The sequence below is a fragment of the Dokdonella sp. genome (assembly GCF_036518555.1).
Classification (GTDB): Bacteria; Pseudomonadota; Gammaproteobacteria; order Xanthomonadales; family Rhodanobacteraceae; genus Dokdonella_A.
This window is the reverse complement of sequence record NZ_DATDMY010000092.1, coordinates 1-56,339: the sequence shown is the minus strand read 5'-3', so window position 1 is coordinate 56,339 and position 56,339 is coordinate 1. Positions and strand designations below refer to the sequence as shown.

The 56,339-nt window shown below is 70.2% G+C and carries 43 protein-coding genes; 21 read left to right on the top strand and 22 right to left on the bottom strand.

The features are described 5' to 3' along the window. The 10 genes from VI238_RS05740 to VI238_RS05695 all read left to right on the top strand — a co-directional run. Positions 1 to 493, top strand: a 493-nt coding sequence (locus VI238_RS05740; protein WP_331649373.1) for a HemK family protein methyltransferase, incomplete at its 5' end; no start/stop codon positions are given. 217 nt (positions 494 to 710) lie between these two features. After that, positions 711 to 1,811, top strand: coding sequence for a chorismate synthase (gene aroC / locus VI238_RS05735; RefSeq protein ID WP_331649371.1), 1,101 nt, complete (start codon positions 711 to 713; stop codon positions 1,809 to 1,811). A 192-nt stretch (positions 1,812 to 2,003) separates the two neighbouring features. Then, positions 2,004 to 3,032 (top strand): aspartate-semialdehyde dehydrogenase, encoded by a 1,029-nt coding sequence (locus tag VI238_RS05730; protein WP_331649369.1) that lies wholly within the window; start codon positions 2,004 to 2,006, stop codon positions 3,030 to 3,032. 113 nt (positions 3,033 to 3,145) lie between these two features. Beyond that, the gene (locus VI238_RS05725; RefSeq protein WP_331649367.1) at positions 3,146 to 5,848 is read left to right on the top strand and encodes a FimV/HubP family polar landmark protein; all 2,703 of its coding nucleotides are present in this window, start codon (positions 3,146 to 3,148) and stop codon (positions 5,846 to 5,848) included. A gap of 179 nt (positions 5,849 to 6,027) precedes the next feature. Then, entirely contained in the window at positions 6,028 to 6,795 is a 768-nt protein-coding gene (gene truA, locus VI238_RS05720) for a tRNA pseudouridine(38-40) synthase TruA (protein WP_331649365.1), read from the top strand. Further along, positions 6,792 to 7,424 carry a phosphoribosylanthranilate isomerase gene (locus VI238_RS05715; RefSeq protein ID WP_331649363.1) on the top strand — a complete coding sequence of 211 codons (633 nt, stop codon included), beginning with the start codon at positions 6,792 to 6,794 and terminating at the stop codon, positions 7,422 to 7,424. The genes truA and VI238_RS05715 overlap by 4 nt, the downstream gene beginning before the upstream one ends. A gap of 7 nt (positions 7,425 to 7,431) precedes the next feature. Beyond that, entirely contained in the window at positions 7,432 to 8,643 is a 1,212-nt protein-coding gene (trpB, locus tag VI238_RS05710) for a tryptophan synthase subunit beta (RefSeq protein WP_331649361.1), read from the top strand. Next, positions 8,640 to 9,443 carry a tryptophan synthase subunit alpha gene (gene trpA, locus VI238_RS05705; RefSeq protein ID WP_331649359.1) on the top strand — a complete coding sequence of 268 codons (804 nt, stop codon included), beginning with the start codon at positions 8,640 to 8,642 and terminating at the stop codon, positions 9,441 to 9,443. Before trpB ends, trpA begins: the two co-directional genes overlap by 4 nt. A gap of 139 nt (positions 9,444 to 9,582) precedes the next feature. Continuing rightward, positions 9,583 to 10,446 carry an acetyl-CoA carboxylase, carboxyltransferase subunit beta gene (gene accD, locus VI238_RS05700; RefSeq protein ID WP_331649357.1) on the top strand — a complete coding sequence of 288 codons (864 nt, stop codon included), beginning with the start codon at positions 9,583 to 9,585 and terminating at the stop codon, positions 10,444 to 10,446. After that, entirely contained in the window at positions 10,443 to 11,243 is an 801-nt protein-coding gene (locus VI238_RS05695; protein WP_331649355.1) for an SGNH/GDSL hydrolase family protein, read from the top strand. Before accD ends, VI238_RS05695 begins: the two co-directional genes overlap by 4 nt. 189 nt (positions 11,244 to 11,432) lie before the next feature. Here the strand turns inward: VI238_RS05695 and rapA are convergent, their stop codons facing one another. The 8 genes from rapA to VI238_RS05655 all read right to left on the bottom strand — a co-directional run bounded on the left by rapA (position 11,433) and on the right by VI238_RS05655 (position 27,055). Then, complete coding sequence (rapA, locus tag VI238_RS05690; protein WP_331649353.1) at positions 11,433 to 14,279, bottom strand: RNA polymerase-associated protein RapA; 2,847 nt, start codon at positions 14,277 to 14,279, stop codon at positions 11,433 to 11,435. A gap of 222 nt (positions 14,280 to 14,501) precedes the next feature. Beyond that, a complete protein-coding gene (locus VI238_RS05685; protein ID WP_331649351.1) occupies positions 14,502 to 15,764 on the bottom strand; it encodes a choice-of-anchor tandem repeat NxxGxxAF-containing protein in 1,263 nt (420 codons plus the stop codon). A gap of 196 nt (positions 15,765 to 15,960) precedes the next feature. Then, on the bottom strand, positions 15,961 to 18,000 hold the full coding sequence (locus tag VI238_RS05680; RefSeq protein WP_331649349.1) for a M13 family metallopeptidase: 2,040 nt from the start codon (positions 17,998 to 18,000) through the stop codon (positions 15,961 to 15,963). A 53-nt stretch (positions 18,001 to 18,053) separates the two neighbouring features. Further along, positions 18,054 to 20,078, bottom strand: a complete 2,025-nt coding sequence (locus tag VI238_RS05675) for a M13 family metallopeptidase (protein WP_331649347.1) — start codon at positions 20,076 to 20,078, stop codon at positions 18,054 to 18,056. 341 nt (positions 20,079 to 20,419) lie between these two features. After that, on the bottom strand, positions 20,420 to 22,225 hold the full coding sequence (locus VI238_RS05670) for a M14 family metallopeptidase (protein WP_331649345.1): 1,806 nt from the start codon (positions 22,223 to 22,225) through the stop codon (positions 20,420 to 20,422). Between the two features lie 60 nt (positions 22,226 to 22,285). Beyond that, positions 22,286 to 24,028 carry a hypothetical protein gene (locus VI238_RS05665; RefSeq protein WP_331649343.1) on the bottom strand — a complete coding sequence of 581 codons (1,743 nt, stop codon included), beginning with the start codon at positions 24,026 to 24,028 and terminating at the stop codon, positions 22,286 to 22,288. A gap of 119 nt (positions 24,029 to 24,147) precedes the next feature. After that, entirely contained in the window at positions 24,148 to 24,801 is a 654-nt protein-coding gene (locus VI238_RS05660) for a DUF502 domain-containing protein (protein WP_331649341.1), read from the bottom strand. Between the two features lie 64 nt (positions 24,802 to 24,865). After that, complete coding sequence (locus VI238_RS05655) at positions 24,866 to 27,055, bottom strand: bifunctional serine/threonine-protein kinase/formylglycine-generating enzyme family protein (RefSeq protein WP_331649339.1); 2,190 nt, start codon at positions 27,053 to 27,055, stop codon at positions 24,866 to 24,868. A 173-nt stretch (positions 27,056 to 27,228) separates the two neighbouring features. Here VI238_RS05655 and VI238_RS05650 point away from each other — a divergent pair, with 173 nt between their 5' ends. After that, complete coding sequence (locus tag VI238_RS05650; RefSeq protein WP_331649337.1) at positions 27,229 to 27,813, top strand: AAA family ATPase; 585 nt, start codon at positions 27,229 to 27,231, stop codon at positions 27,811 to 27,813. 2 nt (positions 27,814 to 27,815) lie between these two features. Here the strand turns inward: VI238_RS05650 and VI238_RS05645 are convergent, their stop codons facing one another. The 4 genes from VI238_RS05645 to VI238_RS05630 all read right to left on the bottom strand — a co-directional run bounded on the left by VI238_RS05645 (position 27,816) and on the right by VI238_RS05630 (position 32,046). Beyond that, positions 27,816 to 28,964, bottom strand: coding sequence for a TIGR03032 family protein (locus VI238_RS05645; RefSeq protein WP_331649335.1), 1,149 nt, complete (start codon positions 28,962 to 28,964; stop codon positions 27,816 to 27,818). Positions 28,965 to 29,023: 59 nt separating this feature from the next. Further along, the gene (locus VI238_RS05640; protein WP_331649333.1) at positions 29,024 to 29,581 is read right to left on the bottom strand and encodes a hypothetical protein; all 558 of its coding nucleotides are present in this window, start codon (positions 29,579 to 29,581) and stop codon (positions 29,024 to 29,026) included. Between the two features lie 98 nt (positions 29,582 to 29,679). After that, positions 29,680 to 31,299 carry a choice-of-anchor Q domain-containing protein gene (locus tag VI238_RS05635; RefSeq protein ID WP_331649331.1) on the bottom strand — a complete coding sequence of 540 codons (1,620 nt, stop codon included), beginning with the start codon at positions 31,297 to 31,299 and terminating at the stop codon, positions 29,680 to 29,682. Between the two features lie 285 nt (positions 31,300 to 31,584). Then, the gene (locus VI238_RS05630; RefSeq protein WP_331649377.1) at positions 31,585 to 32,046 is read right to left on the bottom strand and encodes a DUF4442 domain-containing protein; all 462 of its coding nucleotides are present in this window, start codon (positions 32,044 to 32,046) and stop codon (positions 31,585 to 31,587) included. A gap of 197 nt (positions 32,047 to 32,243) precedes the next feature. Between VI238_RS05630 and VI238_RS05625 the strand changes: the two genes are divergently transcribed. After that, positions 32,244 to 33,494, top strand: coding sequence for an MFS transporter (locus VI238_RS05625; RefSeq protein ID WP_331649329.1), 1,251 nt, complete (start codon positions 32,244 to 32,246; stop codon positions 33,492 to 33,494). Between the two features lie 13 nt (positions 33,495 to 33,507). Here VI238_RS05625 and trxA read toward each other — a convergent pair whose 3' ends face one another. Next, positions 33,508 to 34,374, bottom strand: a complete 867-nt coding sequence (gene trxA, locus VI238_RS05620) for a thioredoxin (RefSeq protein ID WP_331649327.1) — start codon at positions 34,372 to 34,374, stop codon at positions 33,508 to 33,510. A 135-nt stretch (positions 34,375 to 34,509) separates the two neighbouring features. On the opposite strand from trxA, the gene VI238_RS05615 reads away from it, so the two are divergent. Together VI238_RS05615 and VI238_RS05610 are read left to right on the top strand one after the other, a co-directional pair. Continuing rightward, positions 34,510 to 35,139, top strand: coding sequence for a hypothetical protein (locus tag VI238_RS05615; RefSeq protein WP_331649325.1), 630 nt, complete (start codon positions 34,510 to 34,512; stop codon positions 35,137 to 35,139). Between the two features lie 5 nt (positions 35,140 to 35,144). Continuing rightward, positions 35,145 to 35,366 carry a helix-turn-helix transcriptional regulator gene (locus VI238_RS05610; protein ID WP_331649323.1) on the top strand — a complete coding sequence of 74 codons (222 nt, stop codon included), beginning with the start codon at positions 35,145 to 35,147 and terminating at the stop codon, positions 35,364 to 35,366. A gap of 103 nt (positions 35,367 to 35,469) precedes the next feature. Here the strand turns inward: VI238_RS05610 and VI238_RS05605 are convergent, their stop codons facing one another. From VI238_RS05605 to VI238_RS05595, 3 genes are all read right to left on the bottom strand, one after another. Beyond that, the gene (locus tag VI238_RS05605; RefSeq protein ID WP_331649322.1) at positions 35,470 to 36,774 is read right to left on the bottom strand and encodes an amidohydrolase family protein; all 1,305 of its coding nucleotides are present in this window, start codon (positions 36,772 to 36,774) and stop codon (positions 35,470 to 35,472) included. Positions 36,775 to 36,941: 167 nt separating this feature from the next. Then, positions 36,942 to 37,253 carry a hypothetical protein gene (locus VI238_RS05600; RefSeq protein WP_331649320.1) on the bottom strand — a complete coding sequence of 104 codons (312 nt, stop codon included), beginning with the start codon at positions 37,251 to 37,253 and terminating at the stop codon, positions 36,942 to 36,944. Between the two features lie 2 nt (positions 37,254 to 37,255). Then, the gene (locus tag VI238_RS05595) at positions 37,256 to 38,632 is read right to left on the bottom strand and encodes a tail fiber domain-containing protein (RefSeq protein ID WP_331649318.1); all 1,377 of its coding nucleotides are present in this window, start codon (positions 38,630 to 38,632) and stop codon (positions 37,256 to 37,258) included. 171 nt (positions 38,633 to 38,803) lie between these two features. Here VI238_RS05595 and leuS point away from each other — a divergent pair, with 171 nt between their 5' ends. Continuing rightward, positions 38,804 to 41,584: a leucine--tRNA ligase gene (leuS, locus tag VI238_RS05590; RefSeq protein WP_331649316.1), complete on the top strand. Its 2,781-nt coding sequence runs from the start codon at positions 38,804 to 38,806 to the stop codon at positions 41,582 to 41,584. Between the two features lie 87 nt (positions 41,585 to 41,671). After that, positions 41,672 to 42,319: a glutathione S-transferase family protein gene (locus tag VI238_RS05585; RefSeq protein WP_331649314.1), complete on the top strand. Its 648-nt coding sequence runs from the start codon at positions 41,672 to 41,674 to the stop codon at positions 42,317 to 42,319. Between the two features lie 30 nt (positions 42,320 to 42,349). On the opposite strand, the gene VI238_RS05580 is transcribed toward VI238_RS05585, so the two are convergent. Next, positions 42,350 to 43,114 carry a sterol desaturase family protein gene (locus VI238_RS05580; protein WP_331649312.1) on the bottom strand — a complete coding sequence of 255 codons (765 nt, stop codon included), beginning with the start codon at positions 43,112 to 43,114 and terminating at the stop codon, positions 42,350 to 42,352. A gap of 95 nt (positions 43,115 to 43,209) precedes the next feature. Here VI238_RS05580 and VI238_RS05575 point away from each other — a divergent pair, with 95 nt between their 5' ends. The 4 genes from VI238_RS05575 to nadD all read left to right on the top strand — a co-directional run bounded on the left by VI238_RS05575 (position 43,210) and on the right by nadD (position 46,786). Continuing rightward, entirely contained in the window at positions 43,210 to 44,283 is a 1,074-nt protein-coding gene (locus tag VI238_RS05575; RefSeq protein WP_331649310.1) for a GlxA family transcriptional regulator, read from the top strand. 141 nt (positions 44,284 to 44,424) lie between these two features. After that, on the top strand, positions 44,425 to 44,934 hold the full coding sequence (gene lptE / locus VI238_RS05570; protein ID WP_331649308.1) for an LPS assembly lipoprotein LptE: 510 nt from the start codon (positions 44,425 to 44,427) through the stop codon (positions 44,932 to 44,934). 63 nt (positions 44,935 to 44,997) lie between these two features. After that, complete coding sequence (gene holA / locus VI238_RS05565) at positions 44,998 to 46,080, top strand: DNA polymerase III subunit delta (RefSeq protein WP_331649306.1); 1,083 nt, start codon at positions 44,998 to 45,000, stop codon at positions 46,078 to 46,080. Positions 46,081 to 46,147: 67 nt separating this feature from the next. Further along, positions 46,148 to 46,786 (top strand): nicotinate-nucleotide adenylyltransferase, encoded by a 639-nt coding sequence (gene nadD, locus VI238_RS05560; protein ID WP_331649375.1) that lies wholly within the window; start codon positions 46,148 to 46,150, stop codon positions 46,784 to 46,786. Positions 46,787 to 46,856: 70 nt separating this feature from the next. Here the strand turns inward: nadD and VI238_RS05555 are convergent, their stop codons facing one another. The 3 genes from VI238_RS05555 to VI238_RS05545 all read right to left on the bottom strand — a co-directional run bounded on the left by VI238_RS05555 (position 46,857) and on the right by VI238_RS05545 (position 50,722). Next, positions 46,857 to 48,086 carry a plastocyanin/azurin family copper-binding protein gene (locus tag VI238_RS05555; protein WP_331649304.1) on the bottom strand — a complete coding sequence of 410 codons (1,230 nt, stop codon included), beginning with the start codon at positions 48,084 to 48,086 and terminating at the stop codon, positions 46,857 to 46,859. An 88-nt stretch (positions 48,087 to 48,174) separates the two neighbouring features. Then, positions 48,175 to 48,699, bottom strand: coding sequence for an arsinothricin resistance N-acetyltransferase ArsN1 family B (locus VI238_RS05550; protein ID WP_331649302.1), 525 nt, complete (start codon positions 48,697 to 48,699; stop codon positions 48,175 to 48,177). Further along, a complete protein-coding gene (locus VI238_RS05545; RefSeq protein ID WP_331649300.1) occupies positions 48,674 to 50,722 on the bottom strand; it encodes a DEAD/DEAH box helicase in 2,049 nt (682 codons plus the stop codon). The genes VI238_RS05550 and VI238_RS05545 overlap by 26 nt, the downstream gene beginning before the upstream one ends. Positions 50,723 to 50,860: 138 nt before the next feature. Between VI238_RS05545 and VI238_RS05540 the strand changes: the two genes are divergently transcribed. Continuing rightward, positions 50,861 to 52,378: a right-handed parallel beta-helix repeat-containing protein gene (locus tag VI238_RS05540; RefSeq protein WP_331649298.1), complete on the top strand. Its 1,518-nt coding sequence runs from the start codon at positions 50,861 to 50,863 to the stop codon at positions 52,376 to 52,378. A gap of 265 nt (positions 52,379 to 52,643) precedes the next feature. On the opposite strand, the gene VI238_RS05535 is transcribed toward VI238_RS05540, so the two are convergent. Continuing rightward, positions 52,644 to 54,215, bottom strand: a complete 1,572-nt coding sequence (locus tag VI238_RS05535) for a hypothetical protein (RefSeq protein WP_331649296.1) — start codon at positions 54,213 to 54,215, stop codon at positions 52,644 to 52,646. 27 nt (positions 54,216 to 54,242) lie between these two features. Continuing rightward, positions 54,243 to 56,339 (bottom strand): right-handed parallel beta-helix repeat-containing protein (locus VI238_RS05530; protein ID WP_331649294.1); only part of this gene is annotated, 2,097 nt, incomplete at its 5' end.

Here is a 56,339-nt window from a genome sequence, read left to right as displayed (position 1 = left end):
GGCCGCGCACAATCCCGACTGGCAGGTCGACCTCGCCGACATCAGCGACGACGCGCTCGCGCTCGCGCGCGAGAACGTCGAGTTCCAGGACGTCGGCGAGCGCGTGCGCGTGATCAAGTCCGACCTGTTCGGCAGCCTCGGTGGCGAGCGCTACGACCTCATCGTGAGCAATCCGCCCTACGTGACCGAGCAGCAGTTCGCCGCATTGCCGCCCGAATACGGCCACGAGCCGAAACTAGGCTTGACCGCCGGAGACGACGGCCTCGACTTCGCGTTGCGCATCCTCGCGGCGGCCCCCGATCATCTCGCCGAGGACGGCGTGCTCATCGTCGAAGTCGGCGAGAGCGAACGCGCGCTCGTTGCGACGTTGCCGAACGTGCCGTTCAACTGGATCGAGTTCAACGTCGGCCAGATGGGCGTGTTCCTGCTCGATCGGCGCGACCTCGTCGAGCACGCGGTGGAGATCCATCGCGCGGCGAGCGCGCGCAAGTAGACGGGCCTGCGCCGGCGCACGCGGGCCGGCGTCGGCGGGTTGGCGCGCCGGGCGCATCGGCCGCCGACGCGCAGGCGCGATCCGCTGCGGGTGCTGGTCGCCGCGCAAGGGTGTCCGGCGTGGTGGCGCAACGACGTCACGTCATGCGCGCGCAGCCGGGCACAGTGGCCGTTCCCGACCAGCGATCCCGAATTCCCATTTCCTGATTCCCGACCCCATGTCCAGCAACACGTTCGGTACGCTCCTGAGCGTCACCACCTTCGGCGAAAGCCACGGGCCCGCGATCGGCTGCGTCGTCGACGGCTGCCCTCCGGGACTCGCGCTCGTCGCGGAGGATTTCCGCGCCGACCTCGAGCGGCGCGCGACCGGACGCAGCCGCTGGACCTCGCAGCGGCGCGAGGCCGACGAGGTCGAGATCCTCTCCGGTGTCTACGAGGGCCGCACGACGGGCACGCCGATCGCGCTGCTGATCCGCAATACCGACCCGCGCTCGAAGGATTACGGCGACCTGCTCGGCACGTTCCGCCCCGGCCATGCCGACTACACCTACTGGCAGAAGTACGGCATCCGCGATCCGCGCGGCGGTGGCCGCGCATCGGCGCGCGAGACGACCATGCGCGTCGCCGCCGCGGTGATCGCGAAGAAGTGGCTGGCCGAACGCCACGGCGTGCACGTGCGCGGCCATCTCGCGCAGATCGGCGACCTCGTCCCGCGCGCATTCGACGCCGACGCGGTCGAGCGCAACCCGTTCTTCTGGCCCGACGCATCGATGGTCGAGGAACTCGAGGCGTACGTGACCGCGCTGCGCAAGTCCGGCGACTCGGTCGGCGCGCGCGTGACCGTCGTCGCCGACGGCGTACCGCCGGGTTGGGGCGAACCGGTCTACGGCAAGCTCGACGCCGAACTCGCGTCGGCGCTGATGTCGATCAATGCGGTCAAGGGCGTCGAGATCGGCGCGGGATTCGCCGCCGTCGCGCAGCGCGGCAGCGAACATCGCGACGAGATCACGCCGCAGGGTTTCCTGTCCAACCATGCGGGCGGCATCCTCGGCGGCATCTCGACCGGCCAGGCCGTGGTCGCCTCGATCGCGCTGAAACCGACGTCGAGCATCCTCGTGCCCGGTCGCAGCGTGGACCTCGCCGGCGAACCGGTCGACGTCGTCACGAAGGGTCGCCACGACCCGTGCGTGGGCATCCGCGCGACGCCGATCGCCGAGGCGATGGTCGCGCTCGTGCTCATGGACCAGGCGCTGCGTCATCGCGCGCAGTGCGCCGACGTCGGCGACGTCGCGCCGCGCGTTCCCGGACGGGCCGGATGAGCCTGCGCGACCGCGCGGCACGGCGGCGACATCCGGCGACACCCGCGCGCGCGAATGCCGCATTCGGCACCCTCGCCATCGTTCGCCGCGCGTCGCACGCGTTCCATGCCCACGCGTCATTGGCGCGCGACGCCCGATTCGCGTGATCCTAGGCAACCACCCCCGCGCACGAACCCGACCGCAGGCACGATCATGACCCAGAGCACGACCTACAACGTCGCCATCGCCGGCGCCACCGGCGCCGTCGGCGAAACCCTGCTGTCGATCCTCAAGGAGCGCGCGTTTCCGGTCGGCGAACTCGTGCCGCTCGCGAGCGAGCGATCGGCCGGCGCGAAGGTGTCGTTCGGCCATCGCGAAATCACCGTGCGCGATCTCGCCGACTACGATTTCGACGGCATCGACATCGCGTTCTTCTCGGCCGGCGGCTCGGTCTCGCGCGTGCACGCGCCGCGCGCGGTGGCGGCCGGCGCGGTCGTCATCGACAATACGTCCGAGTTCCGCTACCAGGACGACATCCCGCTCGTCGTCAGCGAAGTGAACCCCCACGCGATCGCGCAGTACGCGAATCGCGGCATCATCGCCAATCCGAACTGCTCGACCATGCAGATGCTCGTCGCACTCGCGCCGATCCATCGCGCGGTCGGCATCGAACGCATCAACGTCGCGACCTACCAGTCGGTGTCGGGCGCCGGCCGCTCGGGCATGGAGGAACTCGGCCGGCAGACCGCGGCACTGCTGAACTTCCAGGATATCGAGCCGGCGAAGTTCCAGGCGCAGATCGCGTTCAACCTGATCCCGCAGATCGACGATTTCCAGGACAACGGCTATACGAAGGAAGAAATGAAGATGGTGTGGGAGACGCGCAAGATCCTCGAGGACGCGTCGATCCAGGTGAACCCGACCGCAGTGCGCGTGCCGGTGTTCTATGGCCACTCCGAAGCCGTCCACGTCGAGACGCGCGAAAAGATCAGTGCGGAGCGAGCGCGCGAGCTGCTGCGCGCGGCGCCGGGCGTCGTCGTCATCGACGAGCGCAAGCCGGGCGGCTACCCGACGCCGGTGCAGCACGCGGCGGGCAAGGACGAGGTGTTCGTCGGCCGGATTCGGGAGGACATCTCGCACCCGCGCGGGCTCGATCTATGGGTCGTCTCGGACAACATCCGCAAGGGCGCGGCGCTCAACGCGGTGCAAGTCGCCGAGCTGCTCGTGAAAACCTATCTGTGACGGGCCCCCGCTATTTGCGAAATCGTATCTGTGATCTATAGTTACGATTGTGTTATAAGCCCGTTTCGAGATGACCCGAAACGGGTCCCTACGCCTCCGGGGGGCATGCCTAGATGAAACGACCGCTGCAACTTTCGCTTGCGATCGCGCTCGCGTTGGGCGGAACGAACGCGCTCGCGCTGGGCCTCGGCCCCGTCCATGTGAAATCCAAGCTCAATCAACCGCTCGATGCCGAGATCCCGGTGATCCAGGGGACCGCGGGCGAAGCGGAAGGCTTGCTCGTGAGCCTGGCTGCAGCGGAAGACTTCGAGCGCGTCGGGATCTCGCGCAGCCACCTCAACGTGCCGCTCGACTTCTCGGTCGGGAAGGGCGCGAACGGCGAGGTGGTCATCCGCGTGACCAGCAAGCAGCCCGTGCAGGACAGCTACCTCGACTTCCTCGTCGAGGCGAACTGGCCGAAGGGCCGGCTGTTGCGCGAGTACACGGTGTTGCTCGACCCGCCCGTGACCGCGCCCGCGCGCAGCGCGCCCGCCGCGGTCGCCGCGTCCCCGGCGCCGCCGGTGAGCAAGCCCGTGGCGCCACGGCGCGAGCCCGAGAAGGTCGTTGCGACCGAGAAGCCCGCGACGCCCGCGCCCGTGCGCGAGAAGCCGGCACCGGCACCGGCACCGGCACCGGTCGAGTCGCGAAAGGTGGTCGAGGGCGAGTACGGGCCGGTCAAGGAAGGCGAGACGCTGTCCGGGATCGCGCGCGCGGCACGCCCCGATGGCGCTGGCGTCAACCTCGACCAGATGATGCTCGCGCTGCTCAAGAACAATCCGAACGCGTTCTACAAGGACAACATCAACGCGCTCAAGCGCGGCGCCATCCTGCGCATCCCGAGTGCCGACGAAGCGAAGGCGATCGGTTCGGCGAGCGAGGCTGCGGCGCAGGTCCGTTCGCAGTTCGAGGACTGGCGCGGAGGCCGTGCGACGCCGACGCGCGTCGCGTCGACGACCGAAGCACCGACGGTCGCTGCGCCGAACGAGCCCAAGGAAACGAAGCCTGCGAAGACGAGTACCGCGGGCGCGGAAGCGAAGAGCCCGGGCGAGCGCCTCGAGCTCGTGCCGCCCAAGTCGGGCAAGGGCAGCCTCGCGATGGCGGACCAGCCGGGGACGGGCAACGGTTCGGCTGCCGCGGCGGAAGCGAAACGCGAACTCGCGCGCACGAAGGAAGCCCTCACCGCGCGCGAGCAGGAGGCAGGCGAGCTCAAGTCGCGCGTGAAGGAGCTCGAGGACCTCAAGGGCAAGAACGATCGCCTGATCAGTCTCAAGGATTCCGAGATCGCGGACCTGCAGCAGAAGCTCAAGGATCTGCAGGCGAAGGCCGATGCCGCCGCGAAGGCGGCGGGCAAGCCTGCGGCGCCGGCCGCGACCACCCCGCCGCCGGTCGCGACGGCGGCGACCTCGCCGGCATCGATGACGCCGGCACCGTCGGCCGCGAAGGACACGGCGATCGACAAGAAGGACATCTGGGGCGATGCGGGCAAGGCGACGGCGCCGGCCGGCGAGACCGCGAAGGCCGCGCCACCTGCGGTCGCGGCGCCGACCGCGACCACGCCTGCACCGGGTTCGACGACGGCCTCCACGACGCCGGCCGCGACGCCGCCGGCGAGCGGAACGGGCGTACCCACGACGGGTCCGGCCACCCCGGCGCCGACGGCGCCTGGTGCTCCCTCGCCGACGACGGCGGCGACGACGCCGACGCCGGAGGCAACGACCGCTGCGCCGTCGGGTTCGAGCACGTCGACCGGCGCGACCGTGACGCCGCTGCCTGCGACGCCGCCGACCAAGGCGACGGCCGGGACCACGACCAAGGCCACGCCGGCGACGACGGTGAAGAAGCCGACGCCTGCGCCGCAGCCGCAGGAGGCGTGGTACGACGCGCCATGGGTGAAGCCCGCAGCGCTCGGCGCAGGCGTGCTGCTCGTTCTGCTCGGCCTGTTCGGCATGCGCAAGCGCAAGGCCGCGCCCGCAGCGGCCGGTGGCGCGCGGCCGTCGATCGCCGACGCATTCGGCGAATCGCCGGTCGGCGGCGGTGCGACGAGCGACGTGATGGAAGCCGAGGCGGCCGCACTGCGCGAGCAGATCGCGCGCGAGCCCGGCAACGTCGGTCTGTACCTCGAGTTGCTGAGCCTCTACTACGCCGAGCGCGACGTCCCGAAATTCGAGGATACCGCGGCGCAGATGCACGCCTACGTCACTGATCCGAACCAGCCCGAATGGCAGGAAGCGCAGGCGATGGGCCAGGAACTCGCGCCGCACAACCCGCTGTTCGCCTCCGCCGAGGCCTACGACGCGGGAGCGGCGTTCGCCGATACGGCGGAGCGTCCGGCGCTCGACGCCGACGATGACTTCGGCTTCGAGCACGCGCACGTGCCGGCGACGCCGCAGGCGGCGATGGGCACGAGCGCGCACGACGACGAGTACGGCTTCGGCCTTGCCGAGCCCGCCGCACCGGCGCACGCGGCGCCGCCCCCGGCTGCCGCCGACGCGTTCACGTTCGACGACCTGCCACCTCTGGAAGCCCCGGTGGCGAGGGCGACGCCCGCCCCGGCCATTCCGGCCGCGAAGGAGCCCGCACCCGCCATGAAGGAAGCCAGCCTGGACGACGATTTCTTCGCGGGCGAAGACGCGGTCGGCACCAAGCTCGACCTCGCCAAGGCCTACATGGACATGGGCGACCCGGACGGTGCGCGCTCGATGCTCGAGGAGGTCGTCGCCGAAGGCAATGACGTGCAGAAGGCGGAGGCGCATCGCCTGATCTCGGAGTTGCGCTAGTTCGTCGGCACGCGAGGCCGCTTCGCGAATGCGCGACGCGGCCGATCGAGGCGGGGGCGCACCACCGCACGGAAGGGAGTCGGCCATGCCGGCTCCCTTTTTTCATGTCCGCGCCGATACCGCATCGCTTACGATTCCCGATTCCCGATTCCCGATTCCCGATTCCCGATTCCCGAACCATGCGCCTTGCACTCGGCATCGAATACGACGGCACCGACTTCTGCGGCTGGCAGCGGCTGTCGCACGAGCGCAGCATCCAGGCGGAGGTCGAGGCGGCGCTCGCGTTCGTCGCTGCGCACCCGATCGACGTCACCTGCGCGGGTCGCACCGATGCGGGCGTGCACGCGCGTTGCCAGGTCGTCCATTTCGACAGCGACGCGACGCGCAGCGAGCGTGCCTGGGTGCTCGGCGCGAATTCGCGCCTTGCGCGCGACGTCGCGGTGCTGTGGGCGCGGCCGGTCGCCGGTGGCTTCCACGCGCGGTTCGGCGCCCGCGCGCGTCGCTATCGCTACACGATCCTCAATCGCCCCGTGCGCGCCGCGCTCGCCGCGCGCTTCGTGACCTGGGAGCGCGTTCCGCTCGACGTCGAAGCGATGCAGCGCGCGGCGCAGGCGCTCGTCGGCGAGCACGATTTCAGCGCGTTCCGCACCGTCGCATGCCAGGCGAACTCGCCGATGCGCAACGTGCACGCGATCGGCGTCGAGCGGAGCGGCGATGAGGTCGCGATCGAGATCCAGGCGAATGCGTTCCTGCACCACATGGTGCGCAACATCGTCGGCTCGCTGTTGCCGATCGGTCGCGGCGAGCGTGCGGAGGCGTGGCTCGGCGAGCTGCTGCGCGGGCGCGATCGCCGGGTCGCGGGCCCGACCGCGCCCGCGTCGGGGCTCACGTTCCTCGCGCCGCGCTACCCCGCCGAATGGAATCTCCCGCCCGAGGTGACCCTGTGAGCACGCGCATCAAGTTCTGTGGCATCACGCGTCCGCAGGATGCGCGCCTCGCGGTCGACCTCGGTGTCGACGCGATCGGCCTCGTCTTCACGCGGCGAAGCCAGCGCTTCCTCGGCATCACGCAGGCTCGCGAGATCCGCCGCCAGCTGCCACCGTTCACGGCCGCGGTCGCGCTGTTCATGGACGACGATCCCGGATGGATCGAGGAAGTGATCGCGGGCGTGCAACCGGACCTGTTGCAGTTCCACGGCGCCGAGCCGGGATCGTTCGCCGCGAGCTTCTCGCGCCCCTACATCAAGGCGGTGCCGATGGCGTCCGTCGACGACGCGATCGCCTACGTGAGCCTGCATCCCGCCGCGAACGGCTTCCTGCTCGACAGCCATGCGCTGGGCGCACTCGGCGGCAGCGGCGAGACGTTCGACTGGAGGCGCGCGCCCCGCCTCGGGCGGTCGACGATCCTCGCCGGCGGACTGACCGCGGACAATGTGGCGCAAGCGATCGCTCTCGTGAGACCCTATGCGGTCGACGTGTCGAGCGGCATCGAAACCGCACCCGGCATCAAGGACCCCGCGCGCATGCGCCGCTTCGTCGAAGCGGTACGCACGGCGGACGCGGGCATCGTGAAGTGAGACCCAGATGGAACACATCGACGACTATTCCGCCTACCCCGACGCGCGCGGCCGGTTCGGCGACTACGGCGGCTCGTACGTCGCCGAAACGCTGATCGCGCCGCTGGCCGATCTCGACGCGGCCTATCGGCGCCTGCGCGCCGACCCGGCCTTCATCGCCGAGTTCGAGCGCGACCTCAAGTACTACGTGGGCCGGCCTTCGCCGATCTATCACGCCGAGCGCCTGTCGCGGCAGGTCGGCGGGGCGCAGATCCTGCTCAAGCGAGAGGACCTCAACCACACGGGCGCGCACAAGATCAACAACACGATCGGCCAGGGGCTGGTCGCGCGCCACATGGGCAAGCGCCGCGTCATCGCCGAGACCGGCGCCGGCCAGCACGGCGTAGCCACCGCCACCGTGTGCGCGCGCCTCGGCCTCGACTGCGTCGTCTACATGGGCGCGACCGACATCGAGCGGCAGAAGATCAACGTCTATCGCATGAAGCTGCTCGGCGCGGAGGTCGTGCCGGTCACGTCGGGGTCGAAGACGCTCAAGGACGCACTCAACGAGGCGATGCGCGACTGGGTCTCGAACGTCGCCGACACGTTCTACATCATCGGCACGGTCGCCGGACCGCATCCGTATCCGCAGATGGTGCGCGACTTCAACGCCGTGGTCGGTCGCGAGGCGCGCGCGCAGATGCTCGAGCAGTACGGCCGCCTGCCCGACGTGATCACCGCCTGCGTCGGCGGCGGGTCGAACGCGATCGGCCTGTTCCATGCTTTCCTCAACGACCGCGACGTGCGCATCGTCGGCGCCGAAGCCGCGGGCGAAGGCATCGCGAGCGGGCATCACGCGGCGTCGCTCGCGGCGGGGCGGCCCGGCGTGCTGCACGGCAACCGCACGTACGTGCTCTGCGACGACGACGGCCAGATCACCGAGACGCACTCGGTCTCGGCCGGCCTCGACTACCCCGGCGTCGGCCCCGAGCACGCGTTCCTCAAGGACAGCGGCCGCGCCGATTACGTCGGCATCACCGACGACGAGGCGCTCGCCGCGTTCCACCAGCTCGCGCGCAGCGAAGGCATCCTCGCCGCGCTCGAGTCGAGCCACGCGGTCGCGCAAGCGATCAAGCTCGCGCGGGAACTTCCGCGCGACCGCCTCGTGCTCTGCAACCTCTCCGGGCGTGGCGACAAGGACGTGCATACGATCGCGGCGCGCGAAGGGCTTTCGTTGTGAGTCGTATCGAGCGGCGATTCGGCGACCTCGCCGCGCGCGGCCGTACGGGCCTCATCCCGTTCTTCACCGCGGGCGATCCTTCGCCCGATGCGGTCGTCCCGGTCATGCATGCGCTGGTCGAGGCGGGAGCCGACCTCATCGAACTCGGCGTGCCATTCTCCGATCCGATGGCGGATGGCCCGGTGATCCAGCATGCGAGCGAGCGTGCGCTCGCGAAAGGGATGGGGATAGCGCGCATCCTGGAGCGCGTGCGCGAATTCCGCGCGCGCGACGACGCGACGCCGGTCGTGCTCATGGGTTACCTCAATCCGGTCGAAATCCACGGCGTTGCGCGCTTCGGCGCGGAAGCCGTCGCGGCTGGGGTCGACGGCGTGCTGCTCGTGGACTGCCCGGTCGAGGAGTTCGCGGCGGCCGCTCCGCTGCGCGACGCCGGCCTGACCCAGGTCCTGCTGGCGGCGCCGACGACCACGGACGCGCGGCTTGCGCAGGTCTGCGCCGCTGCGCGCGGTTTCCTATACTACGTGTCCTTCGCGGGCATCACCGGCGCGGATCGCCTCAGCACGGGCGACGTGCGCGAGCGCGTCGCCGCGATCCGGCGCCAGGCGAGCACGCCCGTCGCGGTCGGCTTCGGCGTGCGCGATGCGGCGTCGGCCGCGGCGATCGGCGATTTCGCCGATGCGGTCGTGATCGGCAGCGCGCTGGTCGAACGGCTCGCCGGCGCGGCGGATGCGAATGAGGCGGCCGAACGCGCGCGCGCGTTCCTCGCCCCGATCCGCGCCGCCGTCGACGCAAAACAGTAGTCTTTAGCCTTATTTGAAGAGCCCGGCATGGATGCCGGTCTGATCTTCGTCGTCAGGGAGGACGATGACACGAAGCAATGGTCCGGCACGGATGCCGATCTGATCGTTTCCGTCAGGGAGGACGGCTGAGGAAAACCCGATGAACTGGTTGCAGAAGCTGGTCGGCCCGCGCGCGCGCGCTTCCACGACGGGAAAGGGCAAGGTGCCCGAGGGCCTGTGGGAGAAGTGCGACGGTTGCGGCGCCGTACTGTACAAGCCCGAGCTCGAGGCGTCGCTGATGGTGTGCCCCAAGTGCGGCCACCACCATGCGATCCGCGCGCGCGTGCGCCTCGCGGCGTTCTTCGACGCGGGCAGCACCCAGGAGCTCGATGCCGGCCTCGAGCCGGCCGATCCACTGAAGTTCCGCGATTCGAAGAAGTACAAGGACCGCATCGCCGCCGCGCAGAAGCAGACCGGCGAGAAGGATGCGCTCGTGTCGATGCGCGGCACGCTCAAGGGCAATCCGCTCGCGGCGTGCGCATTCGAGTTCTCGTACATGGGCGGCTCGATGGGTTCGGTCGTCGGCGAGAAGTTCACGCGGGCAGCCGAACTCGCGCTGGCCGAGCGCATGCCGCTCGTCTGCTTTTCCGCGACCGGCGGCGCGCGCATGCAGGAAGGCCTGTTCTCGCTCATGCAGATGGCGAAGACGTCTGCGGCGCTCGCGCGCATGCGCGACGCGGGCGTGCCGTTCATCTCGGTGCTCACGCATCCGACCACGGGCGGCGTTTCGGCGAGCCTCGGCATGCTCGGCGACGTCAACGTCGGCGAACCGAAGGCACTGATCGGGTTCGCCGGGCCGCGCGTGATCGAGCAGACCGTGCGCGAGACGTTGCCGGAGGGCTTCCAGCGTTCCGAATTCCTCCTCGACCATGGCGCGATCGACCTCATCGTCGACCGCCGCGAGATGCGCGACAAGCTCGCCGCGGTACTCGCCCTGCTCATGCGCCAGCCGAGGGCGGCGTGAACATGCGCGCGGCGCGGGGGCTGCGCGCGCTGCTGTGCGTGCTGCCCGCGGGCATGACGGTCGCCGCCGCGGCGGCGGAGTCGCCTGCGCCCCGGCGCGCGCTGTTCGTCGGCAACAGCCTCGTCTACTACAACGACCTGCCACGCTTGACCGCGACGCTCGCCGCGGCCGCGAACGCGCCGCTCGAGGTCGAGATGATCGCGGGTGCGGGTACGACGATGCGCGAGCACCTCGAACGCGGCACGCTGCGCAAGGAGTTCGCGCGCACGCACTACGACATCGTGGTGCTGCAGGACCGCGGCGGCTATCCGTCGTGCGCGCGCGACGATCACGATTGCGCGGGCTCGGTCGCGGCGATGTGCGAAGCGGCGACGCTCGCGCGCGAGGCCGGCGCGCGTCCGGTCTGGTTCGGCACCTGGCAAGGCATCGCCGAGGCGCAGGCCGCGCTGAGCAAGGTCGGCGCACGCGCGGCGAAGGACTGCGACGTCGCGTTCGCCGACGTCGGCGCGGCGATGCAGCGCTTCCTCGCGCGCAGCCGCATGCGCCCGTGGCTCGACGACGGCCATCCCGACGTGAGCGGTTCGTGGGTCGCCGCGGCCGTGCTCGCGCGCGCGATCACCAACGAGCGCGCGCACGTGCCCGAACCGATGCCGCAGACCTGCCGCGTGCGCTGGCAGGACGCGCATCCGGACGAGGGCAGCCTTGCGTCGGCGCAGCAGGAACCCGCGCGCGACTGTACGATGCCGTCGCCCGCGATCGTGCGCGGTGCGGTCGACGCCGCGAACCGATCGCGCTGAGCGCGCCGCCAGCGGTGGCGCCGTCGCCAGCGGTCACGACCTGAGGATGCGCGCGGTCGCGACGAGATTCGCGCCTTCGTGGATACGCCCGAACATGCGGTTCGGCGGATGGAAGCGCCGACCGCCCCCGAGCTGCCTCCTGCCTGACCGCCCGCGAGGTCGACGAACGAGAACGGCTGCGGTCGTGCGTCAGCGCGCCGCGATGTCCGCGCTGCAGACGAAGCGGATCGCGTCGAGCCGGGGCGCGGCGGTCGCGAGCGCGTGGCGCAGGTCGTCGAGCTCCTGCGCGATCGCGGCGATCTCGTCCTCGCGCACCGACGGATTGACCTTCGCGAGTGCGGCGAGGCGGGCGCGTTCCGCCTCGAGTTCGCGCTGCGCGGCGGCGAGCGCGTGGCCGACTTCGGTCGCGGCGAGGCGGCGTGCTTCGGTCTCGCACGCGCCGAGCATCGGCGGCACGAGCTTGGCGAGCAGCGGGCGATAGCGCGCCGCGTCGATCGGTTGCTCGCGTGCGCGGGCAAGGCTGATCGTGTTCGGCGCGTAGTCCGTGCGCGGGGTGAGGCGCGTGTCGACGACCGCGCGCAGCGGCAGCGGCGGCAGGAAGCGGCCGACGTCGAGCGCACGGTCGGCCACGCACTCGAGCGCGAACACGCATTCGAGCAGCGCCGTCCGCGGCGGCAACGCGGCATCCATGAGGATGGCGGCATTGCCGTGTTCGCTCTCGAGCAGCAGGTCGAGCGCACCGACGACGAGCGGGTGGTCGAGCCGCAGCAGCGGCAGCTCCTCGCGCGCGAGCGCGGTCGCACGGTCGAACGTGACCTGCTGCGGACCGTCCTTGAGGCCGGGGAAACCGTCGGTACTGAGGTACTCGGGGTCGAGCACGACCGTGCGCGGACCGGTTTCCTCCGCGTCGATGCCGAACTGCTCGAACAGCGCGAGGATGAACTCGTCGGCGCCGCCATCGGCGTCCTGCTCGCGCAGCGCGTCGGCGAGCGGCAGATCGCGTGCCTGGCGCTCGGTCGCGAGTTCGAGCAGGCGGTCGCGACCGGCCTGTACGAGTTCGGACAGTTCGCGGTGGGTCGCCGCGGTTTCGCCGACGAGCGCGTCGATCTCGACGTCGGGGTCCTCGCCGCCGAGCGCGTGCCGCTCCGCTTCGGCGAGCAGGCGCGCGCGATAGCGGCGCAGGATCTCGCGCCCGTCGGAGGGGCTGCTGCGCAGTGCGTCGAGGCCTTCGTGGTACCAGCGCAGCAGCGCGTGCTGCGCGGTGCCGTGGAAGGCCGCCGCGTGGATCTCGATATCGTGGCGCTGTCCGATGCGGTCGAGACGACCGATGCGCTGTTCGAGCAGGTCCGGGTCGAGCGGAAGATCCCACAGCACGAGGTGGTGGGCGAACTGGAAGTTGCGCCCTTCCGAGCCGATCTCCGAACAGAGCAGCACGCGCGCGCCGTCGCTTTCGGCGAAGTACGCCGCGTTGCGGTCGCGCTGCAGGATGCTCATGCCCTCGTGGAAGCGCGCGACCTTCGCGCTGCTGCGCGTGCGCAGCGCATCCTCGAGTGCGAGCACTTTCGCCTGCGTGCGGCAGATCAGCAGCAGCTTCTCCGGCGCGAGGCGCTCGACCAGCGCGACCAGCCACGGCAGGCGTGGATCGTTCGCATAGTCGATCTCGCCCGCGGGCGGATGCGCCTGCGCATCGGCGTGAAACTCCGCGAGCAGGCGCTGGCGCGCGCCGTCGTCGAGTTCGGTGCCGTCGAGCACGTCGAGGCGCGCGACGCGCTTCGGGAAGCCTCCGATCTGCGCGCGACGATTGCGGAACATCACGCGGCCGGTGCCGTGGCGGTCGATCAGCGCGTCGAGCAGCAGCGACGCGTTCGCGGCGCGGTCCTCGTCGTAACGGGCGAGCAGTGCTTCGAGATCCTCGTCGCCTGCGAAACGCGTGGCGAGCCCGGCGCGCACGTCGGCGTCGAGTGGCGCCGAGTCGAGCAGGCGCGTCGCGACCGCGGACAGGCCCGCGTAGCCTTCGGATTCGGCGCTGAAACTCTCGAGGTCGGTGTAACGCGCCGGATCGAGCAGGCGCAGGCGCGCGAAGTGGCCGCTGCGACCGAGCTGCTGCGGCGTCGCGGTGAGCAGGACGAGCCCCGGCGCACGCGCGGCGAGGCGCTCGACCAGCGCGTAGGCCGGGCTCGCCGCTTCGGGCGACCATTCCAGGTGATGCGCCTCGTCGACGACGACGAGGTCCCAGTCGGCGTCGACGACCTGCGTCGCGCGCTTGGGCGTGCCCGCGAGCCAGTCGACGTCGGCGATCACGCACTGCTCGTCGTCGAACGGATTGCGCGCGCCGTCGGCGACCTCGATCGCTTCGCAGCGCTCCTCGTCGTACAGCGCGAAGGGCAGGTTGAAGCGACGCAGCAACTCGACGAACCACTGCGCGGTGAGGCTCGGTGGCGCGAGCACGAGCACGCGCGCGACGCGCCCGCTCGCGAGCAGCCGCGCGAGCACCATGCCCGCCTCGATCGTCTTGCCGAGGCCGACTTCGTCGGCGAGCAGCGCACGCGGCGGACGGCGTTGCGCGACGATCGCGGCAACGCGCAGCTGGTGCGCGATGAGGTCGACGCGCGCGCTCGCGAGGCCCCAGGCGGGCGACCGCATGGCCGCCGCGCGGCGGCGCAGCGCGGCGAGCCGGAAATCGAAGCGATCGGGCGCGTCGACGCGCGCCGACAGCAGTCGCTCGTCGGCTCGCGACAGCGGCTGTGCATCGTCGAGATCGGATTCGGCGAGCACACGCGTGCCGTTGTGGTAGGTGAGCAGTCCGCTCTCCTCGCTCACCCTCTCGACGACGAAGCTCTGCTTCTGTCCGCTGACCTTTTGGCCGATGCGGAATTCCGCCCGCGCGAGCGGCGCCGCCTGCTTGGCGTAGTGGCGCAGCACGCCCGCGGTCGCGAACAGCACCTGCACGGTGCGGCCGTCGAGGCGCACGACCGTGCCCAGGCCGAGTTCGGGTTCGGCATTGGAGATCCAGCGTTGACCGGGAACGAAGGCCATGGAGAGCGCGGCAAGAGGGGAACGTGATTATCGCGGCCGCAGCGCGCGAAGCATAGTCTTGCGGCGCCCGCGACCGCCGTGCCGTGGCGCGGTGCGTCATGCGCGCGAACCCGCATGACGCACCCCTCGGCGCGAGGCCTGCGGCATCGCAGCAGGGAGTGGGGCCCGCGACGCTACCCTACGTCGCCCGCGCTCCGACACGCTCGGCCCGGCGCGGGCCGGTCATCGACCCGGCGCGGCATCGAAGCCGTCGGCGAAGACGAGGTCGTCGACCGTCGGCGTCGCATATGCGACGAATACGCCGCTGCCCCATTCGACCTGATCGTTGCCATTCGGATGCACGCCCGCGACGAACGCGATGTCGCCGTGCGCGTTGATCGCGGGGCGGCCGGAGAATACCGGCGAGCTGTCGTGCTGGCCGAGCTGGGCGGTACCGAGGTCGGTTTCGACGACATCGCCGTTGCCGACCACGCGCAGCAGCGTGTCGCCGTCGCCGAGGTAGATCGCCTGGCCCCGTGCGTCGCGCGCGCGGAACGCGACCCAGCCGGAGCCGTTGATCGCGGGAGGGAACGAGTCCAGTTCGAGGATCGTGCCGGCCGGGTCGACCTCGGCGATCTCGGTCGTCGTGATGCCGTCGCTTCGCACCACGACGCGCCGGTTGTCGGCGGCACGCGTCGCGACGACCGCGACCGTGCCGTCGTCGGCGAGCGCGAGGCTGTTGTCGAACTTCGAGTACGGCGATGCGCCGTCGGTGGCCTGGTTCGCGAGCAGGCGCCGCGAACTGCCGTCGCTCGCGAACGCGCGGATCTCGACCGCGCTGAACTGGTCGGCCGAGGTCGCGACTTTCGCCGCGATCGCGCCCGCCGCATTGAACGCCGGCGTGTAGAGGTAGGTGTACGGGCTTCCCGGGGATACCGCGGCGTCGCCGACGTAGATCGTCGTCGTGCCGCCGAGGCGTGCGGCGTAGGCCCGTCCGCTCGAGAAGCTCGCCTGGAAGCCGATGTCTCCGTTCGCATTCACGCACGGCGACTGGTAGGAATTCGGGATCACCGGCAACGTGTTCACCGGCGCGGCGCTGCCGGCCGATGCATCGTAGCGATAGAGGTTGTTGCCGACGCCACTGTCGGAGATCGTGAATGCGATGTCGCCGGCGTCGTTGACGCACGCGTCGTTGTCGATGAGCGCGTCGATGTCGCCGAGATGGACGAGTCCGCCTGCGCCGTGCGCGCCGAACCAGACGCCGGGGCGAGACAGGCCCGGATCGCCCGCGTCGGGAACGACCTGCACGCGGAACGCGACCTGCGCGTTCGCGTTGATCGACGCGCTGATGCTGTTGAACGAGGAGCCCGGCGGCAGGTTCCAGCCCTCGTCGTTGACGAGCAGGTTGCTGCGCGCCTGCAGTTCTACGGAATCATAGGTGGGCAGGGCGGCGTGCAGGCACGGCGCGGCGAACAGCGTCGCGATCGCGAGTTGGAGCGACTTCATCGTGGATGACCCCCAGGTCGATGCGCCGGTGCGTGGCGCGTTCCCGACCATAGCGGATCGAAGACGAAGAATCCGTTAGGAGAAAAACCGGGTCAGCTGGACTTTCGCCCCGGAGCGCTTCCGGCAACGTTGCGCGATGCCGCGAAGGTCCAACTGACCCCGGCTTTCCCGGGAGGCCTCGACGAGCCGCAACCCCTTACCAGATCTTCACCTGGGTGTCCGTACCGCGCACCATCGCGTCGCCGGCCTTGCACGAGTACGCCTGCGCGAACGCGGGCATGTTCGACGGCGCGCCGATCGCGCGGTACCGGGCCGGCGCGTGCGGATCGGCGTTGAGCAGGACCGCCTGGCGCTCGGGCCGGATGCTGCCGCGCCACACGCGCGCGAAGTTGAGGAAGAAGCGCTGGTCCGGCGTGTAGCCGTCGATCTTCTTCGACGCCTCGGCCGGGTCCTGCTTGAGCGCCATCTGCAGGGCGTCGTACGCGACGTTGAGGCCGCCGAGATCGGCGATATTCTCGCCGAGCGTGAGCTGGCCGTTGACGTGCTTGCCCGGCAGCGGTTCGTATGCGTTGAACTGCGCCACGAGCTTGGCGGTACGAGCATCGAATTTCTCGCGATCCTCCTTCGTCCACCAGTTCGTGTTGTTGCCCTGCGCGTCGAACTGGCTCCCCTCGTCGTCGTAGCCGTGGGTCGCCTCGTGGCCGATCACCGCGCCGATGCCGCCGTAGTTGATCGCGTCGTCGGCACTGGCATCGAAGAACGGCGGCTGCAGGATCGCGGCCGGGAAGTTGATCGTGTTGTCGGTCGGGTTGTAGTACGCGTTGACCGTCTGCGGCGTCATGCCCCATTCGAGCCGGTCGGTCGGCTTGCCGGCCTTGGCGATCTCGTAGTCGTAGTTGAACTTGCTCGCTGCGAGCACGTTCGCGTAGTAGTCGTCGGGCTTCACGTCCAGGCCGGACCAGTCGCGCCACTTGTCGGGGTAGCCGATCTTCGGCAGGAAGGTCGACCACTTTTCGATCGCCTTCTGCTTGGTCGCCTCGCTCATCCAGTCGAGCTTCTCGATGCGCGCCTTCAGCGCCGCGCTCACGTTGTTGACGAGCTCGAGCGCGCGCTTCTTCGACTCCGGCGGAAACGTCTTTTCGACGTACAGCTGGCCGAGCGCCATGCCCATCGACTCGTTCACGGTCGACAGCACGCGCTTCCAGCGCGGTTCCTGCTCCTTCTGGCCATTCAGCTTCTTGTTGTAGAACGCGAAGTTCTCCTCGGCGAACGGCTTGGACAGGTACGGCGAGGCCGAGTCGATCGCATGGAAACGCAGGTAAGTGCGCCACTGATCGGCGGGCACGTCGACGATCATCCTGTCGACTTCGGCGAAGAACGCCGGCTGCGACAGCGAGAAGCCTTCCTTGATGTCGGCGTGCTGCGCGGCGAAGAACTTCGTCCACGAGAAGTTGGGACTCGCCTTGTCGGCATCGCCGAGCGTGACGAAGTGGTACTGGTTCTCCGGCTTGCGCAGCTCGACCGGCACGAGCGACGCCTTGGCGAGGCGCGTCTCGAACGCGAGCACCTGCTCGGCCGACTTCTTCGCGACGTCCGCCTTGTCGCCGGCGAGCTCGAGCACCTTCGCGATGTGGGCCTGGTAGGCGCTGCGCAGCTCGGCGTAGTCGGGCTTGGTGTAGTACTCCGACGTCGGCAGGCCGATGCCACCCTGCGCCACGTAGGCGATCTGGATCTTCGAATTCTTGAAGTCCGGGGCCGTGTAGATCTGGAACAGGCCATTCTGGCCGCGCGACGATGCATCGTCGATGTAGGCGGCGATGTCGCCCGGCGTCTTCAGCGCCTCGATCTTCGCGATCTCGGGCTTGACCGGAGCGAGGCCGGCCTTCTCGATCGCGCCCTCGCCCATGCCGGAGCGGTAGAGCCAGCCGATCTTCTGCTGGATCGAACCGGCGTCGGCCTTGTTCGCGCCGAGCGCGGCGGCTTCGACGATGCCGCGCTGCGTCTGCAGGCTGTGCTCACGCAGCTGGTCGAAGGCGCCCCAGCGCGTGCGGTCGGCCGGGATCGGATTCGCGGCGATCCACTTCGCGTTGACGAAGCCGTTGAAGTCCGCGCACGGCGCGATCTTCGGGTCGAGTTCGTTGACGTCGAACGCGGGGGCGGTCGACGCCGCGACCGCAGCGGTCGACAGTGCGGCGAAGATCGCCGCCGCGAGGGTCCTGCTCAGCAGTTTGCGCATGGTTGGTTTCTCCAAGGACGTTTCGTCGCCGCGACGGGGATCGCGGCATGCATTCACCAGATGTCGACGCGACGCGCGGCGTCGCGCACCATCGGATCGCCGCTCTTGCACGCGAAAGCATGCGCGAAGGCAGCCATGTTGCTCACCGGCCCGTTGGTACGGTACTTGGCCGGTGCGTGTTCGTTCGATTGCACCTGCAGGCGCAGCGCTTCGGGCCGCTGCTGCGTGCGCCACGCCTGCGCGAACGCGAGGAAGAACCGCTGCGCGCCGATCAGGCCGTCGCGCGTCGCATTCGACTTGCCGTCGTCGGTGAGCTTCCACGCATCCCATGCGACTTCGAGGCCGCCGAGGTCCGCGATGTTCTCGCCGAGCGTGAGTTCGCCATTGACGTGCAGGTCGTCGATCGGAACGTAGCCGGCGAACTGCTCGACGAGCTTCGCGGTGCGGGCGACGAATCGCGCACGATCCCCGCTCGTCCACCAGTCGCGCAGGTTGCCTTGCGCGTCGAAGCGGCTGCCCTGGTCGTCGAAGCCGTGCAGCATTTCGTGGCCGATCACCGAACCGATGCCGCCGTAGTTCACCGCGTCGTCCATCTGCGCGTCGAAGTAGGGCGGCAGCAGTTGCGCCGCGGGGAACACGATCTCGTTCTGCTGCGGGTCGTAGTACGCATTGACCGTCTGCGGCAGCATGCCCCACTCGCTTCGGTCGACCGGCCGGTCGATCTTCGCGGCGAGGCGCTTCGCCTCGAATGCGGCAGCCGCGCGCACGTTCGCGAAATAGGCACCGCGGCGGATCTCGAGCGCGGAGTAGTCGCGCCACGCATCGGGATAGCCGACCTTCGACACGAGCGTGTCGAGCTTCGCGTACGCAGCCTGCCTGGTCTGCTCGCTCATCCAGGCGAGCCCGGCGAGGCGCGCGCGCAGCGCGATGGAGAGGTTCTTCACGAGCGCCTGCGCACGCTGCTTTGCCTCGGGCGGGAACACCCTGGCGACGTAGGCTTCGCCGACGGCGAAGCCGAGCGCGTCATTGGTGGCGTCGATCGCGCGCTTCCAGCGCGGCTTGAGTTCCTGCGTGCCGCGCAGCGTGCGGCCGTGGAAATCGAAGTCGGCGTCGACGAACGCCTTGCTCAGCGACGGCGCCGCGAAATCGACGAGGTGCCAGCGCAGGTACGCCTGCCAATGCGACAGCGGCGTCTTCGCGAGGGCGCCGTCCATCGCCGCGAAGAACTTCGGATGCGGTAGCGAGAAGCGCGTGACGTCGGGACGGCCGATCTCCCTGTGGAAGGCCGTCCAGGAAAAGTGCGGCGTCCGTGCGTCGGCCTGCGCGAGCGTCGCCATGCGGTAGTAGCTCTGCGGGTCGCGCATCGCGACGCGATCGAGCGAGGCGCGCGCGAGGGTCGTTTCGAGATCGACGACCCAGCCCGCTTCCTTCGGCGCATCGGGGACGCCGATCAGCGCGAGCATGCGCGCGACGTGCTCGCGGTACTTGCCGAGCAGCGCCTTCGACTTCGCGTCGGTGCGCGTGTAGTAGTCGCGATCGGGCAGGCCGAGGCCGCCCTGGATCGCGTAGCCGATCATGCGGTTCGCATCCTTCATGTCGGCCTGCGGACCGAACTCGAACAGGACCGGAATGCCTTGCGCGTGCCAGCTGCGCACGAGCGCGGCCACGTCGGCGGCGTTCTTCAGGGCCGCGATGCGCTCGAGGTCGGAGTCGATCGGCGCATGGCCGGCCGCTTCCGCCGCGGCCTCGTCGATCGCCGAAGCGTAGAAGTCGCCGATCTTCTGCGTCGTGCTGCCGGCCGCGCCCGGATGCGCGGCCGCATCGTCGAGCACGCCACGCAGCAGGGTCAGGTTTCGCTCCCGCAACTCGTCGTCGAGGCTCCAGCGGCTGTACTCGGCGGGGATCGGATTCGACGCGAGCCAGCCGCCGTTCGCGTGCTGGAAGAAGTCGCTGCATGCGCCCGTCGCGGGGTCGACGTTGCGCGCGTCGAGGCCGCGTTCGTTCGTGTGGGCTTGCGCGCCGGCAACCAGGCCCAGCGACAGGGCGGCGGCCAGCACGCGGGTCCTGCATGCAGGCATGCGTCGCTCCGGTACGGGGGTGGACAAAGAGGCTAGGGCGCTCCGGCGGAATGGCCCAGTGTCGAAGGTCACTGCGGTGCGCGCCGCGGACTTTACAATGCTTTGCGTGCGCCAGGCCAAGTCCGCCTCCTGCCTCGGCATCGCCCGGCGCAACCGTGTGCAGGAGGCCGGCCTGAATGGTGCGCCCGGCTGCTGCGGGTTCCGCCAGGCGGGCGGCCGCGGCGGTCACCTGGCCACGGCCGACGCCGTGAACGGGAGAATGGTGTCGACGCACCCGCGTCCGCCGATGCCCGCCTGTTTCGAGCTCCGCGGCTCCTCCTTCGCATTTCAGCCTGCGACGTTCATCGCCCGGTGGCACGCGCGAGGGCGAGCGCGGCGGCGTCGAGGCGGACGACCGGGTAGAGGCCGATGCGCTGCGCCGCGTACCACGGCGAGCGTTCGTAGAAGAACGCGAGCCGCGCTTCGGGTGACTTCGCGAACGCGGGATCGGCGAGGCGTTCGTCGAATGCCCTCTGCAGGGCCGGGTCCTGCGCGAGCATCTCGCGCGCGAGGCGCTCGGCCACGCGCGCGTCGGGGTATTCCTTCTGCTCGAACACGGCATCGAGCAGGCCCCACGCGAGCAGCGAATCGGAGGCGCGCGGTTCGAGCAGGTTGACCGCGACGTTCGCGGCCGGCTGGTCGAGCGGCACGAGCACGGCGCCGGCGGCGAAATCGGCCTCGGCGCGTTCGCTCGCGAGCGTGAAGTCCTTCAGCATGTGGCGCCCTTCAAACGGCGCACTCGACCACTGCGGGGCGCCGAGACGATAGCGTTCGACGGCTAGGCGCTGCAGCGGCGCCTTCGTACGTTCGGTGCGCACGCGGTGCTCGCCCAGCTTGGCGATCACGGCGGTCCAGCCGGCCGGCACGAGGTAGGCGGCCGGCACCGACACGGTCTGCGTCGCGACCAGGTCGCGGTAGTACGGGATCGTGTACGTCTTCGGCGTCTTCGGATCGTAGCGGACCCAGCTGTCGCCCGAGATCGCGCTCGGTTCGTGCCGGAACGCGTAGCCCTCGAGCGTGAATGGCACCGACTGCTTGCTGGTCTCGAAGGCGACCGCAAGCTTCGCGTCGGCATGGCCCGCGCGCGCGACCGTGTCGGCGTCGGCCCGCGCGATCGCCCCGCGCAGCGCGGCGCCGCCGCGCTTCATGTAGTCGAGCGTCGCGGCGACGAAGTCGTAGGTCGCGCGCACGCGCGTCGCGTACGGCTTGAGCATGTGCGTTTCGACCAGCAGCGCGGCGCGATTGCGCAGCGCGACGTAGCCGGTCGAGAAGCGCGGGCCCGAGCCGAAGTTGCCGATGCCCTTGGTGATGTCGCGGTGGTCGACGAGATCGAGGTACGGCGAGGAACGGTGTCCCTTGCGCTCGAACGCGGGCAGGATCGCGCGCTCGAACGCCTCGTGCTGCCAACGCTGCACGGCCGGATGCAGCGGCCCCCACTGTTCGGTGTACCAGGTGAGGTCGTACCGGTAGTCGGCGCCGTCGGTCGTGTGGATGTCGAGGAACAGGTCGGGCAGCCACGCGTCGTACATCGCGAGCCAGTCGCGCATCTCGGGCGCGTCGGCCTTCATGTAGTCGCGATTGAGGTTGAGGCCCTGCGCGGTCGCGCGAAAGCCCATCTCGGCCGGGCCGAGCTGGTTGATGCGGTTGTACGGGCCGGAGTTCTCGTGGCCGTCGACGTTGAAGATCGGCAGCCAGACGAGGATCGCGTCGTCGAGCAGGTGCGGCTGCTTCGCCGCGACGCTGACGTCGCGCAGGAGCATGAGTGCGGCGTCCTTGCCTTCGATTTCCCCGGCGTGGATGCCCGACTGCACCATCACGATCGCCTTGCCCGACGCGTGCGCGGCCTGCGGCGTGAACTCGCCGTCCTTCGCGGCGACCACGAGCATGAGGTCGCGGCCCTCGGGCGAAACGCCGAAGCGCGTCAGGCGGAGCGTCCGCGGCGACGCGGCCGCGAGCCGCTCGAGATACGCGTGTGTCTGCGCGTACGACGGCGTCGTGCGGAACGCCGCGGCTTCCGCGGGCGTGGTCCAGTCGATGTCGACGGCGGCGGCCGACGCGCCGACCGAGCCGAGCAGGAGGGCGAACAGCGCGCGGCAGGCGGCGACCATGCGGAATCCCGCGTCGGAAGATGATCCTCCCGATGGTAGCGGATCGCCGCCGGCGCGGACTCAATCGAAGCCGCCGAAGAAGATGCGCGGCCGCAGCCTCACGGCGACCGACCGGCGCACGCCCGCGACGTCGACGATCGCCGCGCCGAGCGCATTGCAAGCGCCGGTCGCCTGCAGGTCGGCCCACGCGTAGCTGTCGAAGTCCGCGAGCCCGGGCTGCGCTCGCCATTCGACGCCGTCGTGGAACAGAGTCGGGTTGCCGAGTGCGAGCAGGCCCGAAGCGATGCGCGCCATCGGCCCGCCGCCGCCCGCCTGCGTCGCCGTCGTCCATTGCGTGCCGTCCCAGTGCACGACGAGCGGGCCGTAGCCGGTGCCGCCGGTGAACCAGCTGCCGGCTGCGTAGACGTCGTCATTCGCGAGTGCGAGCACGGCGTTGAACTCGACCTGCTGGCCCGGCATCGGCACGGCTCCGGCAAGTTCCCACGTCGAGCCGTCGCCGCGCAGGATGTAGGGACTCGTCGACATGTCGCCGTCGCTGCCCGCGCCGACCGCCCAGAGATCGCCGGGCGAGCCGTCGATCGCGGCGAGCGACCAGCCGGGCGTGCCGGGCAGCGGGAATGGCGTGGCGACCTGCTCGAGCGACACGCCGTTCCAGTGCAACGCGAGCGCCGGCCATTGTCCGCCCGAGACCCACGAGCCGACGAACCAGACGTCGTCGGTGGCGAGCGCCTTGATCGCGGCGACCTCGGCGCCCGCTCCCGCGTGCGTGGGCGGTGCGGCTACTTCGGTCCAGGCCTCGCCATCCCAGTGCGCGAGGAACAGCTGGCCGCCGAAGTAGAAGTCGTCCGATCGTCCGTCCTTCCATCCGGCGGCCCAGACGTCGTCGGAGGCGACGCCGTCGATCGCGTTGAACCAGACCTTCGCGCAGCCGGGATTCGGCGAGCAGACCTCGGGGCTCGGCGTCGGCACGATGCGCCATGCGGGGTCGGCCGCGGTGCGATGGTAGGCGAGCGAGAACGTCTGCAGCGCGCTGATCGTGCCGGTGTCGTACCCGCCGACGAGCCATTCCTCGCCATTCCCGAAGCTCTGCACGGCATGCACGCTGACCGCCGTCGCGCCGTCGGGGAGGGGCAGCGGCTCCACGTTCCATTCGCCGCAGCCCGCGACGAGCGTCGGCGCGGGCGGACCCGGCGGTGTGCCGTACAACGCGAACGCGAAGTCGAAGTGGCTCGGTCCGAGCGCGTCGCTGTGGGGCGCCCATGCGCCGCCGGCGGCGTTGTCGCGCAGATAGGCCGGGCTTCCGCGTGGCGCCGTGTGGTGCGAGGACCAGATCGGCCAGTACGCCGGCGCGGCGTATTCGAGTTGCACCGAGATGAAGTAGCCGCCGTCGGCGACGAACGGCTGCGGGAACGTGACGTCGACGGTTTCCTCGTGCCCGGTCTGGTTGAGGTCGTGCAGGAAGCGCGGATCGTCGGCATCGAGGCGGAAGCCGTAGAGTTCCGCTCCGGGCGAGCCGTCCGCCTGTCGGGCGTAGACGCGCACGCGCACGCCGGTCGAGAACGCGCCCGCGCAGTTGAAGCAGTCGTGCCCATACGCGACCACGCGCCGCACGAGGCCGGTCGCCTCGAAATCGTCCGCGACCTCCTGGTCGAACGCCGCGCCCGGACCGGTCACGACGATGCTGTCGCGCGTCGTCGACCAGGTATCGATCTCGTTGTACCAGAGGCGTTCGTCCGCGTGCGCCGCCGATGCGGCGAGGACGATGACGAGCAGGGCGACGAAGCGCGACGCAAGCGTGTTCATGGCGTACTCCCGAAGACGGCCGCAGGATCGGTGCGCGCACACGTCGCGTTCAAGCGCGGCGTGGGGGAAACCACCCAAGGCACGACGCGGCACGGCTGCGCCGGCGGTGCGGGCGAGGCTCAGTCCGTTCGCGCCGGACCTCGCCCGCGCAGGTCGAACGGCAGCGGGTCGGGGCCCGCGGCGCCCGCGGAGAGGATGAACGCCATCGCCTGGTCGACGCTCCAGTCGGTCGCGACGAGGCGGTCGAGCGGGACGATCTCGAGGTATCCGCCGGTCGGATTCGGCGTCGTGGGCACGTACACCGACGCGAGCTCGGTGCCGCTCGCGTCGCGGAACACGCGCGTGACGAACCCGATCGACTTCAGCTCCGGCGAGGGGAAGTCGATCAGCACGACGCGCTGCGTCCCGCTCGGCTTGTTCTGCAGCATCGTCATGAGCTTCTTCGCGCCGCCGTAGATGCTGTGCGCGACCGGGATGCGCTCGATCACCCTTTCGAACGCGCCGAGCAGGCGCTGGCCGAATACGCGGTTCGCCGCGAAGCCCATCGCGTACAGCGTGGCCAGGGTCACGATGAACGCGAGCAGCGACATCAGCCAGCCCTCGTGCAGGCGGCCGAGCGTCTCCGGGAATGCCTCGAACAGCGCCGCCACCCAAGGCAGGTTGATCTGCGACAGCAGCGAGAAGATCGACTTGAAGACCGTCCACGTCAGCCAGATCGGAATGAACGTGAGCAGGCCGGTGAGCAGGTAGCGCTGGACGTAGAGCGGTCGCATGGTGGCAGCGGGATCGGAGTCGGAGGGAAGCGTAGCGGATCGGACGCGATCCGCGCCGCGCGCGTCACGGCTTGTCGGCGGCGGGCAGTTCGCGCACGAGGCGGATGCCGACGTTGGCGTAGCCGATGTCGGCCGGGGCGCTGTCGATGCGGTCGAGGTTGGATTCCTCGTCGTCGTCGCGCCACGACAGGCCGCGGAAACGGTGCTCGCCGCAGGCCTCGCCACCGCGGCCGCGGTTCGCGCAGACGTCGACCCACTCGCTGACGTTGCCCGCGAGGTCGTGCAGGCCCGGCGCACTGGTGCCGAAGCGGCCGACCGGTGCGGTGTGCTCGAAGCCGTCGTCGCAGCCGCGTCGCGCCTCGATGTTGGCGCTGCGGCACGCCTTGCCGCTGCCGGCCGCACGCGCCGCCGCGAGCCATTCGTTCGAACTCGGCAGGCGGTAGCGGGCGCCGGTCCGCTCCGAGATCCAGCGCGCATACGCATTCGCGTCCGCCCAGCTCACGCACACGACCGGATGGTCGTCGCCCTGCTCGAAACCGGGGCGGCGCCAGTCGATGCCGCGCGACGCGACGAGCGCGATGAGGTTCTGCGACGCGCGGCAGCGGGCCGCAGGCCTGCCGGTCGCCTTCGCGAAGGCCGCGTACGCGCCGCGCGTGACCTCGTTGACCGACATCGCGATCGACGGTTCCGAACCGCGCGCGCCGGGCAGCACGACCATCTCGGGACCGCCGTCGTCGTGGATCGTCGCACCCTCGCGCAGGCGCGCCGTCGCCTGTTGCAACGCCGCCTCGAGTGCCTTCGCCTGCGGCGCGTCGATGCGCGCGAGCGCGGGCAGCAGCGGCTCGAGGGCGCGCAGCGCGCTCGGGTCGAGCGCATCGCGCGTACGCGCGCGGCGCTGCTCGACCGCTTCATGCACGGACTTCGCGAATGCCGCGCCCGGCTCGTTGGCGACGGTGCCCGCACGTGCGGCGAGGTCGGCGGCCTGGTTCAACGCGGCGCTCGCCTCGGCCGCATGGTCGTCGCCGATCGCCTTCGCTGCCTGCGTGGCGAGTCGATCGAAGATGCGCGCGATGCCGCGACGCGCGTCCTCCTGCTGCGGTTCGGTCGCGAGCACGGCGAGGTATTCGTCCGCCGCGCTCGCCCCGTTCGGCATGACCAGGCGATTGACCGACATGAAGTCGTCGGCCTGTTGCAGGTGCCGTGCGCGCGCGCTCGCGACCGCATCGCCGGCGTCGGTCGCCGCGGGCGTCGAGGCTGCCGTCGCCGCGTGCCCGGCTTCGGGCGAGGCGCGTCGCTCGACGTGCGGCAACCGCGCGAATAGCGCGAGCAGCACCACCGCCAGCAGGCCGGCGAGCGCGAGCGCGCGTTGCCGGCGCGGAATCGCGCCGATCCGCCCGGCCAGCGCCTTCCAGTAGCGAGCGAGGTTGCCGGCCGAGACGGTGCGCATGCGGCGGCTGACGGTGTCGAGCGCGGCGAGCATCTCCTCGGCGCTCTGGAAGCGGTCGTCGGGGTGCTTGGCGAGCGCCTTGTCGATGAGCGGTTGCCAGACTCGGCGCGTGGCCGGCAGGCGTGGCACCGGCTTCTCGATGTGGGCGAGCGCGACCGCGAGCGCGTCGGCGCCCTGGAACGGCATCTCGCCCGTGAGCAGTTCGTAGCAGACGACGCCGAGGCTGTAGAAGTCCGAGCGGCCGTCGATCGGCTGGCCGCGCGCCTGTTCCGGGCTCATGTAACCCGACGAGCCGATCGTGGCGCCCTCGCGCGTGACGCGCTGCTGCTTGGAACCGGTCAGCGCGATGCCGAAGTCGGCCAGCATCGGCCGGTCGAGCTTGTCGAACAGGACGTTCTCGGGCTTGACGTCGCGATGCACGATGCCGTGGTCGTGCGCGCAGGCGAGCGCTTCCACGAGCGCGCGCATGACCGCGAGGATGCGCTCGGGGTCGTCGCGCACGTTGCGCGTGGACAGGTCGCCGTTCGACAGGTATGGCATCGTGTAGTAGATCTGCCCGGTCGAGGTGCGACCGACGTCGTGGATCTGCACGATGTGCGGATGGTCGAGGCGCGCGATCGTGCGCGCCTCGTTCTCGAAGCGGCGCACGAGGTCGTCGCCGGAATGGTCGCTCGCGAGGACCTTGATCGCGACGAGGCGCGACAGCGACTCCTGGCTCGCGAGGTAGACGGTCGCCATGCCGCCCACGCCGAGCCGGCCGATCAGCCGATAGCCCGGGATGGTGAACGGTTGTTTCAGGTAGGTCATGGCAATCGCAGGGCGTCAGGGCCACAATTCTATCGAACCGGCGACAGCACGGTGCATCGCGCCGCCGGGAAACGCGGCGGACGGCACATTATCGAGTGCGCGGGCGCCCGATGGCCGCATCGGCCGGAGCGCCGCCGTACCGCCCGGGCCGACCGCACTGGACCAGGACCGACGTGCCCGAAACCCGACGCCCGCCCGCTGCCGACACGAGCGCCGCGCCGGGCGCGCCGCTCGTCGTCGCCCTGGTCGGACTGCCAGGGGCGGGCAAGAGCACCGTCGCGCGCGCGCTCGTCGCCGACCTCGGCCTGCGCCGCGTCTGTCGCGACGAGGTCCGCGCGGCGATGTTTCCGCAGTGCGACTACAGCTTCATCGAGAAGCGCGCGGCATACCGCGGCGTTCTGCTCGCCGTCGAGATCAACGCCCTGCTCGGCCGGTCGAGCGTGATCGACGGCATGACGTTCTCGCGTCGCGAAGACTACGCGCGGTTGCGCGAGCTCGCCGACCCGCAGCGGTTCGCGGTCATGGCGTTGCATCTGGACTGCGCGCCCGCGCTCGCGCGCCGGCGCGTCGCCGACGATGCGCTGCGGCGCGCCCACCCCGCGCGCGATCGCACGCCGGAACTCGTCGATGCGGTCGCCGCGCGATTCGACGATCCCCCTGCCGACGCCGTGCGCATCGACGCGTCTTTGCCGCTCGTTGACGTGTGCCGCCGCGCGGTCGATGCGGTTCGCGCGCGACTGCGCGACGGCGCGGCCTGAGCTCAACCGACGGGCGCCGCCTGGCCGACCGGCGCGGCCGGCGCGGGCGAGAAGGCGACCTCGCGCAATGCCTCGTCCGGCAGCGCGTACGCGCTCGCGAGCAGGTCGCCCTCGTGGATGATTTCCGGGAACAGGATTCCCTGCAGCGCCTGCACCGCGAAGATCTCCTGCACGCCGCCGGTGAACTTGAGCAGGGCGACGGTCTTGCCGGTGCCGATGTGCACCGCCCATACGCCGCTCTGGCGATCCTTGTTGTCGTCGGTGATCTCGATGTCGGTGAACGCGTTCGTCTCGCGCAGCTGCGACAGGCCGACGAACGCGATCGGACCGAGGAAATCGAGGCCGCGCGCGAAGCCGGGCACGGCCGCGAAATCCGTCTTCTCGCCCGTCTTCGGGTCGATCGTGACGAGCTTGCCACGGCCCGACTCGAGCACCCACAGGCGGTTGTCGTACCAGCGTGGCGAGTGCGGCATCGACAATCCGCGCGTGATGACCTTGTTGCTCGCCATGTCGAACAACACGCCGCCGTCGCGCTTGTTGACGCGCCAGCCCTGCGGTTCGTTCGTCTCGCCGAGCGCGGTGAGGTAGCGCGGCCGGCCGTCGCGCATCGCGAGGCCGTTGAGGTGGCAGCGGTCTTCCGGCGCGTAGTGCGTGACGCAGCTCGGGCGCCAGCGCGGCACGAAGCTCGATTTCATGTCGAGGGTGCACAGGCACGAGAACAGCGTGTTCACGAACCAGAGGTCGCCGTGCTTGTCCCAGGCCATTTCGTGGATGTCGATCGCGCCGGTGATGTGCACGCGCCGCGCCATGTACACCGCGTCGTGCCGCGGCGGGTCCTGCAGGCGCTTGGCGACCGCGGGCATGTTGCGGAACTCGGCGACCTCGAGCGCAGTGCCGAGCGCGAGGCGCTGGTTGTCCGCGGCCATGCCCATCGGCCGCACGAAGTTGCGGAAGTGCGTGTTGATGCTCGCGCCGTCGGGGCGCAGGATCACGAGTTTGCCGGCCTGGTAGGTGCTGACGACGAGGCATCCGCCGAGCTGTCGCAGCAGGTCGGGGAAGTTCGTCGTGTGCACGCTGCCGAGAACTTCGGCGACGGTCTTCTCGGGCGCGGCGTCGACGGCGGGCGCCGCGGGGGTGTCGTAATTCGTCATGGCGGGTCGGCGGATACGGGGTTCCATCGTGCCACACGGAGCGCGTGCTCCGTGCGCGTTCACGCCCGAGCGGGCGCATCCTTGAGGCGGGCGCCCTTGAAGTAGAGCGCGCGCAGGTCGAGGCCGCGGTCGCTGCGGCCGATGTAGACGAAGCGCGGATTGAACCAGGTCGCCATGCGTCCGCGTTCGCGGAAGCGGTCGTTCTCGAGCTCGAGCAGCACGCCGATGCACGGGTAATCGTGCGCACGCGCGTGTTCCTCGAGCAGCACGCATGAGCGCTTGAGCAGCGACATCACGAGTGCGCTCGCACGCCAGCGCGCGCCCACGAACGTGCGCCAGTAGTACATCGGCTGGCCGAGCCGCGGTGGCGTCATCGGCATCGCGGTGCAGACGCCGGCGACCTCGCCGGAGCGCGTGAGCGCGTGCATGACGACCTGCTTCACGCGCTGGTCCATCGCCGCTTCGTCGTTGAGCGCGCCCTCGGCGCGCCAGAATGCCTTGATCTCCACGGCAGCGCCGGCGTCCACGCCCGGCCAGTCGACGACGAACGTGAAACCGCGGTCGACCGCGGCGGTCGGCTCGGCAACATCGTTGGAGGCTTCGTGGGTCATGCTCACGTCGATGGCGTCCTGCGCAGGGGGAGTCCGGATGATGGCGTAGCGAAGCGTGGATTGCAGCCGCCCCGCGGAGCGGGGCGGCCGCCGGTCCCTTCGCGTCAGTCGAAGCCGTTCGCGAAGATCGAATCGGGCAGGTCGAACTCGACCGCCCCGATGTCGGCCGCGGGCCCGAGCACGCGCGGGTGTCCGCTGCCGCGTTGGTCCACGGTCGCGCCCGATGCGTTGTTGCCGACGTCGATGACGGGGCTGCCGTAGTTCGGCATCAGCGTCGAGGTCGGCCCGCCGTTGTTCGCGAGGGCGCGAAGCATCGGGTCGGTGAGCAGGATCGTGCCGCCCGGGGTCACCATCGACGAGGGGAAGTACACCAGGTTGTTCGCGCCGGTGAGCGTTCCGCCGCCGCCGATATCGTCCGCGAGCGGGCCGCTTCCGAAGTCCGTGTAGTTGCTCGCGATGATCGTGTTCTGCAGATCGATCGAGTTCGCGTTGGGCATGCGTACGCCCGCGCCGTACTTGGTCGTCCCGCCGCTGTGGGTCGTATTGAAGGCGATCGTGGTGTCCTTGAACAGCGAGTTGCGGCTCCAGATGGCGACGCCCGCGCCGCCGGTCGTGCACGCCGCGCTGTTGTTGGCGACGGTGCTGCTGTAGAGCGATGCGGGCTGGGTGACGTTGGCGCTGTTGACGAAGTACAGGCCGCCGGCGCGGCAGCTCTGGTTGCCCGAGATCGTCGAACGGCCCACGGCTGCATCGCCGGTGAAGTAGGCACCGCCGCCGAGGAACGAAGCGCTGTTGCCGGTGATGCTGCTGTACTTGACGCCGGCCGAGCCGCCCGGGGTTCCGCCGGACCCTTCGGGTCGCACCGAGCCCACCTGCACGCCGCCGCCGGTGCCGAAGACGCCGCCGGCGGTATTGCCCGACACCGTGCTCCGCAGCATGAACAGCTGCCCGGGCGTGTAGACGCCGCCGCCGCGGGCCTGGAACGCCGACGAATGCGCGCTGCTCGCGGTGACGAGGCTGTATCCCATCACGATCGAATTGGTCGCATACACGGCGCCGCCGTGCACCGGGCTGTCGACGTCGTTCGAGCCGGCGTCGCAGTACTTCGCCCACGTGTTGTTCATCGCGAGCGAGCCGGCGGAGAACAGGCACGCGCCGCCCGCGTTGCCGAGGTCGCCGTCGTTGAGGTACTTCTTGCCGTGGCTGACGATCATGTCGTTCACGGTCAGCGTGCCCGTGCCGAGGTGCCAGAACACGCGATACGCGTCGTTACCGCTCACTTCCAGCGACAGGATGCCCGGGCCCTGCAGCGTCAGGTTGTTCACGCCGATGCTGATGGCGCCGCTCGTCAGCGTGATCGTGCTGCAAGCGAGGCTGGTCATGTCGATGGTGTCGCCATCGTTGGCGCTGTTGACCGCATCGCGCAGGCTGCCCGCGCCCGAGTCGTTGCAGTTCGTGACCGGGATGTTCGTCGCCGGCACCGGCGGCGGCGTGCGCACCGCCGCATTGACCGCATTCATGATCATGTCGCGTTCCGCCGCCGACAGCGTCGGCAGCACCGCGGTCGCGCTGTGGGACGCGGGCGTCGGCACGGGTGGTGGTACGTTCGCGTCGGCGCAGGTCGGAACGAGTGCACCCGTTCCCAGCGCGAGTGCCGTCGCGAGGCAACTCGCGAGTGCGTTGAGTCGTGGCGCGTCGGCCACGTGTGTTCTGGCACGTTTCATGGTGGTCTCCCTTTGGTGAACGACCTTGTTCTGCCCTCCGCTAGGGCTCGCGCGAGCATCCCCCGGGTATGCGGGTCGCGCGCAAAAAAGTGTAACGCCTCTCACGTTTCGTGATGAGGTTCACCGCGTCGCCGGATGAGAACCTGCTCGTTGCAGGCCGGCCTAGGGCAGTCGGACACATTTCGTGCCAACCGGAGGGCGTGCAAGCGCACGCTGGACGGGAATGCTAGGAGGGAGAGGCGTACGGATGCCGCCGACCGGTCGCCAGCGCGACCGTGACGCACTTCACGAAACCGCTTCCGCCGCGGCCTTGCGCCGGACGTAGAGCTGCTTGCGCACGCGCGCGACGACCTCGCCGCGGGCCGTGCACACGACGGTTTCGCACCAGCGCAGGCATTTGTCGCCGTGAGCGGTCGCCGAGCGGATCCCGTCGAGCAAGGCGTCGTCGACACGGAAGTCGGCGTACACCGCCTCGCGGCCCGGTGCGACGAACTCGATGCCGCCTGCCTTGTCCCAGACGATGTAGTCGCGCCCGAGGCCGCGCATCACGAGGATCATCCAGAACGGATCGGTCATCGCGAACAGGCTGCCGCCGAAATGCGTTCCGACGTAGTTGCGGTTGTACCAGCGCAGGCGCAACGCGACGCGCGCGCTGCGCCAGTCCTCGCCGATGTCGAGCACGCGGATCCCCGCGAACAGGAACGGCGGCCACAGGTTCATGAGGCGTCGCAACCGGCGTGGCGTCATCGACATCGGCTTCATCGGATCGGCTCCGCACGTGCGCGCGACTGGCCCAGCAAGGACACGAAAACGGGGATCAGGGATTCAATCACGGAGTACGCCCGGAGTGCACGGAGCGGAGGGTGCCACGGCGATTGCCGAACCGCTTCTCCCGCGTGCCTCGCGTGTTTCAATGTCCGCCTTTGCCTTCCAACCGGACATCGATGAATCCTCCCTCCGTTCCTGCGCCGATCGCGTTCGCCGCACTGCGGCATCGCGGTTTCCGCACGTACTTCCTGTTGTCGGCGCTCGCGATGATGGCCGACAACATCGAGCACGTGATCAGCTACTGGGTCATCCACGAACGCTTCGATTCGCCCGCGCTCGGCGGGTTCGCGGTCGTCTCGCACTGGCTGCCGTTCCTGCTGCTGTCGGTCCATTCCGGTGCGCTCGCCGATCGGGTCGACCCGGGCCGCATGATCCAGCTCGGCATGGCGCTGTTCGCGAGCGTGTCGATCGCCTGGGGCGTGCTGTTCGTGAGCGGCGCGCTGCAGGTGTGGCACGCGGCCGCCCTGCTCGTGGTGCACGGCATCGCCGGCGTGCTGTGGGGGCCACCGTCACAGCTGCTGTTGCACGACATCGTCGGCCGCGAACACCTGCAGAGCGCGGTGCGCCTCAACGCGACCGCTCGCCAGCTCGGCATGCTCATGGGCCCCGGCATCGGCGGCGCGCTGCTGCTCTGGCTCGGGCCCGAGCGCGGCATCCTCGCCAATGCGCTGCTGTACGTGCCGTTCATCGGCTGGCTCGCGGTGGCGCCGTACGGTCCGAAGTTCCGCGCCGCGGGCGCAGCGGTCGCGACGCGCGCGGTACGCTCGTTCGGCGACATCGCGCGCGCGTTGCGCGAGATCTCGCATCATCGCGTGATCCTCTCGATGACGGCGCTGGCCGGCCTCGCATCGCTGTTCGTCGGCAACGCCTACCAGGCGCAGATGCCGGGCTTCGCGCACGACTTCGGCCAGGCGAAAGCGGACTTCTTCTACAGCGCGTTGCTCGCCGCGGACGCGGCCGGCGCGCTGACGGCCGGCGTCGTACTCGAGAGCCGTGGGCTGCTGCAGCCGCGCGCACGCACGGCTTGCCTGCTCGCGATGGCGTGGAGCGTCGCGCTCGGTGCCTTCGCGCTCACGCGCAGCTACGCGCTCGCGATCCCGTTGCTGTTCGTCGCCGGGTTCGTCGAGCTGTCGTTCAACGCGATGGCGCAGACGCTGGTGCAGCTCGACGCGCCGCCCGACATGCGCGGTCGCGCGATCGGCGTGTTCACGATGTTCGCGCTCGGCATGCGCACGTTCAGCGGCGTCACCGTCGGGCTCGCCGGCGCGAGCATCGGCATCCATTGGTCGCTCGCGGCGAGTGCAGCCGTGCTGTTCATCGCGATCGGCGTGCTGCTGCGCGCGATGCTGCGGCGGTCCTCCGTGTAGGCCGAGGCGGCCGTCAGAACAGCAGCGAGGACATCCGCCGGCGGTAGTCGCCGACGAGGTCGGCGTCGTCGAGCACGTTGAACGCGGCAATGAGGCGCTTCTTCGCCTGGCCTTCGTTCCAGTTGCGGTCGGCCGCGAGGATCGCGAGGAACTGGTCGAGTGCCGAGGCGGCGTCGCCGTCGATGAGCAGTCGCACGCCGAGCAGGTCGCGCGCGGCATGGTCGCCGGGATCGCGCTCGATGCGCGCCCGAAGTTCGGTCGCATCCGGCGCGCCTTCGAGCGAGCGCGCGAAATCGAGCTGGCCGCGAAGCCGCTTCGCGCGATCGTCGCCGGCGAGGTTGGCGGGCAGGGTGTCGAGTTCCGCTTCAGCGGCCAGCGCATTGCCGGCCTGCATCTGGGCGACGGCGAGCTCGAGCTTGAGTTCGGCCTTGTCGGGATCGGCCGCGATCGCCTGCTGCAGGCGCGCGATCGCCTGCTCCGGCGTTTCCTGGCGCAGCGGCGGCGCGGCCTGTTCGGGCGCGGCCTCGCCCGGTTGCACATGGCGGGCGAGGAATTCGCGGATCGCGCCTTCCGGCAGCGCACCCGTGAACGCGTCGACGAGCTGGCCTTCGCGGATCAGCACGACGGTCGGGATGCTGCGGACGCCGAACGAGGCGGCCAGCGCCTGCTCCTTGTCGCAATCGATCTTGGCGAGGCGGATCGCGCCGTTGAACTCGCCGACGACCTTCTCGAGCAGCGGGCCGAGCACCTTGCACGGCCCGCACCACGTTGCCCACAGGTCGACCAGGATCGGCTGGTCGAACGACGCGTCGAGGACCTCGCTCTGGAAGTTCGCTTCGGTCGCGTCGAACACGTGGGGGGGCGGCGGGATGGCGGACATGCGACGGCTCCGGGATCAGGTCGGCCGCAGATTGTGCCAGCCGGGCTTGTTCGCAAGATGATGTCAAAAAGACTTGACATCAATCGGGCCGAATGTAATGTGTGAGTTACACATTGTCTGCTGGAGGTGACATCAATGCAGCCGCTCCGGGTTGGATTCGCCGGTCTCGTCGCCCTCGCTGCGCTCGCCACCTGGTTGTTGATCGCGGGGCCCGCACGCGTGCTCGGCGTCGATGCAGGCAACGCGGGGGTCGTGCTGCTGATGGCGGCCGGATGGGGTTCGCTCTACGCGATTTCGCGGATGCCCGACGACGGCCTCGGCGAGACGATGTCGCGTGGCGAATGGCGCGCCTGGCTCGGGCTCGCGTTCACGCTCGTGATCGCGGCGTACTCGATCGCGCACGCGGGCGTATTCCAGGGACCGCCGCTCCCGCACAATCCCGATGCGAACCGCGTCGGCCGCAACGTCGTCATGCTGCTCGCCGCATGGCTGATCCTCGCGCACGTGCTCGACGCGCGCGGGCGCGATCGCGTGCAACGGGACGAACGCGATCGCGAGATCGAGGCGCGCGGCGCCGGCGCGGCACGACTCGCACTCGTCGTCATCCTCGTCGGCTACGCGCTGCTGCTGTCGTTCTCGCCGACCGAGCGGCTCGACTGGGCGGTGCCGCCGCTGCTCGGCCATCTGCTCGTCGTCGCACTCGTCGTCTCGTGTGCGTTCGAGTACCTCGTGATCGGCATCGGCTACTGGCGCGACCGGCGTTGACCGCGATGGGCAACGGTACGCCGGTCGGCAACACGATCCGCCGCCTGCGCTTCGAGCGCGGCGGGATGACGCAGCAGGCGCTCGCCGACGCGAGCGGTGTCACGCGCCAGACGGTCATCGCGCTCGAGGCCGGGCGCTATGCGCCGTCACTCGAACTCGCGTTCCGGATCGCGCACGCGCTTGGTGCGCGCATCGAGGACGTGTTCCAGTGGAAGGGCGATGCATGATGGCCGCCATGCTCCGGAACGGGACCCTCGTGCGCAGGCCGCGCTCCTGCAGCGCCCACGGCTGCGTGAGCATCGCGCCGTCCCGCTCCCGCGGCATCGTCCCTCAGGGCACGGCCCTGCCGTCCTGCTTGTAGACGACGCCTTCCTTCATCACGAACGCGACGTGCTGCATGCGCGTGATGTCCTCGAGCGGATCGCCGTCGACCGCGATGACATCGGCGAACTTGCCCGCCTCGACGCTGCCCAGATCCTTAGACCTGCGCAGCAGTTCGGCCGCGTGCGTCGTCGCCGCCTGCAGCACCGCCATCGGCGGCATGCCCGCCTCGACCATGTACTGGAACTCCTTCGCGTTCTGTCCGTGCGGGTAGACCGAGGCGTCGGTACCGAACGCGATCTTCACGCCGGCCTTGTACGCGCGTGCCGCGGTCTGCTGGATCAGCGGCCCGACCTGCTTCGCCTTCGCGGCGACCTGCGGCGGGTAGTAGCCGGGCACGCCCGCCTTTTCCGCGACGTACTTGCCCGCGATGATCGTCGGCACGTACCAGGTCCCGTGCTCCTTCATGAGTTTCATGTCGGCATCGTCCATGAAGGTGCCGTGTTCGATCGAGTCGACGCCGCCGATCACCGCGCGCCGGATCGCTTCGGCGCCGTGCGCGTGCGCGGCGACGGTGAAGCCGTAGTCGCGTGCGGCGGCGACGACGGCCTTGATCTCTTCGAGCGTCATCTGCGCATTGTCGACACTGCTGCTTTCGTCGAGCACGCCGCCGGACGGCATGATCTTGATGAGGTCGTCGCCGTCCTTGTAGTGCTGGCGCACCGCCTTCCACGCGTCGTCGACGCCGTTGATGATGCCGTCCTTCGGGCCGGGGTCGCCGGCGAGATCCTTGCGATAGCCGTCGGTGCCGTCGGCGTGGCCGCCGGTCGAGCCAATCGCGACGCCGGCGGTGAAGATGCGCGGGCCGGGCACGATCCCGGCCTCGATCGCGTTGCGCAGCGCGACCGATTCGCCCTCGTTGTCGCCGAGGTTGCGCACGGTCGTGAAACCCGCCTCGAGCGTGCGGCGCGCGTAAACGGTGGAGCGGATCGCGTAGTCGGCGACGTTCCAGCGGAACTGGTCGGTGTAGCCGGTCGGGCTCGTTTCGCCGGTCAGGTGCGTATGGCTGTCGATGAGGCCGGGCAGGCAGGTGGCGCTGCCGAGGTCGATCAACGCGGCGCCGGCGACATCGACGCGACCTGGCCTGACCTCGCGGATGCGCTTGCCGTCGACGACGATGCTGGTCTCGCCGAGCAGCTTGCCCGACACGGTATCGACGAAGCGGCCGCAGTGGACGACCGACGGCGCGTCGGCCGCGACCGCGGGCAGCGCGACACTCGCGAACACGGCACAGCACAGCGCATGCGCGCGCATGGCAACTCCTTCCTGCGGTGGGGTGCGGCGATGGTAGCGCGAGGCGGTGCCGCCGTACGTGCCATCGGGCATGGTCGGCATCGAATGCTGCGGAGGCGGCGCGTCGCGACGAGCGCCCGGGGCGAGGGCGCGGAGCCGGCCGCCGCCAGCCCCGCGCCATGGTTGGCTCAGCCGGAGAGGTCGAAGCCGTCGACGAAGATCGTGTCGGATCCGCAGCCGAGGGGAGCCCGTGCGAGCTTGCCGATGAGGGCGAACTCGGCGCCTTCCTGCACGGGACTGTCGGCGTGGCTCGCGACGAGGCGCGCCTGCAGCGAAAGGGCGCTTCCGCGGGCGACGTTCGTGGTCACGACGGGGCGCAGGCTCGCGTTGACGTCGTATCGGTGCGGCGCGTCGCGGCCGCGGACCGGTGACACGGTCGCCGCCAGCGCGAGCAGGGCGAGCAAGGGCCCGCCGCGGATGACCGGAGCATGGATGCGCATGATCAGTCTCCCTGGCTGCCTTCGAGGCGTTCGATGCGCGCGACGACGCGTTCGAGTGCGCCGCGCAGATCCGCGTTCTCCCGGCGCAGCGCGTCGTTCTCGTTCTCGACCTTGCTGTTCAGTCCCTTGATCGCCGCCAGCGCGATGCCGCTCTCGTCGACGGTCGTGATGTGCGTGTCGTCGTTGCCCAGGCCGAACGCTGCGGCGAAGTCTTCGGCGACCGGACCCATGTGGCGGCCTTCACCGTGCGCGCCCTTGTAGAACCACGTCTGCACCGGCAGCGCGACGAGCTTGCCCAGCACGTCGCCCGCGTCGACGTGCTCGAACGCCTCCTTGAAGGTGCGGCTGGATGCATTCGTCCACACGCCGCCGCCGGTCAGGTAGGCACCGTTGCCGGTCGAGCCGTTGTGCCCGACGTTGAAGACGCCCGGGCCGTTGGCGCCGTTGAACTGGAATACGCCGTAGCCTCCGGCAGCGATCGAGTAGTTGATGTACATCAGCGAGTGATAGGTCAGCACGTTGTTGTCGTCGTGCAGGCCGTTCAGCTGGAAGTAGCCGCCCGGGATCGCGCTGAGATTGAAGCCGTTGTAGCCCGTCGCGGTCGTCGACGTCTCGAACGTGAGGTCGGCATTGCTGCCAGGCAGGTTCGTCGACGGCGCGATCGTGAGCTCGTCGCGCAGGGGGTTGTTGTCCGGCGCATGGCTCGTATTGATGCCGACGCCGTTCTGGGCGGCGAAGATGACCTGGTTCGGCGCCGAGTCGCGGATGGCGATGCCGAACGTGCTGTCGTTGCGGCCGCCGGTGACGAGGGAGCCCTCGAACTCAGTGCCCGCGTTGTAGCCGATCGCGGTCGAGTACGCACCGGCGGTCGGGTAGGGATACGAGATGCGACTCGACCCATTGACCATGAACGCGGCGACCGTGCTGCCGTTGGCCTTGACGACGACATCGCTCGCATCGGAGGTTCCGAGATAACTGCCGGACGGGTTGCCCGCGTTGCCGTCGAGTGCCCATGAACCAGGGCAACCCCCGTCCGGGGCGACCGGCGAGCGCGCGTCGAGCGCGACGAAGTCGCCCTGGCCGGCGGCCTTGACCGCGACGCCGACCCAGCCCTGCGAAGCGAGCGACATCGGCCCGAAATCGACGCGCGTGCTGAAATGGCCGTCCTTGACCTCGACGCCGTACAGCGTGACCGGGCCTGCGGTCGCGCTGCCGCCGCTCTGCGACGGGTACAGGGTGAGCTGCAGGTCGTAGCGCCCGTTCGCGGCGTGCCCCGCGTCCTGCAGGCTGCCGTGATAGGTGAAGGTGTCCGCGCGGGCCATCGACGCGCCCAGTCCCGACGCCGCGGCCAGCGCGACGCACAACGCCAAACGGTTCATGGAGTTCTCCTCGATCCGGGGCATGCTCCCCGATGCTCCATACGCCGGACTGCTCCGACGTTCGCCATGCTCGCGACAGCCGCCCCACGCGCCTTTCCTCGATTGCTGCGCTGCGCTAGGCTGATCGACTCTCCCCGAACGAGCTCCGGCGGCACGACGCCGCGCCAGACCATGCCGATCCAGGAAAACTACGAACCCAAGGCCGTCGAAGCGGCCGCGCAGGCCTACTGGGGCGCGACGCGCGCGTTCGAGGTCACCGAAGACCCGGCCAAGCCGAAGTTCTTCTGCCTCTCGATGCTGCCGTACCCGTCCGGTGCGCTGCACATGGGCCACGTGCGCAACTACACGATCGGCGACGTCATCAGCCGCTACCAGCGCATGAACGGGCGCAACGTGCTGCAGCCGATGGGGTGGGACGCGTTCGGCCTGCCGGCCGAGAACGCGGCGATCAAGAACAACACCGCGCCCGCGAAGTGGACCTACGCCAACATCGAGCACATGCGCGCGCAGCTCGCGACGCTCGGTTACGCGATCGACTGGTCGCGCGAGTTCGCGACCTGCCGGCCCGACTACTACGTGCACGAGCAGCGCATGTTCGTGCGCCTGTTCAAGAAGGGGCTCGCCTACCGCAAGCAGTCGGTCGTCAACTGGGACCCGGTCGACCAGACCGTGCTCGCCAACGAGCAGGTCATCGACGGCCGCGGCTGGCGCACCGGCGCGCTGGTCGAGAAGCGCGAGATCCCGCAGTGGTTCCTCAAGATCACCGACTACGCGCAGGAGCTGCTCGACGGCCTCGATCGCCTGCCGGGCTGGCCTGACGCCGTCAAGACGATGCAGCGCAACTGGATCGGGCGCTCCGAAGGCCTCGAGATCGCGTTCGCGATCGAGGGCGAGCGCGAACCGCTGACCGTGTTCACGACGCGCCCGGACACGCTCATGGGCGTGACCTACCTCGCGATCGCGGCCGAGCACCCGCTCGCGCTCAAGGCCGCGCGCGACAAGCCGATCGTCGCCGCGTTCATCGACGAATGCCGCCACGGCGGCACCGCCGAGGCGGACATCGAGACCGCCGAGAAGAAGGGCATCGACACCGGCCTCACGGCGATCCATCCCGTGACCGGCGAGCGCGTGCCGGTATGGATCGCGAATTTCGTGCTCATGGGCTACGGCACCGGCGCGGTCATGGCGGTGCCCGCGCACGACCAGCGCGACTGGGAGTTCGCGACCAAGTACGACCTGCTGATCCGGATGGTCGTCGTCAGCGACGCGGTGCGCGACGCGATCCGCGCGCTCGGCGACGACGCCGCGCGCAATACCGACCCGATGTCCGCGGCGCTCGGCGAGAGCCGCGCGATCGACGTCTACGAACCCGCCGCAGCCGAGAGCATCGTCGAGCAATTCGAGCGCGACATCATCGAGAAGGGCGCATACACCGATTACGGCACGCTCGTGAACTCGGGCGACTACGACGGCCTCGACTACCGCGGCGCGTTCGACGCGCTCGCCGGGCGCTTCGAGCGCGAAGGCAAGGGCGTGCGCCGCGTCAACTGGCGCCTGCGCGATTGGGGCGTCTCGCGCCAGCGCTACTGGGGCTGCCCGATCCCGATCATCTACTGCGCGAAGTGCGACGCCGTGCCCGTGCCGGAGGAGCAACTGCCGGTGCTGCTGCCCGAGGACGTGCAGTTCATGGGCGTGCAGTCGCCGATCAAGGCCGATCCCGAGTGGCGCAGGACCACCTGTCCGCAGTGCGGCGGCCCGGCCGAGCGCGAAACCGACACGTTCGACACCTTCATGGAGTCGAGCTGGTATTACGCGCGCTACACGAGCCCGGGCGCGTCCGACATGGTCGACGCGCGCGCGAACCACTGGCTGCCGGTCGACCAGTACATCGGCGGCATCGAGCATGCGATCCTGCACCTGCTGTACTTCCGCTTCTACCACAAGCTCCTGCGCGACGCGGGCCTCGTGCATTCGGACGAGCCGGCGACCAATCTGCTGTGCCAGGGCATGGTCATCGCCGAGACGTTCTACCGCGACAACGCGGACGGCTCGAAGGACTGGATCAATCCCGCCGACGTCGAGATCCGCCGCGACGAGAAGGCGCGCGTCGTTGGCGCGGTGCTGAAGGCGGACGGCAAGCCGGTGCAGATCGGCGGCATCGAGAAGATGTCGAAGTCGAAGAACAACGGCGTCGACCCGCAGGCGATGGTCGGCAAGTATGGCGCCGACACGGTGCGCCTGTTCTCGATGTTCGCGGCGCCGCCGGAGCAGTCGCTCGAGTGGAACGAGGCCGGCGTCGAAGGCATGGCGCGCTTCCTGCGCCGTTTCTGGCGCGAGGTCGTCGCGCATGCGAGCGGGCCCGATCACGCGGCGCTGTCCGTTCCCCCGCGTGCGGGGGAAGGTGCCGTAGGCGGAACGGGGAGAGCGTCGTCGATCGATCCTTCGAAGCTCGACCCCGCGCAGAGGACGTTGCGCCGGCAGGTGCACGAGACGATCCAGAAGGTGTCCGACGACATCGGCCGTCGCTATGCGTTCAACACCGCGATCGCTTCGCTGATGGAGCTGCTCAACGCGGTGGGCCGGTTCGACGACCCGAGCGAGCTGGGGCGCGCGGTGCGCCACGAAGCGCTCGAAGCGATGGTGCTGCTGCTCAATCCGGTCACGCCGCACGTCGCGCACGCGTTGTGGCAGGTGCTCGGCCACGCCGAAACGCTGATCGAGGACCAGCCGTGGCCGAAGGCCGACCCCACCGCCCTCGTGCGCGACTCGGTCACGCTCGCGGTGCAGGTGAACGGCAAGCTGCGCGCGACGATCGAGGTCGCCGTGTCGGCCGGCAGGGACGAGGTCGAGCGCCTCGCGCTCGCCGAGCCTAAGGTCGCCGAGCACGTCGGCACGCAGGTGCCGAAGAAGGTCATCGTCGTGCCCGGCAAGATCGTCAACATCGTCGTCTGAGCCTGCGTCGTCGCGTCCACGCCGGTGCCCGCCCGCGCGGGCATCCGGTCCTCGTCGCGCCGGTCGCCGCACTCCAGGAGAACCGCCGTGTCGGTGCCCGTCCTCTACTGCAACCGCGAATCCGGCCACAGTTACAAGATCGCGCTCGCGTTGCGCCTCATGGCCGTCCCGTTCGAGCAGCGCGCGGTCGACCTCAACCTGCCGCGCGAGCAGCGCGGCGAGGACTTCCGTGCCGCGTCGCTGTTCGGCGAAGTGCCCGTGCTCGTCGACGAGGACGGCCTCGCGGTGTGCCAGTCGAACGTGATCCTCGACTACATCGCGCGCCGCTACGGCAAGCTCGACGGGCGCACGCCCGCGCAGCGCACGCGCGTGCGCGAATGGCTCGCATGGGAAGCGAACCGGCTCGCGATGAGCTTCCCGCACCTGCGTTTTTCGCGCTGCTTCGCGCCTGCGGATGCCGCGCTGGAGGCGTGGTGGACGCAGCGCATGCGCGCCGATTTCGATCGGCTCGACGGCGAGCTGCGCGCACGCCCGTTCGTCGCCGGCGAAGCGCCGACGATCGCCGACGTGTCGTGCTGCGGCTACCTGTTCTGGACCGACCAGGCCGGCGTCGACCTCGCCCCGTGGCCGGCGCTCGTGGCCTGGCTCGAGCGCATCCGCGCGCTGCCGGGCTGGCTCGCGCCGTACGACCTGCTCGCCGCGAGTCCGCCGATCCGATCCGACGCGCGCGCGTGATCGCGCGTCGCGCCGACCGGCCGGCGCGGGTCAGCGCGGCGCCGCAGGCGCGCCGGCGACGTCGCGGAACAGCAGCATGTCGCCGAGCCGCAACGACGCGCCGTCGGAGAAGCCCGCCGCCGGCGCGAAGTCGCGCGGGTTGTGGAACGTGCCGAACAGGATGTCGATGAGCGGCAGGTCCGCGTAGTTGTCGCGGTGATGGCCGCGCGCGTGGTGCCATGAATGCGACTCGGGCCGCTGCACGACGTAGCCGAGCCAGCGCGGCGTGCGCAGGTTCGCATGCTGGAAGATCGTCAGGAAGGTCACGACCAGCAATGCGGCGGTCGTCGCCGCCGGCGACAGGCCGACGACGACCGTGAGCGCGAGGCTCGTCACCGCGGTCCATCCGACCATGTCGAGCGGGTGGAACCAGAACGCGCCGTACGTATCGAGGCGCTCGGCGCTGTGGTGCATCTGGTGCAGGATGCGCCACAGCCAGTTCGAGGCGTGCATCGCGCGGTGGTAGGCGTAGCCGACGATCTCGTAGGCGAGCACGCCGACGGCCGCGCCGGCCCACACCGGCAGGTACTGCAGGTCGAACAGCTGCAGCGGCGCGAGGTGGTCCGCCCACAGGACCGGCAGGTACGTCGACAGCGCGAAGTACGCCGCGAACGCGAGCAGCCCGCGCACGCGCCACGCGGGCGACGCCGGCAGCGGCCGCGCCGGGGCGAGGTATTCCCACAGCATCAGCGCCGCGTACAGCCCGAACACCGCGAGCGAAACCGGGTCCAGCAGCACGTCGATCGGAGAGGGCACGGCGAAGCTCCTTGCATCAGGTCGATCGGCGCACGATAGTCGGTCGTCGGCGCGATGCCGCCAGTCATTTCGGCAATACAGCAGGCGAATCGGCCATGAGCGGCTCCCGCAAGCCCGTCGTCGCGATCCTCGCGCTGCCCGAGACCTCGGCCTCGGTGCTGTACGGCATGTACGACCTGTTTCGCTCGGCGGGGCGGGACTGGGACTACGTCGCCTCGGGAACGCCCGGTCCGGGCAACGTGCATGCCGTCGTCGCGGCGGCGACGCGCGCGCCGCTCACGGTGCTCAACGACGTCACGATCCGGCCGGAATCGACGTTCGACGACCTCGGCCGCGTCGACGTCGTCTGCGTGCCCGACCTCGCGGTCGATCCGCACGCGCCGATCGAGGATGGCCGCTTCGCGCGCGAGATCGACTGGCTGCGCCGCTGCCATGCCGACGGCGCGATCCTCGCTTCGGCCTGCTCGGGCGCGCTGCTGTTCGCCGAAGCCGGCCTGCTCGACGGCCACGACGCGACCACGCACTGGGCCTACGCGGACGCGATCGTGCGGCGCCATCCGCGCATCCGCATGCGCACGCAGAACGCGCTCGTCGTGTCCGGCGACGAACGGCGCCTCGTGATGGCGGGCGGCGGTGCGTCGTGGAGCGACCTCGCGCTCTATCTCATCGCGCGGCTCGCCGGGATCGAATGCGCGATGCAGACCGCGCGCATGAACCTCATCGAATGGCACGCCGCCGGGCAGCAGCCGTTCGCGCGGCTCGCCTGCCCGGTGCAGGCCGACGACGGCGTCGTCGCGCGCTGCCAGGTGTGGATCGCCGAGCACTACGACGAGCCGGCGCCGGTCGCCGCGATGGTGCGCCTCGGCGGGCTGCCCGAGCGCACGTTCAAGCGCCGCTTCCAGCGCGCGACCGGGCTCACGCCGCTCGAGTACGTGCATACGCTGCGGCTCGAGGAGGCCAAGCAGATGCTCGAAGCCGGCAACGAGCCGGTCGAGGCGGTCGCGCTCGCGGTCGGTTACGCCGACGCGGGCTTCTTCGCGCGCCTGTTCCGCCGCAAGGTCGGCCTGTCGCCGGTGCAGTACCGGCGCAAGTTCGGCGCGATGCGCAAGGCGCTGGTCGGCGAAGTGCCGTCGACCGCCGCGCCCGCCCGGGCGGGCGCCGGTCGCTGACGCGCGCGGCGCGATGCGCCGGCGATCCGATATCATCAGCGGCCGAGCCGGGTGGTTCGTCGGCCTGCGCGCGCGTCGATCGCGCCCGCATGCACGTATGATCGGATCACCTCGGCATCCCGTCCCGTCCGGAATCCGCTCATGATCCTGCGTCGCCCGCCGTTCGCCCTCGTCATCCTGCTCGCGCTGCCGCTCGCCGCCTGCGGATTCCACCTGCGGCGCGAGGCGGAGCTGCCCGCGACGATGAAGCGCGTGCGCATCGAGATCGCCGACAGCTCGAGCGCGCTCGCCAAGGGGCTCGTGAAGGCGCTGCCGCGCTCGGGCAGCGAAGTCGTCGCGGCCGCCGGCCCCGACGTCGCGACGATCCGATTCACGGCGAACACGCTCTCGACCGACGTGCTCACCGTCGGCGGCAATGCGCGCGCGACCGAATACGCGCTGCGCTACCACGTCGAGTTCGAGGTGGTGGACGGCGCCGGCAGCGTGATCGTGCCGAGCCAGGTCGTCGAACTCAGCCGCGACTTCACGTTCGACGCGAGCCAGTCGCTGGGTGTCGCCGCGCAGACCGACCTGCTCACGAAGGAACTGCAGCAGGACATGGTGCAGACGGTGCTGCGCCGGCTCGAGGCGCGAACGCACGCGGCGAACTGACGCGTCCGCGACGCGGCGGCGCCGCTCGCGCACCGCGGCCGCCGTGCCGGCTAGAATCGGCGCATGTCGACGACGCTCGCCGCCCTGCGCCGCCAGCTGGGCTCCCCCGGACTCGCACCGGTGTACCTCATCGCCGGTGCCGAACCGCTGCTCGTGCTCGAAGCCGCCGACGCGGTGCGCGCGCGCGCGAAGGAGCTCGGCTACGCCGAGCGCGAAGTGCTCGACGTCGAGTCGGGCTTCGACTGGAACCGACTCGGCGACGCGGCGCGTTCGATGTCGCTGTTCGCGAGCCGTCGCCTCATCGACCTGCGCCTGCCGAGTGGCCGGCCCGGCAAGGACGGCGGCGCCGCGCTCGCCGAGTACTGCGCCGCGCCGCCGCCCGACACCGTGCTGCTGGTGACCGCGAACGACTGGAGCCGCAAGCACGAGGCCGCCTGGTCGGCCGCGATCGAACGCGCGGGCACGCTCGTCGCGGTATGGCCGCTCAAGCGCGAGGAACTGCCGGACTGGATCGGCGCGCGCGCCGCGTCGCGCGGGCTGCGGCTCGAGGCCGACGCGATCGCGCTGCTCGCCGATCGCGTCGAAGGCAACCTGCTCGCGGCCGCGCAGGAGATCGACAAGCTCGCCCTGCTGCACGCGGGACGCACGCTGGACGCCGATACGCTCGAGGCGAGCGTCGCCGACGACGCGCGCTACGACGTGTTCCGCCTCGCCGACGCCGCGCTCGCGGGCGACGCCGCGCGCGCGCTGCACATCGTCGCCGGGCTGCGCGCGGAGGGCGAGGAACTCATCCCGCTGCTCGGCTGGCTGCTCACGCAGCTGCGCACGCTGCTGCGCCTCGCCTCGGCGCCGAACGTCGAGGCCGCGTTGCGCAGCGAGCGCATCTGGCCGCAGGCGCGCGAAGGCCTGTTCCGTCGCGCGCTGAAGAATTCCGACCGCGCGCACTGGGAGCGCTGCCTCGAACAGGCCGGCCGCATCGACCGCATCGCGAAGGGCCGCGACGAGCTGGCGCCGATCTACCATGCGCTCGGCAAGATGGCCGACCTCACCGCATGGCGCGAGGCGAACGGCTGGCGCGAACTCGAGCGCCTCGTCGCGGCGATCGCGGCACCGCGCCGGGCGGCGTTCCTGTGCGCGCGCGCATGACCGAGCGGGCCGGCACGCGCCTGCGCGAACCGCGGCGGCGTCGCAAAAACGCCCTGGACGCATCGTGATGCGACCGCTCGCGCTGTTCGGCGGCACGTTCGACCCGGTCCACAACGCGCACCTGCGCGTCGCGTGGGAGGCCGCCGAGGCGCTCGACGCCGACGTGCGCCTGTTGCCCGCGAGCGCGCCGCCGCACCGCGACCCGCCGCGCGCGAACGCCGAGCAGCGCGCCGCGCTCGTGCGTGCGGCGCTCGCCGGGCAGCAGCGACTCGTGCTCGACACGCGCGAACTGCGGCGCGGGGGACCGTCGTACACGATCGACACGCTCGCCGAGGTGCGCGGCGAGATCGGTGCCGAGCGGCCGCTCGTCCTGCTCGTCGGCGCCGATGCGTTCGCCGGGCTCGCGACCTGGCATCGCTGGCGCGAACTGTTCGACTTCGCCCACATCGGCGTGCTCACGCGGCCGGGGCACGAAGCCGGTGCGCTGCCGACCGAACTGCGCACGAAGATCGCATCGCGCCGCTGTGCCGACGCGGCGAGCCTGCGCGAGTCGCCGGCCGGCCGCGTGCTCGCGATCGCGGTGACGCCGCTGGAGATTTCCGCGAGCCAGGTGCGCGCGCTGCTCGCGGCCGGACGCGAGCCGCGCTGGCTCGTGCCCGACGCGCTGTTCGCCGATCCCGCGCTGCTGGCGCCGTATCGCGGCTAGCGCGGCCTCGCGGGCGTACCCGTGTACCGCCATCACGCCCGGCGCGCGACCATCGCGCCCTGGCGAGAAGTCAGAGCGAGCAGCCGGGCGGCACCGGCGCAAGGCGTCCGAGATCGAGCGTGCCGCTCAGGCCCGCATGCGGGCCGGCGGTGAATGCGTAGCTCATCGTCAGCGACGTGCAACTCGCGAACACGAGGCGGGCCGTGCCCACGCGCGTCGTGACGGTGTCGGCATGCTGATCGAAAACGCCGCCGGTGGATTCGTAGATGCCGACGTCGTCGACCGTGCTGAAGCCGGGTTCGACCGCGGCCTGCAGCGTGTACCAGTGCTGCGCGGGGGCGCCCGCATCGGCGGCCGCGTCGGCGAGGTAGGTGTACCAGGCGGCGAACAGCACGCCCTGGTTCGCATTCACGTCGAAGACGAGGCCCTGGCCGCTCGTCGAGGGGTCGGTCCAGATGCCGCCGAGGAGGTAGTTGCCGGGATTGCCGGGCGTCGAGCCGGTCGGCGTGCAGGCGACGTTCCCGAGCAGGCGCGTGAGCGGGATCGTGCCGTGCCGACCGGAGCCGTCGCTGAAGGCGTAGTCGAGCGTGGCGTGGCTGCAGTCGTCGACGTGCAGGCTGACCTCGCCGACGACGCGGGTGGAGGTCGGCTGCGCGGAGTCGAAGCGGCCGCCGAGGGTCTGGTAGATCGCCATCGTCGCGGTGTCCTCGTCGGTGACCTCGCCCTGCACGGTGTACCAACGCAGGCCGCCGGCGACGTGGGTGTCGAACGTGAACCAGCCGCCGAAGAGCAGGCCGGAGCCCGCGGACTGGAGATCGGGGAAGACATCGACGACGAGGCCTTGCGACTCGGTGGCCGCGTTGGCCCACGAGCCGGCGAGACCATGCTGGTTCATGTCGAACCCCGCAGGCGCCGTGCCTTCCACCGTGATCGTGCCGGTCATGCCCATCGCCTGGTGCACTTCGCAGTGGTAGCCGAACGTGCCGGGCGTGTCGAACCTGACCGAGGCGTGCCACGCGGCATTGCTCGGATCGCCGTTGCCGCCGCTGCCGTCGCAGCCCTGCGCGCAGCGGAACGTGCCGTCGTCGGCGGCGACGTCGTGCGTACCGCCCGCATTGTCGAACACGACCGTGTCGCCTGCCTGGATCGTAAGCTGGCGCGGACTGAAGCTGAGGTCGGCGTAGTAGTAGCCGTCGCTGTAGCCCTGCCCGCCGACGCGCACGTGGTACTCGGTCGCCGCCACCGATGCGGAGAGCAGCAGGAGCACGGCGGCGAGGCCGCAGGCGCTGGCGTTGCGCATGGTCGTCTCCACGTGGAAGAAGGAACCGTCGCGGAGTAGGTACCGTGCGGGCGCGGCACGGTTGCGGCGTCGCCGCCGCTCGTTGCCGTTACAGCACCAGCTGCCAGTAGCCGACGTCGACCCAGCGATCGAACTTGCGGCCGACCTCGCTGAAGCGCCCGATCGCCTGGAAGCCGGCCTTTTCGTGTAGCGCGACGCTCGCGGCGTTCGGCAGCGCGATCCCGCCGATCACCGCGTGCGTGCCGCACGCGCGCACCGCGTGGAGCAACGCGCGGTAGAGCGGCCGTCCGAAGCCGCGACCGGCACGTTCCGGCGCGAGATAGATCGTGCTCTCGACGGTATGGCGATACGCGCTGCGCGCCTTCCAGGGTCCCGCATAGGCGTAACCGACGACGATGCCGTCGCACGCGCTCACGAGCCAGGGCAGGCCGCGTGCCTGCACGTCGTCGACGCGCGTCGCCATCTCCTCCGCGCCAACCGCGACTTCCTCGAACGTGACGACGGTCTCGAGCACGTAGTGGTTGTAGATCGCCGCGATCGTCGTCGCGTCCGCGCGCGTCGCCGCGCGGATAAGCGTCGACGCGGGTTCACTTCGGGCGACGCGGCTTTCCATCGTGCGGCTTCGTCGACGCATGGCGCTTCGGTGGCTCCAAGCCGCCGCGGCCGAACGACGGTGGCCTGGACGACTTCGGCGCGCGCGGCCGGCCCGCCTCGGACTCCTCGCCGCCGCGCGTGATGCGCAGCTGCTGGCCCGACACCCAGACCTTCTTGAGGTGCTTGAAGATCTCGGCCGGCATGCCCGACGGGAGATCGACCAGGCTATGGTCGTCGCGGATGTCGACGCGCCCGATGTGCTTGCTGTCGAGACCCGCCTCGTTCGCGATCGCACCGACGATGTTGCCGGGCTTGACGCCGTGCGCGTGGCCGACCTCGATGCGGAACGTCTCGAAGCCGGCGTCGGGCACGTGCGGACCGCGTTCGCGTGCCGCGCCGGCGCGATGCGCGCGCGCGTCATCCTCTTCGCGGTGATGCGAGCGCGGCGGTCGCGTGCCGGTGCGCGCGGCGTCGGGTGCGCGATCGTCGCCGTGGCCGACGCGCGCGTCGGCGTAACGATCCTGCGGGCCCGACGGTGTCCGCCCCGCGACACCTGCGGCGGCGGATTCATTCTTGCGCGGGAACGGCGGCTTCGCGGTCGGGTGCGCAGCAGCGGCGCGACCGTCGCGATCGCGCGCGCCGCGTTCGGCAGGTCGCCGCTCGCGCTCCCCTTCGCGCGCGAACGCGCGTTCCACGCGCGGCGGCGGCGCGAGCAGCAACGGCTGCCCACCCTGCACGAGCCGCGCGAGCGCGGCCGCAACTTCGACCGCCGGCACGTTGTGTTCCTGCTCGAACGACTCGACCAGCTGGCGATAGACGCCGAGGTCGTCGCTGCCGAGCGCGTCGGCGATGCGCTGCTTGAACTTCGTGATGCGCTGGTCGTTGACCGCCTCGACGCTCGGCAACTGCATCTCGGCGATCGGCTGGCGCGTCGCGCGCTCGATCGCCATCAGCATGCGCTTCTCGCGCGGCGCGACGAACAGGATCGCCTCGCCGCTGCGGCCGGCACGCCCGGTGCGGCCGATCCGGTGCACGTAGGCTTCGGTGTCGGTCGGGATGTCGTAGTTGAGCACGTGGCTGATCCGCTCGACGTCGAGGCCGCGCGCGGCGACGTCGGTCGCGACGAGGATGTCGAGCTTGCCGTCCTTGAGCTGCTGGATCATCCGCTCGCGCTGCGCCTGCACGATGTCGCCGTTGATCGCGGCGGCGTCGAAGCCGCGCGCCTGCAGCTTCTGCGCGAGTTCCTCGGTCGCCGACTTGGTGCGCGTGAAGATGATCATCGCCTCGAACGGTTCCGCCTCGAGGATGCGCGTGAGCGCGTCGAGCTTCTGCAGGCCACTGACGTACCAGTAGCGCTGGCGGATGTTCGCGGCGGTCGTCGTCTTGGCGGCGATGCGCACTTCGACCGGGTCGCGCAGGTAGGTCTGCGCAATGCGTCGGATCGGCGCCGGCATCGTCGCCGAGAACAGCGCGACCTGGCGCGTCTCCGGCGTCTTCTGCAACACCTTCTCGACGTCGTCGATGAAGCCCATGCGCAGCATCTCGTCGGCTTCGTCGAGCACGAGCGTGGTCAGCTGCGACAGGTCGAGCGAGCCGCGCTCGAGGTGGTCGATCACGCGCCCCGGCGTGCCGACGACGACGTGCACGCCGCGCTTGAGGCCGCCGAGCTGCGGGCCGTAGCTCTGGCCGCCGTAGATCGGCAGCACGTGGAAGCCCGGCATCTTCGCCGCGTAGCGCTGGAACGCCTCGGCCACCTGGATCGCGAGTTCGCGCGTGGGCGCGAGCACGAGCGCCTGCGGCTTGGTCTTCGCAAGATCGATGCGCGACAGCACCGGCAGCGCGAACGCGGCGGTCTTGCCGGTGCCCGTCTGCGCCTGGCCGAGCACGTCGCGGCCCTCGAGCATCGGCGGGATCGTCGCGGCCTGGATCGGCGATGGCGTCTCGTAGCCGACCTCGGCGAGCGCGGCCAGCAGCGGTTCGGCGAGGCCGAGGTCGCAGAAAGGGATCGGATCGGGAGTGGCGTCGCGGGCGTCGTTCGACATGCGCTGGAAGCGGCCGCGCCGCGAGGGGAGGGCGGCCTAGTGTAACCCAGTGCCGCGTCGAACCCCGCGTCGGAACGTCGCTGTTCTGTTCGTACGCGTCGCGGTGTTGATACGTACACGCCCCGCGGAGGACCCTCGATGTCGCGCCATGCTGCCTGTGCTTTGCTGCTCCTGCAGGCCATTCCGGCCGCTGCGACGACCTTTTCCGTGACCTCGACCGACGACAGCGGGCCGGGGACGCTGCGCCAGGCGATCCTCGACGCGAACGCGAACGCCGGCGCCGACACGATCGCATTCGCGATTCCCGGCAGCGGCGTCCACACGATCTCGCCGACCAGCTCCCTGCCGTCGATCACCGGGCCGCTGCTGATCGACGGCTACAGCCAGCCAGGCTCGCAGCCCAACGGCAACACGCCCGCGCAGGGCGGCCTCGACGGCACCCTCGCGATCGAACTGTCGGGACAGAACCTCCCGCCGACGCAATCGGAGGCTTTCCATCCGCTCGGCGTGGATCTCACCGTGCGCGGCCTCGTCGTCAACCGGTTCCAGTGGGTCGCGTACGTGCCCGGCGGCGCGAGCCAGGACTCCACCCTCGCGATAGAGGGCTGCTACCTCGGTACCGACGCGACCGGCAGCCAGGCCGAGGGTGCGAACCAGGGCGCCGCGGTGCGCAGCGACGACGATGTGCACGCGCTGCTGCGCCTCGGCGGCGCCGCGCCGTCGGCACGCAACCTCATTTCGGGTTTCACCGACACGAGCGCCGGCGAAGGCGTCGCGATCAACGTGCGTGCCGCGCGCGGTGGCCCGATCATCGAAGGCAACCTCGTGGGCACCGACGCGAGCGGCACGCTGGCCATTCCGAACCGCAGCGGCATCGGCATTTCGCGCAGCGGCAGCGCGAGCGTCGGCAGCGGTGCGCGCGTCAAGGACAACGTCGTGTCGGGCAACCTCCAGTACGGCGTGCTCGTCTCGTGCGGCCTGGGCGGGGACACGACCTGCATCGACGGTCTCGCGATCACTGGCAACGTGATCGGCGCGCGGCGCGACGGCAGCGCGCCGTTGCCCAACGGCACGTACGGCATCCGCTTCGCCACCAACGACGCGAGCGCGGCGCACATCCTCGTCGGCGGCGAAATGGCGGCGGACGAGAACGTGATCGCATACAACGGGGGCCTCGGCCTCACGATCGCGAACGACAGCAAGGGCACGATCGAGATCGCGCGCAACCGCATCTTCGCGAACGGCGGCCTCGACATCGACCTGCCGAACCCCGAGAGCGGTCGCAACCCGAACGATGCCCACGATGCCGACGGCATCTACGCCAACCGCCTGCAGAACTTCCCGCTGATCGAGTCGATGAGCCAGGCGGGAAGCCAGCTGACCGTGAGCTATCGCGTACCGACCGCGACGAGCTTCGCGACGTATCCGCTGACCGTGCGCTTCTATCGCGCGGGCGCGAGCGGCGGCGACCTCCGGGTGGCGAGCGATACCTACGATGCGGTGGACGCGGAGACGTCCAGGCACGTCACGCTCTCCCTCGCCTCCTCGGCCGGACTACCGGGGCTCGTCGCGACCGCGAGCGACGCGGCCGGCAACACGAGCGAATTCTCCGACGTCTTCGTGTCCGATCTGATCTTCACCGATGGATTCGAGTGAGCGCCTTCCTCTGCACCCGCGCTGCGGACGTGCACGGCGCGGACGCCAAGCGAATCGCGACAGCAGGCCGACGGCGTGGGTGTCATGGCGGCGATCAACGTCGCGATGCCCTTGCATCGAGTCCGATGCACGGACGTCGGGTTGCGCGGCTCCCACGAAGATGGTCAGGACATGCCGGTTCGCTCGGTGCGCGGCGCGCGCGAGGAAGAATTCGATGGTCCCTGGCAGGGCGGTTTCGCCGCGCCGTTCGCGCTCGCCGCGTCCGCTAGTCGAAGCCGTCGGCGAAGATCGCGTCCTGCAGCATGAAGGTGCGCCCTTCGCTGAATTCGGACGTGTTGCCGTCGGCGTCGATCGCGACCGCGCTGATGTGCCGGCCGACGAGACTGCCGGCCGTGGCGACCGGTAGCGAAAACGTGCCGACGCCGTTGTTGCCGGCCGTCGCGTTCGAGATCGTGACCTCGCCGGACCCGAGGTAGTCGCGGCCCTCGCCGTGCAGGCTCGCGTCGAGCAGGGTGTCGGCGTAGAAGTCGATCGCGTAGGTGCCGTTCGTGCTTTCGAGGTAGCCGTTCACGATGCCACCCTGGTCGTTGCCGCCGGCGCTGTCCAGCATCGGAAAGTTCAGCAACCGGTTCGGCGCGCCGGCCGCGGCCGTGGCGTCGTTGTCGTTCGGCGTCACGCCGTCGGCGCCGAGGTCGATGCCGAGTCCGCCGTCGTCGTGCATCGCGTTCGCGCTGATGTAGTTCAACGGGCCCGCATCGGGCAGGGAGACGCCGTCTCCGCCGTTGTAGGCAATTGCATTGCCGCCGATGTTGTTGCCCGCCGCACCGGCCGCGATGCGCACGCCATCGCCCGCGTTGCCGAGCGCGTCGTCGGGCGTGCACGGCGGCGGGAAGCAGGTTGCGAAGCTCTTGAGGCCGATGCGGTTGTTCGAGACGCTGTTGGCTGCGGCATTGCCGCCTTCCAGCCGGATCGCGCTGCCGTCGTTGCCGGAAATCACGTTGTCCACGAAATAGTTCGAGAGCGTCGCGACGTAGGCGCCATCGATGTTCGGCAACGGCGCCGATCCGCCGCGGGTCGTGCCGATGAAGTTGCCGCGTACGGTCGTGCCGCCGCCGCCGAGCAGGTTCACGCCGGTGCCGTTGCCCGAGATGAGGTTGCGCTGCGCGACGTCGCTGCCGCCGATCGAGCGTGTCGTCGCGAAATAGGCGTTGCTCGCCGCGACGCGCACGCCGGAGTAGCCGTTGACGACAGCCGTAAGGCCGTCGGCGGCGACACCGATGAAGTTGCCGCCGACGGTGAAGTTGCCGCCGTCGATGCGGATCGCGTCGTCGAAACCGCCGATGGACAGGCCCGATACGTCGAACGTATCGGTGACGTCTGTCGGCGTGAAGCGCAGTCCTTGCGCGACGCTGTCGCCCGCGGAGACGCGCAGTTGCACGCAGATCGTCGCGTCGTCGGCGGTCGCAGCCGCGTTCGGGCTCGCGCCCGGCTGGGTATAACCGCGGATCGACAGGCTGTCGGTGATCGCGGGCAGCGGGCTCGCGGTGATCAGCGAGATCGTCCGAGGGCAGCTGCCGCTGATGTTGAAGCCGATGATGTTCGGGTTCGCGTCGGCGTTCGCATCGATGATCGCCTGGCGCAAAGTGCCGGGCCCGGCGACGGCGGTGCTCGTCACGATGAGGATCGTCGCGCCATCGAAGCGATCGCCGCAACGCCCGGATGGCGCGTTGGCGCACGACGCCATGACGTTCGGCGAACCGGCGTGAGCCGCGAAGGCCGCGAGCGCGAGCGTCAGCGCGGGCGCGCGCTGGAGTGCGTTCGGGATGGCTTGGTTCATGGGCACGTCTCCACGCGATGCAGCGATTCAGGGCGGCGGCGGATCGAAGCCGTCGGCGAAGATGAGGTCGACGAACGCGTGCGTCACGCACGCGCTGAACTCGGAGGTATCCCCCGCGCGCGCGCTGCCGTCGCGCGGCACCGTCGCGATGGCCGTGATCGCGCGCCCGACGAGGTCCTGGCTGCTCGCGATCGCGAGATCGAACCAAGCCTCGCCGTCGTCGCCGACCGGCGAACCGCCGATCGCGACGCCGCCCGCGCCGACGAGGTCGCGGCCTTCGCCGTTGCCGCTGTCGTCGCAGGTCGCGCTTGCATACAGTTCGATGCGATACGCGCCGTCGATCGAACGCAGTCGACCGTACGCGTGGCCACTCGTGCCGCCGCCGCGCGAGAAGACGAGTTCGGGCGCGTTGAGGCCGTGGTTCGGCGCGTCCGGCGGTGCGGCTGCGTCGTTGTCGATCGGATCGATGCCGAGGCTGCCGATGTCGATGCCGAGGCCGTCGTTGTCGTGGATGCGGTTGCCCGCGATCGTGTTGCCGGCGCTGCCGCTGCCGCTCACGCGCACGCCGGCGCCGCCGTTCCACGCGAGCGTGTCGTCGGTCACCGTGTTGTCGCTCGCGCCGCCCGTGATCGACACGCCGCTGTCGCCGTTGCCGAGGGCGTCGTAGCCGGGCGCACACGGCGGCATCGCGCAGATCGCGAACGCCTTGAGGCCGATGCGGTTGCCGTCGACGGTGTTGAGGATCGCGCCGGGACCGGACAGCGACACGCCGGTCGTGCCGTTGCCCGATATCACGTTGCCGCTCACCTGGTGCAATCCCGTCAACAGGATCACGCCGATCGCATTCGGCCGGGCGACGCCGCCGCTCTTCGTGGTGCCGATGAAATTGCCGACGATGAAGTTGGACTGGTCGGCATCGACGCGCACACCGGCGAGCGCGCCCGCGATGACGTTGCGCTGGGCGATGTCGTCGCCGCCGATCGTGCCGTAGACGCGACCGCGCACGTCGATGCCGGCGACCGTGTTCGGGCGCGACGTGCTGCCGTCGGCGTCGAGCCCGATGAAGTTGCCCCAGATGCGGCTGCCGACGCCGGTGCCGGTGTCGGTGTGGTCGACGAAGATGCCGGTGTTGAAGCCGCCGACCGCGAGGCCGGAAACGTCGAGCGCATCGTCGTCCGATGCAGGCGCGAAATGCAGGCCGTCGAGGACGGTCTGGCCGTTCGCTTCCACCAGCGCGACGCAGATCGTCGCGTTGTCGATGAGGCTGCTGCTGTTCGGATGCGATCCGGGCTGCGTGTAACCGCGAATGGCGACGCCGTCGGTGATCGCGGGCAACTCGGTCGTCACCGCGATCGTCTGCGGGCAGGCACCGGCGATGTTGAAGCCGATGATGTTGAAGGCGGGATTCGCGTTCGCGTCGAGGATCGCCTGGCGCAGCGAGCCGGTGCCGGTGTCGGCGTTCGAGGTGACGAGCAGCACCGTGTCCGCGGTCGCATCGTTCTCGTACGCGCCGCGATCGATCTGGCCGCCCACGACGCGCGCGCCGCCTTCGATGTCGAACGCGGAAAGCGGCAGCGGCAGGCTCGAAGTCCCGCTGTTGCGCGCCGGGGAGGCGAACTGCAGGTTGTAGTCGGTGGTCGACACGAACAACGGATTGCTCGTGAGGTTGTTCGACGAGCCGGGAAGGAAGCTGCCGCCGTGCGTGCCGATCGTGTTGTTGTACGCCCACGCGGCCTCGTCGAGTTCGAGGTCGACGAAGCCGCTTGCGTTGCCGTACAGGATGTCGTTGTACAGCCAGGTGGTACCGTCCGGGTTGAACACGGAGACGCCGCTGCGCGCACTCGCGGTGACCGTCGTGTTGACGAGATCGATGCGCAGGTCGCCCGCGCTCGTGTCGCCGAGCGCGAGTGCGGCGTCGTAGACGGTGCCGCTCATTCGCGCGAACAGGCTGTCGGATATTTCGAAGTGCGCGCCCGATCCGTCGTTCATGGTCAGCGCGACACTCGCGCCGTCGACGAAGCGCACGTGCTGCCAGCGCAGACGCGCCTGGTCGCCGCCGAGATCGATGCCGAGCGGCCGTGGCAGATTCGCGACGGTCAGCGTGCGCAGGGTGAAGCGGTCGCC

Coding starts and splice junctions, on each gene's coding strand:
- aroC (WP_331649371.1), top strand. CDS start 711: ATGTCCAGCAACACGTTCGGTACGCTCCTGAGCGTCACCACCTTCGGC.
- VI238_RS05730 (WP_331649369.1), top strand. CDS start 2,004: ATGACCCAGAGCACGACCTACAACGTCGCCATCGCCGGCGCCACCGGC.
- VI238_RS05725 (WP_331649367.1), top strand. CDS start 3,146: ATGAAACGACCGCTGCAACTTTCGCTTGCGATCGCGCTCGCGTTGGGC.
- truA (WP_331649365.1), top strand. CDS start 6,028: ATGCGCCTTGCACTCGGCATCGAATACGACGGCACCGACTTCTGCGGC.
- trpB (WP_331649361.1), top strand. CDS start 7,432: ATGGAACACATCGACGACTATTCCGCCTACCCCGACGCGCGCGGCCGG.
- accD (WP_331649357.1), top strand. CDS start 9,583: ATGAACTGGTTGCAGAAGCTGGTCGGCCCGCGCGCGCGCGCTTCCACG.
- rapA (WP_331649353.1), bottom strand. CDS start 14,279: ATGGCCTTCGTTCCCGGTCAACGCTGGATCTCCAATGCCGAACCCGAA.
- VI238_RS05685 (WP_331649351.1), bottom strand. CDS start 15,764: ATGAAGTCGCTCCAACTCGCGATCGCGACGCTGTTCGCCGCGCCGTGC.
- VI238_RS05680 (WP_331649349.1), bottom strand. CDS start 18,000: ATGCGCAAACTGCTGAGCAGGACCCTCGCGGCGGCGATCTTCGCCGCA.
- VI238_RS05675 (WP_331649347.1), bottom strand. CDS start 20,078: ATGCCTGCATGCAGGACCCGCGTGCTGGCCGCCGCCCTGTCGCTGGGC.
- VI238_RS05670 (WP_331649345.1), bottom strand. CDS start 22,225: ATGGTCGCCGCCTGCCGCGCGCTGTTCGCCCTCCTGCTCGGCTCGGTC.
- VI238_RS05665 (WP_331649343.1), bottom strand. CDS start 24,028: ATGAACACGCTTGCGTCGCGCTTCGTCGCCCTGCTCGTCATCGTCCTC.
- VI238_RS05660 (WP_331649341.1), bottom strand. CDS start 24,801: ATGCGACCGCTCTACGTCCAGCGCTACCTGCTCACCGGCCTGCTCACG.
- VI238_RS05655 (WP_331649339.1), bottom strand. CDS start 27,055: ATGACCTACCTGAAACAACCGTTCACCATCCCGGGCTATCGGCTGATC.
- VI238_RS05645 (WP_331649335.1), bottom strand. CDS start 28,964: ATGACGAATTACGACACCCCCGCGGCGCCCGCCGTCGACGCCGCGCCC.
- VI238_RS05635 (WP_331649331.1), bottom strand. CDS start 31,299: ATGAAACGTGCCAGAACACACGTGGCCGACGCGCCACGACTCAACGCA.
- VI238_RS05630 (WP_331649377.1), bottom strand. CDS start 32,046: ATGACGCCACGCCGGTTGCGACGCCTCATGAACCTGTGGCCGCCGTTC.
- VI238_RS05625 (WP_331649329.1), top strand. CDS start 32,244: ATGAATCCTCCCTCCGTTCCTGCGCCGATCGCGTTCGCCGCACTGCGG.
- trxA (WP_331649327.1), bottom strand. CDS start 34,374: ATGTCCGCCATCCCGCCGCCCCCCCACGTGTTCGACGCGACCGAAGCG.
- VI238_RS05615 (WP_331649325.1), top strand. CDS start 34,510: ATGCAGCCGCTCCGGGTTGGATTCGCCGGTCTCGTCGCCCTCGCTGCG.
- VI238_RS05610 (WP_331649323.1), top strand. CDS start 35,145: ATGGGCAACGGTACGCCGGTCGGCAACACGATCCGCCGCCTGCGCTTC.
- VI238_RS05605 (WP_331649322.1), bottom strand. CDS start 36,774: ATGCGCGCGCATGCGCTGTGCTGTGCCGTGTTCGCGAGTGTCGCGCTG.
- VI238_RS05600 (WP_331649320.1), bottom strand. CDS start 37,253: ATGCGCATCCATGCTCCGGTCATCCGCGGCGGGCCCTTGCTCGCCCTG.
- VI238_RS05595 (WP_331649318.1), bottom strand. CDS start 38,632: ATGAACCGTTTGGCGTTGTGCGTCGCGCTGGCCGCGGCGTCGGGACTG.
- leuS (WP_331649316.1), top strand. CDS start 38,804: ATGCCGATCCAGGAAAACTACGAACCCAAGGCCGTCGAAGCGGCCGCG.
- VI238_RS05575 (WP_331649310.1), top strand. CDS start 43,210: ATGAGCGGCTCCCGCAAGCCCGTCGTCGCGATCCTCGCGCTGCCCGAG.
- lptE (WP_331649308.1), top strand. CDS start 44,425: ATGATCCTGCGTCGCCCGCCGTTCGCCCTCGTCATCCTGCTCGCGCTG.
- holA (WP_331649306.1), top strand. CDS start 44,998: ATGTCGACGACGCTCGCCGCCCTGCGCCGCCAGCTGGGCTCCCCCGGA.
- nadD (WP_331649375.1), top strand. CDS start 46,148: ATGCGACCGCTCGCGCTGTTCGGCGGCACGTTCGACCCGGTCCACAAC.
- VI238_RS05555 (WP_331649304.1), bottom strand. CDS start 48,086: ATGCGCAACGCCAGCGCCTGCGGCCTCGCCGCCGTGCTCCTGCTGCTC.
- VI238_RS05550 (WP_331649302.1), bottom strand. CDS start 48,699: ATGGAAAGCCGCGTCGCCCGAAGTGAACCCGCGTCGACGCTTATCCGC.
- VI238_RS05545 (WP_331649300.1), bottom strand. CDS start 50,722: ATGTCGAACGACGCCCGCGACGCCACTCCCGATCCGATCCCTTTCTGC.
- VI238_RS05540 (WP_331649298.1), top strand. CDS start 50,861: ATGTCGCGCCATGCTGCCTGTGCTTTGCTGCTCCTGCAGGCCATTCCG.
- VI238_RS05535 (WP_331649296.1), bottom strand. CDS start 54,215: ATGAACCAAGCCATCCCGAACGCACTCCAGCGCGCGCCCGCGCTGACG.